Below are 47,203 nucleotides of genomic sequence, written 5' to 3' on the forward strand. Positions count from 1 at the left end.
CCTTGAAGGGTCGTTCGAGACCAGGACGTTGATAGGTCAGGTGTGTAAGCGCAGTAATGCGTTCAGCTAACTGATACTAATTGCCCGTAAGGCTTGATCCTATAACAAGTCTGTCTCGATAGCCGTTAGCGCTTTAGCGCTTACGGACATCGAGCGTCGAGTGCGAGGCACTCGACGTACGACGGTTGAAGTACCGCATACGTGTGAGATACAGCTCACAACCTAAATTACTGCTTCTTCCAAGATTGGTTGCGCTGCGAAGCAACGCAACAACCCTCTTTGCCTGATGACCATAGCGAGTCGGTCCCACCCCTTCCCATCCCGAACAGGACCGTGAAACGACTCTACGCCGATGATAGTGCGGATTCCCGTGTGAAAGTAGGTAATCGTCAGGCTCCCTAAGCCAAGAACCCCCGCCCGAAAGGCGGGGGTTTTTGCATTTTGGCGATAGAAATGTGCGGTGCGCCTGATATGGGTTGCAGCTCGTGCTGACAGGCCAAGCGGCAGCGGACCTGGGTGTCTGGCCCGCTGCGCTTGCATCGCAATCGTCGCTTGTCACAGTTACTAACGGTATCGAGTCTCGGGTACTGAGCTACCTGAGCGGTGGTGACTTGCGATGCCCACCATGGGCAATACGCCGATCACATCGGCGTGATGATGAGCCGCTTGTCCTCGACAGTAATCCGAACGCGTTCTCCGGCCTCGAATCCCGCGTCCTCAAGCCATACTCCAGCCAATTTGATCCACGGGAAGTACGTCGTGTTCAGTTTCCTGTGCGCTCTGATGGCACGGAGAACCCTAGACAAGGAATGATGGCGCGCTGATTCTTGAACAGTGACGAAGCGTTCCGTTACGACGGGGCGTGACTTATGATTGGCGTTAGCCATTTCCGACTCCTAGAGCGAGTTGGTTGTGGTCAGCGGGTCGTATGGGTGGCAGCCCATCCGGCCCGCGCTTTTTGCGGTGACGCCATTTGAGTCTACCTAACTGAGCATCTCGAAATATGGGAAATTCGGAGGATGGCCAACCGGCATAGATATGGACGCGCCCTGATCCACTACGGCGCTTTTCAGGTGATGACCTTTATCGTCCGAACTTCTCTCGAAGCGATATCGCGGCCTCGGCGGCTAGATCAGGATCGTGATGCTGCCATTTGTAGCGGGCAGAGGTTCGTCAGAATACGGCAGCTAATCCGGCAAGACTACGACACGCTTTGCAACCTGGAACGCCAAATCGCCGGCTTAGACGGAGAGATGGTGGACATTTCGCAGCGACGCTGGCCAGAGACCCTCCATAAACAACTACTTCGTTTTCGCTGGAGCTCGCGCGAGCTCTACGCAAGATGAAACCGGCACGGCAGGTCGAGTGCCTCGAGCTGATGGTGGTAGCGAACAACCTGTCTGTCTCGTACGCTGAAGCGTTGCTCGTTACGACATCGTCTTCTCTGCTGAGCGCCTGTGCTCATCCCTCGATCGCTCTACTTCGTACTCGCGATATGCGTTTCGGCGAGAAAGACCGCCAGGGTCGACGTCGCCCCGACGGCGAGGCGTGCGTGGTGCGGCTGCACCCCTCGGGCACCCGGGCTTTACCGTGTCCGGTGCCGTAACGGCTGCGAAGTTCAGAAACCCCTTGGGTGATACTGGCGAGATTGCTCAGAAGCCGCTTGATCGTTTCAGCGGCTTTGGCCTCCTCGGGAATTGAGGGTCAATCAGCGTCCATCACCAAAATGCAGAACGTGAGGGAAACGCTCCAAGCGACGCGGCTCGGATGTTGTCTTCGTTGGGTTGGCCAGCTATCCGGTACATGGCAAAATCGACAAATCTCCGCAACTCGACGGTCGATTGACTGCCGCGTGCGCGTCTCAAACACAGAACAGACATGACCGATCAGAACAGCGATAAAGCCCTAGCATCTTCACCTAACCCGGCAGACGAACTGCGTGAGCAGCTTGCAGCATTGGTACCGGAGGCATTTTCAGAAGGTCGACTCGACCTTGCCGCGCTGAAACGGACGTTGGGCGAATCTGTTGTTGCCGACGGTGGCGAGCGTTATGCGCTAACGTGGGCCGGCAAGAGCGACGCGTACAAGGTGCTGCAGACGCCTTCGACCGCGACCTTGCGGCCAGAGCGGGATAAATCGGTGAACTTCGACGACGCGCAGCACGTCTTCGTCGAGGGAGAGAATCTTGAGGTGCTCAAGGTTTTGCAGAAGGCCTATTTCGGTAAGATCAAACTGATTTACATCGATCCGCCGTACAACACGGGGTCGGACAGATTTATTTACCCAGATCGTTTCCAAGAAAGCAAAGAAGACTATTTGCGCCGCATCAACGATCTGTCCGATGACGGAACGTTAATGCGGGAAGGTTTCTTTAGAAAAAATACTAAAGAAAGCGGCCATTACCACAGCAGCTGGTTGTCCATGATGCTGCCCCGTTTATACATTGCGCGAAATTTGTTGCGCGAAGACGGGTTTCTGGTGGTAAGCATCGACGATAATGAAGTTCATAATTTACGATTGTTGCTGGACGAAATTTTCGGATCCGAAAATTTCGTCTGCAATTTAATCTTCGATCGAAACCGAAAAAATGATGCGAAATTATTCTCGGTTGGCCACGAATATATGCTGGTCTATGCTCGTAGTCGCCAGAAACTGAAAGACATTGATTTGGTTCTGCGAGCTCCCAAGGAAGGGGTCGAAGAGGTTCGTGTTGAGTTTGAACGACTTAAGAAACTTTATGACCATCAATGGGATAAGGTTGCGGAGGGGCTCAAAGAGTATTACGCAACGTTTGAAGACGACGATCCACGAAAGCCGCTTGCCCGGTTTACCAAAGTAGATGAGCGTGGACCATTTCGAGACGATGGTGATGCGAGCTGGCCTGGCGGTGGCGGGCCTCGCTACGACGTCCCTCATCCGGTAACGGGAAAACCCTGCAAAGTTCCTAGTCGTGGATGGGTTTGGCCGACATATGAGCGCATGCAGGAAGAAATTGATGCGGAGAATGTTGTTTTCGGCGACGATGAGTCAACGATCCCGAGCGTGCGACGCGATCTCTTTTCCAAAGACGTGCAAGTAATGCGAAGTGTGCAGTTCAGCTACGCACAAAAGGCAAGTCAGGATCTCGCGGCGCTTTTCGGCGGAAAAAAGGTCTTCGAGAACCCAAAAAACTATTTGGACATGGCTCGCTTGGTCGCTTATTTGACGTCGCCGGGAGATCTCGTCCTCGATTTTTTCGCAGGATCCGGGTCAACGGTGCACGGTGTGATCGCTGGAAATCGCGAAAGCGGCACACAGCGAAAGATCATTGCCGTACAACTTCCTGAGCCAATTGAGGCAGATACCGAGGCGGGGCGCAATGCGCAGCAACTTGGCTGCGCAACGATCGCTGACTTAGCCCGTCTTCGGATCGATCGCAGTCTAGCGGCTGAGTTTGATCAGAGATTGCCTAAGGAAGAGGGTTACAAATATTTTCGGTTGAGTCCGTCAAACTTCAAGCAATGGCGCGGGGATGGCATTGAAACGCCCGATCAACTCGCCGAACAGATGAAGCTGTTTGTCCACGCGGGGAAGGACGGCGCCACAGTAGAGGACATTCTGTATGAGTTGCTTTTGAAGTTTGGGCAGGAAGTGACTACGCCCGTTGAGGCGCTCGAAGTCGCTGGTACCCGGGTGTTCGCCGTTCACAACCGGCAGATGATCTTCGTGCTCGACGGGTTCACGGAGGCCATGATTTTGCCGCTGGTCGAGATCAAACCCCGTGAGATTGTTGCCATCGACGGCGTGTTCCAAGACTCCGACATGCTCAAAACGAACTTGGATTTGCAATGTCGCGACGCGGGAATCCGCTTCACGTGCCTGTGAGGTCGCACGCATGAAATTTCAATTCGATGCCAATCAGGATTACCAGCTGGAAGCCATTCGCGCCGCGGTAGATCTATTCGCGGGCCAGCCTGATGCTTCGCAAATCGCGGTGACGCAGAGCGATGATTTGTCCAGTTTGGAGCTGTCCTCGACGGGGATTGCGAACCGTCGTGTGATTGGCGACGAGCAGTGGCTAAAGAATCTGCACGCCGTACAAGACGCGCACGAGCTGGAGCGCTCCTCTGAGTTGGCCGCGATGGTACTGGATGACGGAACGCCTGTCGGGAGGTTTCCCAACTTCACTGTGGAGATGGAAACCGGCACGGGCAAGACGTATGTGTACTTGCGCACAATCTACGAGCTGTCCAAGACCTACGGGTTTAAGAAGTTTGTTATCGTCGTTCCATCGATCGCAATCCGCGAAGGCGTTCTGTCCAGCTTGAAAAATACCCACGAACACTTCCAGACGTTGTACGACTACGAACGTGTGGAGTTCATGGTGTACGATTCGGGAAAGGTCAATCAGCTTCGCAATTTTTCGCTGTCGGACGCTATTCAAATCTTGGTCATCAACATCGACGCGTTTGCGAAGGACTCGGCCGATAACGACGGAGCATCCACTGCAGGCGATCGCGGTAAGAGCAAGAAATCCAAGGGTAACGTCATAAATCAGGTGCGGGAAACAGGGGTAAGGCCAATCGAGTTCATTCAGGCTGCTCATCCGATTGTCATCTTGGATGAACCGCAGAACCTGGAAACCGATATTCGTAAGCGAGCCATCGCCCGCCTCAATCCTATGTGTACATTGCGCTACTCAGCCACACACCGTAACGCCTACAACCTGATCTATTCGCTTGATCCGGTTCGAGCTTACGAATTGGGCCTGGTCAAGCGCATTGGTGTGGACTCGGTCATTGAGCTGACGGACGCGAACCGAGCGTACATCGCAGTCAACTCGATCAAGGCTGCGAAGCGAAGCATGTCGGCAAAACTCACGATTTGGGTTGGCCAAGCAGGTGGCCCGACGAAGAAATCGGTGACAGTCAAAAATGGGGACGATCTGTTTGCGTTGTCGCAACAACGGGAAATGTATCGTAACGGCTTTATCGTTAACGAAATCGATGCTGAAGACGGCGTAGTGACTTTCGCCAACGACGTGCGCGTGGTCCAGGGGCAACCCCATGGGGCTCTGACCGACGCCATTTTGAGGTTACAGATTGAAGCAACGGTGCGCCGACATTTTGAAAAGGCTAAGAAGTTGCACCCGATGGGCATCAAGGTACTGTCGGTGTTCTTCATCGAACATGTGGCCGACTATCGGCAGTACGGTGATGGCGGTGTTGTTTCTAAAGGGAAGCTGGCGCAATGGTTCGAGGAGCTTTACGCCCGTTACCAAGCCATGGACGAGTTTGCCGGATTGTTGACCGTGGACGCTGAGAAGGCGCACAACGGCTACTTCTCGCAGGACAAAAGAGCCGTGTCGCCCTTTGAAACCCTGACCAGTAAGACCAACGCGGACGCCGAAGCCACGACCTTCGAACTCATCATGCGCGACAAGGGGCGCCTGCTGGATTTGAGCGAGCCGCTGTCGTTCATTTTCAGTCATTCGGCGTTGCGCGAAGGTTGGGACAATCCCAATGTGTTCCAGATTTGCACGCTGGCCGAGTCTAAGTCGGACGTCAAAAAGCGGCAAGAAATTGGGCGGGGTCTGCGTTTGGCTGTGAACCAGGATGGCGTGCGGGTGCGCGATGCATCGGTCAATCGACTTACGTTGATTGCCAACGAGAGCTACGAGGATTTCGCTAACCAGCTGCAGAGCGAGATGACCGAGGCCGGCGTACGGTTCAAGCGCGAGATGGTGCAGAACGAACGGGATAAGGTCAAAGTTCGTCTACGGAAAGGCTACGAGACAGATCCCAAATTTCTTGATTTGTGGACGAAGATTCGGGCACGTACCCGATATAGCGTGGCCTACAAAACAGATGAACTTATCGCACGGGCATCTAAGCGTGTCCGCGAGCGATTGAAGCCCATCGAGCGTCCTAAACTCGCGCTGTTCCGCACCGAGCTTGAAATCGGTGAAAAAGGAGTTGTTGCGAAACAGGTTGGGATGCGTACAAAGCCGGTCGAGGCGAAGTACGTGATGCCGGATTTCGTTACCCAGGTGCAGGCGAAAACGGGGCTGTCGAAATCAACCATCGCACAAATTCTGCTTCAAAGTGAACGTTTGCAGGATGCGGTTAATAACCCACAGCTCTACATCGATGAAGTATCGAAGCTCATCAATGCTGAAAAACGCGAAGTGTTGGTCTTCGGCGATCGATCGGAGGGCAGTGGTGTGAAATACACCAAAATCGATGGCGCAGTCTACGAAATGCGGATTTTCGAGCGCGAGGACTGGATGGACGTGTTCAGTTCGAACGTTCGGGCCGTCGAGAACAAGGAGAAGACCCTGTTCTCGCACATTGTGATCGACTCGAATTCAGAGCCGGAGCGGTTGTTCGCGCAGGCTTGTGATGAAAACGAAGACGTGCTGTTTTACATCAAGCTACCGAGACAGTTTCAGATCGAAACGCCCGTCGGTCCCTATAACCCAGATTGGGCTGTAGCGTATAGAAACGACACCACGCTGTACTTCATCGCCGAAACCAAGAAAACAGGCAACGGCGAGAACGTTGATTCGAGCATGTTGCGTCCGATCGAAGAGCTTCATATTGAGTGCGGCAAGCGGCATTTCAAGAACTTTGAAACGGTACAATTCAAAGTCATACAAAAGTTCGAGGACTTACTGTCCTGAGAAGCCTCGGCGTCTCACTTTCCGGGTTGTCGGTTGAGTGTGCTCAAGCCAGCGCGTAGGCTCACCGGGCGGGCTGACAAGACCTAACTGAGACAGCGGCGCGCATTCAGTTCGCGCTGGAGCGGGCCGCCTCCACTCTGCGTGCCGGAAGTGATGATGTCGGTCGGTAATCACCCAGATAGCTTCACTCCCTTACCGACCCGCAACCCGCGCGATAAGACGGCGATTCGAGACTGACTTGACTGCGATCCGACGCATCGGTCACAGCGGTCGGTGGCCGTTATACGTTAGCGAGCGGTCGTCGTGATAAGGTGCTTCAAATGGTGGCAGCAGGTCCGGCGAGTGTTGTCCCTACCACCGACCCTGACGAACCTATTTCTTCCACCCCTTGTGATCGCGCGCCGGCCAGACCGTGCACTCCAGGAACGTCTTACCGCTGGCGTTCGCGGTTTTCTGAACCAGGTGCCCTTGCTGCACTGCGGACACAGCTTCGCATCCTTTGGCCCGGGCTTGTCCGCCGCTTGCAGTTTCGCTTCGCATCCGAATGGAGGCGGTGCCAGCTTGGCGGCCCTCGCAGGGTCGACCAGCTTGCGCAGCGTTTCCACCATCTTCGCTTCGAACACCGGCAGCGGCACGCGGCCTTCAACGATACCATCGAGCAGCTTTTCCGACCGCGATGTCAACCGACGTCGGTTAGCATCGGTGGCAGCGCTTCGACGAGGATTTGCCCCAGCGGGGGACTCATATTGTTGCGCGGCCGACTGGATTGCTACCTTGACATGAGCCGTTTCTTGTAGCCAAGCCATTAAGCTGGCCAGTAGAGCCGTTTCAGCGGAATGATGCGTTTCGTCTCCGCATCCGTCTTGTCGTAATGCTCGATAAGGGCACGGACAACATGATCGAGCGTCCACAACGCCAACGGGATTGAGGCGCGGTCGGCTTCGTATTGCGCGTCTTTGCTGAAACCACCCGTACTGACATAGAGACCGCGATCATCCTTGTGCCGGCCGCCGAGAAAGCTCCGGATGTCCTGGCTTCCCATCTGTTCGCGCCGATGTTTGACTTCTACGACGATGCGCGGATGTTCAAAACCGAAGCCGTCAGGCGACGCAACGATATCCTTTCCTCGATCAGAGCCAGGTGGGGAGATCTGGGTTTTGTAGTTCATCGCGCGTAGGATGCCGGCAACCAACTGCTGCATCTCGTCCCAGTCGAGTTCGTTCACGCGATCCTTGATACGTTCCAGTGCTTGCGACTCGACATCGGCTAACGGATCTGCAATTTCCTCATCGTCTTCGTCTTCCGGGACAGTTGTGTTCCCTCCCAACGCAGCCAACACATCGGCCATAGCGTTCGAGGGAACCTCGAAGACGGTTAAGGTTGCGCCAAGGCTGTTTTTGGTCGAGGTTCCCAGTTTGTCGCGCGACAGTTCCTGAAACTGCCACTGTACCTTTCGAGCCAGAGGCATGTTTTGCTCTGCCCAGTCCGGATGGTGTTCAGCCGGCCCTGTAACCGTGCCAACCAGATAGGTGCGGTTGGCCGGTGAATAGGTGACGATCCAGTCGTTCTTTTGAATTTCGTTGACGAACCGCCATACCTGGGATGCACCTGAGACGACTGTCCCGTGCTTTGCCTGCGGGTCGGCGGATTTATACCGATCAATCAGCTGTTTGCGATCGATCCCCGGTTTGGCGTGTGCGGCTAGCTGGTTCCAGCCGATGGCTGCTACGCCGCGCTCACGAAACGCATCGTAGAGGCTTCCGCCCTCACCGCGCACCATCCACATACGGGCCATGTTTCCCTCTTTTTGCCATTTATTATCAAATCGGACCCCAATAATATCAGGAGGCCCTTCTATTCGAGTTCAGCTACGGTGCTCGCTGCAACGCCTCCTCTCTGCTATCTCTCTGCAAATTTGGTAATGGCAGGATTTTAAGTTATTGATTTGTATGGACTGTTTTGGGCGGCTCTCTGCGGAGCTCTAATTTTTCTCGGCATGTCTCTCTGCAAGCTGCCAGCACGGTGCCGCGTCCGATCCCGTATTCACGATCACACCCCGGCGACGGAGTTTGGTGATCAGGTTGCTGACCTTGTTGTACTTCTGCTTGTCAGTTAGAGCATCACTAAGTTTGTCGAGCAGCAACTTGTTGATCTCGGTGCGGTTTGCTTCGTCAAACTTCCTGAGATAGTCGGTCAGCAGCTTTGCATAGAACTCATCGTCTTGCGCACGCGTGCGGATGTAGTCGGCCTTGTTCGCCGTCGCTTCAGCCACAGCTGCAGACACGTAGTAGTTCGGCTTGCGGCCTTCGATAAGTTTCATGCGCTTCAAGCGTGCCACCGCATCGTCGGGAATGGGGAGCTTCTTCTGTATGCGATCCAGCGCTAACACGTCCGCCAGTGGCAGATCGGTCTGCTGGATCAATAAGCGACTGTATGCTGGGTCGACTACACCACCATAGATCGTCAGCTTCACTGCACCGGCCTCGTCCAGATCGTAGTCCGGCATCGGGAAATAACGCCGGGCCTGACGAGCGTACATGTCATGAATGCCGTACCCCATTGTGTCGATCATGTTCAATTCGGCCATGGCTTGCGCCAGGAACGGGTTGCGGTAGCGCCGGGGGATCTTGTTGCCCTCGAGGTAGTCGTCCGGCGAGCCTTCAAAGAAGCTGCCTTCGTTTTCGAAAATCAATTGATCCGGACGCTCGGTTACCACGATACGACCGTTGCGAGCATAGTCCTGGTGCGCGATACAGTTGTGCAACGCTTCCAGCACGATCTTCTGGTCATACTTTGAGACTTCGATCGGTAGCAATTCGTCCAGTGGCAACAGTCGAAGTTGGATGTTGCGAATACGCTGATACAGGCGCGATGTATTCAACAAGAAGGGCGGGCCGAAATGCTCGTAGGCTCGTTCTGGGCCGTCCAGCTTCCAGGTCAATTGTGCCGGATGAGGTGACAGGCGCCACGTGGATTCAGCTTTGCCTAACAACAGCAACGTGGTGCGCGTAATCCGACCATTTTGGGTGATACGGGCGCGATCCAGGAACGTCGCCAGAGGCCAGTTCGCAACTTCATCCGGCGCAAAGCGGTTGGCATATTTTTGCCCGAAGGACTCTCGGGCCTTGCGTACCGCAGCCTCGTCTAGGTCATCAAGCGTCGCGTCAACAACAACTTGAGCGGTCCAATCTTGCGAGATGGTTTGCTGGCGGATTTCGTCTAGCTTGTCCAAACCCAAAGGAATTCGGCTCTCACCTGCGCGAGCGTAATAGTGGCCCTTCCAAGCGATGGGGATGCCCCGTGGTGCGGCGGGAATCTCGAATAACACTACGCGACCACAGTCATCGTTCAGAGTATGAATGTTGCGGAATGTGATGCTCGGCTCAGTGCCTTGTGCGACTTGGTTCTTTAGGTTGTTGAGCCGATCCGGCTCTGGACGATAGTTCGTTCCTACGACGGCACGCGATTTGTCGTTGACGCCAAATACTAGCCAGGCACGATCCGCGCCACGTAGGTTAGCTTCGTTGCACAAGGCAGAGAAATACTCTCCGATCCTGTCCGTGTCGTAATCGTTGCCTGCCTGTTTGAACTCCACGACCTCACTTTCCCATGCCGCGACCAACTGTCCAAGTAGGGTCCTCAGCTCTGATTGCTCCATGCCGATTCCCCTAGATGTGCAGCGTCGCGGCGACTGTGGGCGACACATGCCTGCGGCCGATCTGGACGATTTCGCATTTGACGTTGCGATCCTGGAGCGCGGACTTGAGTAAGAAAGGCATGTGACTCGTTTGGAGACGGAGATACGGCAATCATAGCCTTATAGCGGGCTCGTCAGGGCGACGAAGCTGATGTGCCTGGCAGTGTCGATGGCTCTACCTTGATAGGAAGAGGCCTAGATAGACCTTGACGATCTCAGCACATACCGATGCATACAAGAATCCGACACCCTGGACGCCTAGTTCGAAGTGTGCGAAGGCAATGAAGTTATCGGCTACGTATTTCCGTTGGAGCACTAGCCGTTTAAGCGCTCGCTTCGGCAAGTGAAAGATGAGCTCGCTAAGCTTAAGATCACGCCAAATCTTTACCCCCGCGACCGGGGCAACGATAAGGAGCACTCCCAGCGCGATGCCGGAAAAGATCGGGTTAGAGTGATGACGCAGCGGAGCAACTTCCGATGCGTAGGTCTGCAATATCCCGTTTAGGAACGCGAGGCCAAAGTAGAGTATCCCGAGGACGGCAGTGCCCGTGCTGCCGAGAAAAACAACTGCACAGAGCAGACGTTTTCGAAGATCCTTGCTGTACTTCCGGAACGAGCGTTGGCTCCGGATGATGATGAGTGGTGTAAATCCAGCAAACGCCCCGATGCTCCAATCGATGATGGTTACGCCGGTCTTTGTGACGAACAATGCAACGACGATGGCCAACCCTTTCGTAAAAAGCTCCCAGCCGAGCTTGCGGTCTTCGCTCATGAGGCCCCAGTACTCTTCGGTGATACCTCGCTTTACGATAATAGCCATTAGTGGCTTCTCCTGAACTCATGTGTATAGCGTGCCTTCAACTCCCGTAAGAATAGACGTAATGCGAAATGTTTTACTCAATAGAAAAGGCCCATAAGTTTTTCAACGTATGGGCCTTACTTTCCTGCATTGTACGGCTATGTTCCGGCCGTGTTAGACATCAATATTCCCCGCCCGCAACGCATTCGACTCGATAAACGCCCGCCGCGGCTCGACATCATCCCCCATGAGGGTAGTAAAGATCCCATCCGCAGCAATCGCGTCCTCGATCTGCACACGCAGCAGACGCCGCACTGCCGGATCCATCGTCGTTTCCCACAGCTGCTCGGGATTCATCTCGCCGAGGCCCTTATAGCGTTGCTTCGACACGTTGCGTTCAGCATCCGCCAGCAGCCACTTCATCGCGCTCTTGAAGTCCGCCACGGCCATGCTGCGCTCACCGCGCTTGATGACCGCACCTTCCCCAATCAGCCCCTTGAACGTATTCGCCGTCGTCACGAGCTGCTGATAATCCGCCGTGTGCTGGAATTCCTGGTCGATGACCGAGACCCGCACGTTGCCGTGATGCGTACGCTCGACATGCAGCGCCCGCTGTTCGCGAACCGCGTCATACGAAGGCACAACCCGCACTTCGTTCTTCAGCGCTTCATCATGCAACGCAGCGTGCAGCGCCTTCGCCGAAGCCTCGGTCGACTCCTCGCTGGAGAGATCGATCACCACCCCATCCATAACCGCTTCCAACGCAGCCGGATCATACAACCGGCTCAACCGCTCGATCACGCTCTGCGACAGCAGATACGACCTTGCCAGCTCCCCAAGCGCATCCCCAGAAATCGCCGCCGCATTCTCACCCGGCACCAGCTCCGACCCTTGCAGCGCCAACCGCAGCATGTGCGCGTTGAGCTCCACGTCATCCTTCAGATACCGCTCGTCCTTGCCCGCCTTGATCTTGTAAAGCGGCGGCTGCGCGATATACACGTACCCGCGCTCGATCATGTCCGGCATCTGGCGATACAGGAACGTGAGCAGCAGCGTCCGGATGTGCGCACCGTCGACGTCCGCGTCGGTCATGATGATGATGCGGTGATAGCGAAGCTTCTCGAGGTTGTAGTCTTCCTTGCCGATCCCGCACCCAAGCGCGGTCACGAGCGTGACGATCTGCTCCGACGACAACAGCTTGTCGTAGCGCGCCTTCTCGACGTTCAGCACCTTGCCGCGCAGCGGCAGGATTGCCTGGAACTTGCGGTCACGCCCTTGCTTGGCCGACCCACCTGCCGAGTCACCCTCGACGATGTAGATTTCACACTTCGCCGGGTCTTTCTCCTGGCAGTCCGCGAGCTTGCCCGGCAGGCCGACGCCGTCGAGCACGCCCTTGCGGCGCGTCATCTCACGCGCCTTCCGAGCAGCATCCCGCGCCCGGGCAGCCTCAACGATCTTCCCGCAAATGATCTTCGCGTCGATCGGCGTCTCGAGCAGGAACTCTTCCAGCGCCTTCGCCACAACTTCCTCAACCGGCGCACGAACCTCGGACGAAACCAGCTTGTCCTTCGTCTGCGAGCTGAACTTCGGCTCCGGCACCTTCACGGACAGCACGCACGACAGCCCTTCGCGCATGTCGTCGCCGGTCGTCTCGACCTTCGCCTTCTTCGCGATTTCGTTGTCGGTGATGTACTTGTTGATGACGCGCGTCATCGCGGCCCGCAGGCCGGTCAGGTGCGTGCCGCCGTCGCGCTGCGGAATGTTGTTCGTGAAGCACAGCACGTTTTCGTTGTAGCTGTCGTTCCACTGCATCGCGACTTCGACGCCCACGCCGTCCTTCTCGCCGTTGGCGAAGAACACCGTCGGGTGCAGCGTGCTCTTCGTCTTGTTGATGAACTCGACGAAGCCCTTCACCCCGCCGGCGAACGCGAAATCGTCTTCCTTGCCCGAGCGCAGGTCGGTGAGCCGAATCCGCACGCCGTTGTTCAGGAACGAAAGCTCGCGCATCCGCTTCGCGAGGATGTCGTAGTGATACTCGACCGTGCCGAAAATGGTCGGGTCGGCCATGAAGTGCACTTCGGTGCCGCGGTTCTCGGTGTCGCCGGTCACGAGCATCGGCGACACTTCCACGCCGTCCACGACCTCGATCACGCGATCCTGCGCGACGCCGCGGTGGAACTCCATGAAGCGCTTCTTGCCGTCGCGGCGCACGGTGAGGCGCAGCCAGCTCGATAGCGCGTTCACGCACGACACGCCCACGCCGTGCAGGCCGCCCGACACCTTGTAGCTGTTCTGGTCGAACTTGCCGCCGGCGTGCAGCTCGGTCATCACGATCTCGGCGGCGCTGCGCTTCGGCTCATGCTTGTCGTTCATCTTCACGTCGGTCGGAATCCCGCGGCCGTTGTCGGTCACGGAAATCGAGTTGTCGGCGTGAATCGTCACGTGGATGTCGTTGCAGTACCCGGCCAACGCTTCGTCGATCGAGTTGTCGAGCACCTCGAACACGAGGTGGTGCAGACCGGTGCCGTCCGACGTGTCGCCGATGTACATCCCGGGGCGCTTGCGCACCGCTTCCAGACCTTCGAGGATCTGGATCGACGAGGCGCCGTAGCTGCTGTTATCGGGTTGCGAATTGTGCTGTTCACTCATGGATATCTTCCGGTTCTGCGGGGCCACTCTCGTGGCGGCGCGGTGCGTTTCAGCGAGAAATCGCCGGGCCGCTCCAGTTTCCTGGCCCGCCCCAGGTGCCGAAAAGGCACCAAAGGGACGGGTTGTCAGTTCGCCATAAAAACGCCAAAGGGGCTTGCCGCCCCCTGGTGTGTGTCGCGATGTCGAGCGCGTCAGATGCGCATCGGCATCACGACATACTTGAACTCGTCGTTCTCGGGCACGGTGATCAGCGCGCTCGAGCTGGCGTCGCCGAGGCTCACCTGCACGGTGTCGACCTTCAGGTTCGCGAGCACGTCGAGCAGATACGTGACGTTGAAGCCGATGTCGACGGTATCGCCCTGGTAGGCGATTTCGAGTTCTTCCTGCGCCTCTTCCTGATCGGCGTTGGTCGACATGATCTTCAGCTGGCCCGGCGCGATGATGCAGCGCACGCCCTTGAACTTGTCCGAGGTCAGGATTGCCGCGCGCTGCAGCGAACGCTGCAGTTCTTCACGGCCGATCTCGAACGTGTTCTTGTGCGCCTTCGGGATCACGCGCTGGAAGTCGGGGAACTTGCCCTCGACGAGTTTCGACACGAGCTCGACCTGGCCGAACGTGAACTTGGCCTGGGTCTGCGCGATGTCGATGGTGACGGTGTCGTCGATGTCCTCGAGCAGGCGCTGCAGCTCGAGAATCGTCTTGCGCGGCACGATGACTTCCTGGCGGCCGAACGTGCCGCCTTCGAGCTTCATCGACGAGAACGCGAGGCGGTGGCCGTCGGTGGCCACGGCCATCAGCTGGTCGCCGTCGACGACGAGCAGCATGCCGTTCAGGTAGTAGCGGATGTCCTGCTGCGCCATCGCGAAGTGCACCATGCCGAGCAACTGGCGGAACGACTTCTGCGGGACGGTGAGCGTGGCGCCGAAATCCTTCGCCTGCGCGACGGTCGGGAACTCGTCGGCCGCCAGCGTCTGCAGCGCGAAGCGGCTCTTGCCCGATTGAACGGTGAGGCGCTTGTCGGCGAGCGACAGCGTGACCTGGCCGTCAGGCATCGCGCGCAGGATGTCGAGCAGCTTGCGGGCCGCGACGGTGGTCGCGATCTGGTCGCCGCCGACGCCGAAATCGGCGCGCGTGGTGATCTGCAGCTCCAGGTCGGTCGACAGGAATGAAACGTCCGGGCCGTTCTTGGTGATCAGCAGGTTGGCGAGGATCGGCAACGTATGGCGGCGTTCGACGATGCCGCTGACCGTTTGCAGCGGCCTGAGGAGGGTGTCTCGTTCGGTCTTGACCAGTTGCATAGAGTTCCTTCGTTGAGTAACGGCCTGCAGCGCAGCAGCCTCGCAGCGCCCCGCCGGCCGGGCTCTTGGCCCGCCACCACCGGGGCGGTCAAACCAGTATTGTGCCTCAAAACCGAACCGCCCCCCTTAAATTGGGGCGGAGGCCGAATTATCAAGCGCGGCGCGCGCGCTCAGCCCTTCAGCGTCTGTTCCAGCACGTGCAGCTCGTGGTTGAGCTGCGCGTCCTTGCTGCGCTCGTCGGCGATCTTGCGCACCGCGTGCAGCACGGTGGTGTGATCGCGCCCGCCGAACAGCTCGCCGATTTCCGGCAGGCTCTTCTGCGTGAGTTCCTTCGCCAGGTACATCGCAATCTGCCGCGGCCGCGCGATGTTCGCGGGGCGCTTCTTCGAGTACATGTCCGCGACCTTGATGTTGTAGAAGTCGGCGACGGTCTTCTGGATGTTCTCGACCGAAATCTGCCGGTTCTGCACGGTCAGCAGGTCCTTCAGCGCTTCCTTGGTCAGCTCGATCGAGATCTCGCGGCCGTGGAACTTCGAATACGCGAGGATCTTGCGCAGCGCGCCTTCGAGCTCGCGCACGTTCGAGCGCAGGTGCTTCGCGACGAAGAACGCGACGTCTTCCGACAGGTTCACGCCTTCCGACTGCGCCTTGCGCATCAGGATCGCGACGCGCATTTCCAGCTCGGGCGGCTCGATCGCGACGGTGAGGCCCGAGTCGAAGCGCGAGATCAGGCGATCGTCGATGCCCGAAATCTCCTTCGGATACGTGTCGCTGGTGATGATCACCTGCGCCTTGTTCGCGACGAGCGCCTCGAACGCGTAGAAGAATTCCTCTTGCGTGCGCGACTTGCCGGAGAAGAACTGGATATCGTCGATCAGCAGCAGGTCGAGCGAGTGGTAGTAGCGCTTGAAGTCGTCGAACGCCTTGCGCTGGTACGCCTTCACCACGTCCGACACGTATTGCTCGGCGTGGATGTAGCGGATCCGCGCGCCGGCCTTGTCGAGCAGCAACTGGTTGCCGATCGCGTGGATCAGGTGGGTCTTGCCGAGGCCGACGCCGCCGTACAGGAACAGCGGGTTGTACGAGATGCCGGGGTTGTCCGCGACCTGGATCGCGGCGGCGCGCGCGAGCTGGTTCGCCTTACCGGTGACGAAGTTGTCGAACGTGAGCACCGGGTTCAGCTTCGAACGTTCGTACATCGAATCGGCTTCGCCGCCGTTCGCGGGCGCGGCGCCCGGGCCCGGACGCCACGTGCGGCGGCCGGCCGCCGCTTCGTGCGCGGGCAGGCTCGGCAGGTCGATGTCGGCGTCGTCGGCGTTCAGGTGGTGCGTGGCGGCCGCCGACGGCGTCATCGGCACGTCGGCCGGCGCGGCGGGCGCAGCGGAAGCATTCGCGGTCAGGTTGGCGGCGATCGCGGCGACCGTCGCGGCGGGGCCGCTCGGCGCCAGCGGTGCACGCGGGGCGGCCGGTGCGGCACCCGCGGGGGCGCTGCGCATGCCGGCCTTCGGATCGAGGACGAACTGGACTTCGATCGGCGTGTTCCAGAATTCGCGGGCCAGATCGGCGATCCGGCCCGAAAACTGGCTCTTGACCCAGTCCAGCTTGAAGCGGTTCGGCGCGGCGATGGACAGCGTGTTCGCCGACGCATCGAAGGCCACCGGGGCCAAGGGTTTGATCCACGTCACGTACTGCTGGGGCGTCAGCTCGCGCTCCAGCAGTGCGGAACAGTGTTGCCAGAAATCGTTCATCAAGTAACTGTCGTTTTTTGCGTGCACAGCGCGGCTCGCCGGCGCCCTTGTCGCGGTGGCGCAACAAGGCCCGAAGCGGTCGTGCGAGCGTGCCTCGGACGCCTGCGTCACAGTCTTGGAGGGGCAGGCGCGAGCCGAAGCGGCGTGCGGGATTCTTGGAGATAAGGCGAGATTCTAACGCCAAACGCGGCCACAGCGGGACTTATCCACAGGCCGGTTGTGTGGGTCGCGGGGCCGGATCGGCGCGGGCCGGCACAGGCGGACGACTCGTAAAGTATTGACCGTCAAGAGAAAAACGGTTTAAATAGCGGGTTCCGCGAAAACCAATCCTGTATTCCCGGCGATTGCGTTCGCCCGAATGCCTCCGGTTAAGGGCACGCGGTCCCCTGAATTTCGACATTCTCGAACAAGTGAGAACATCATGAAACGTACTTACCAACCGTCCGTGACGCGCCGCAAGCGCACCCATGGCTTCCGTGTCCGCATGAAGACGGCAGGTGGCCGCAAGGTCATCAACGCTCGCCGCGCGAAGGGCCGCAAGCGCCTCGCCATCTAAGGCAGGTTGCGCGCTGTGTCCGCCGTCCGCAGTCCTGCGGAAGGTGCCGTCGAGCCGGGTGCGAATCCGTCGCAGACGAAAGCCGCCTTCCCGAAAACTGCGCGACTTCTGAAAACGGATGAATTTTCATCCGTTTTTCGTTTGCGCCCCTGGCGGCGCTCCGCGCACTTCGTGATTTACGGCAAGCCGACCGGTCAGCCCGCACGCCTGGGGCTCGTCATCGGCAAGAAGTATGCGCCGCGAGCGGTCACCCGTAACCTCGTGAAGCGGCTGGCGCGCGATCAGTTTCGCCTGCGCCGCGCCGAATTCGCAGGTTACGACCTGCTGCTGCGGCAGCACACGCGCTTCGACAAGAAAGCGCTGCCGAGCGCGGCTTCCGCCCCGCTCGCGGCGATGTGCGCGGCCGAGATCCGCGAACTGCTCGACAGGGCAGTCCGGGAAATCGCCCGCCGTGCGTCGAAGCCCGCGTCCGAGTGACGCATCCGTGCCCCGCGCGGCGTTCGCGCCCGCCCGGCCGGTTTTGACGCGGCGTCGTACGGCGCCGCCCAAGGTATGAAAACGGTATTGATCGCCTTGCTGCGCTTCTACAAGGTTGCCGTGAGCCCGATGCTCGGCAACCGTTGCCGTTTTTATCCTTCCTGTTCGGATTACGCGCGCGAGGCAATCCAGTATCATGGCGCCGCGCGCGGCACGTATCTCGCCGTCAGGCGCGTGTGCCGATGCCATCCGTTTTCCGCGGGCGGCATCGACCTCGTCCCGCCGCCCAACTCCGACACTCGCGCTCGCGGCGAAGCCGACGCGCGGTCCCATCGACTCTGAGACAACGCATGGATATCAAACGCACCGTCCTATGGGTGATCTTCTTCATGTCAGCTGTCATGCTGTACGACAACTGGCAGCGGGACCATGGACGCCCGTCGATGTTCTTCCCGAGCGCCACGCACACGGCTCCGGCCGCTGCCGGCGGCGCATCGGGCACGGGCGCGACGACGACCGCAGGTGACGTGCCTGCCGCCGCAGCCGGCGCCGCGCCGTCGACGACGGCCCCGGCCGCGCAGGCGCAGCTCGTGAAGTTCTCGACCGACGTGTACGACGGCGAAATCGACACGCGCGGCGGCACGCTCGCGAAGCTGACGCTGAAGAAGCAGGGCGACGGCAAGCAGCCCGACCTGTACATCACGCTGTTCGACCACACGGCCGGCCACACGTACCTCGCACGCACGGGCCTGCTCGGCGGCGATTTCCCGAACCACAACGACGTCTACACGCAGCTGAACCCCGGCTCGACGTCGCTGACGGGCGACCAGAACACGCTGAAGCTGTCGTTCGAATCGCCGGTGAAGGGCGGCGTGAAGGTCGTGAAGACCTACACGTTCACGCGCGGCAGCTACGTGATCGGCGTCGACACCAAGATCGACAACGTCGGCACGGCGCCCGTCACGCCGACGGTCTACATGGAACTCGTTCGCGACAACACGGCCGTCGAAACGCCGATGTTCTCGCACACGTTCCTCGGGCCGGCGGTCTATACGGACGCGAAGCACTTCCAGAAGATCGACTTCAGCGACCTCGACAAGAACAAGGCGAACTTCGAGAAGTCCGCGGACAACGGCTGGGTCGCGATGGTGCAGCACTACTTCGCGTCGGCCTGGATTCCGCAGCAGGGCGCGAAGCGCGAGATCTACGCTGAAAAGATCGATCCGGCGCTGTACCGCGTCGGCGTGAAGCAGCCGGTCGCCGCAATCGCCCCGGGCCAGTCGGCCGACGTGCAGGCGCGCCTGTTCGCCGGTCCGGAAGAAGAGCGCATGCTCGAAGGCATCGCGCCGGGCCTGGAGCTCGTGAAGGACTACGGCTGGGTGACGATCATCGCGAAGCCGCTGTTCTGGCTGCTCGAGAAGATCCACGGCTATGTCGGCAACTGGGGCTGGGCGATCGTGCTGCTGACGGTGCTGATCAAGGCCGTGTTCTTCCCGCTGTCGGCTGCAAGTTACAAGTCGATGGCGCGGATGAAGGAAATCACGCCGCGCATGCAGGCGCTGCGCGAACGCTTCAAGAGCGATCCGCAGAAGATGAACGCCGCGCTGATGGAGCTGTACAAGACCGAGAAGGTCAATCCGTTCGGCGGCTGCCTGCCGGTCGTGATCCAGATCCCGGTGTTCATCTCGCTGTACTGGGTGCTGCTCGCGTCGGTGGAAATGCGCGGCGCACCGTGGATTCTGTGGATTCACGACCTGTCGCAGCGCGATCCGTTCTTCATCCTGCCGGTGCTGATGGCCGTGTCGATGTTCGTGCAGACGAGCCTGAACCCGACGCCGCCGGACCCGGTCCAGGCGAAGATGATGAAGTTCATGCCGATCGCGTTCTCGGTGATGTTCTTCTTCTTCCCGGCTGGCCTCGTGCTGTACTACGTCGTGAACAACGTGCTGTCGATCGCGCAGCAGTACTACATCACGCGCAAGCTCGGCGGCGTCAAGAAGAAGCCGGCCTGACGCGCGGTGCAGCCGCGGGCGGCCCGCCGTCCGCGATGCTCGCAAAAAAAGCCGCATGGTTCGTGACCATGCGGCTTTTTTGTTTCGCGGCGACGACGCCGGCGGCGCGTGCGGCTGCTGCCGTTCAGGCTTTCTTCGCTTCGAGTTTCGGATCGCCGTAGAACTGCTCGACCAGTTCCTGCACGAGGTAGCGCTGATGCGGCGACAAGGCCTCGATCTTCGATGCGAGTTCGATCGTCTCGGGTGTCGGCGGATAACGTTCGTCGCGCGGCAGCGGTTGCGGCGTCGGATGTTCGATCACGCTCGGCGACGGCCCGTAATGCAGCCAGTGCACTTCGACGCGCAACCATTCGGCGAGCGTTTCGAGTTTGTCCGACGTCGGGATCGTGCGGCCCGTCAGCCATTTGTGCGCGGTTTGCGGCGAAACGGGGTGCGTTCCGCGATGACGCAGATTGAATCGATTCGCCAGTTCCGTCGCGCCCGTGACCTTCTCCGGGCTGCGCCGCAGGGCGAATTTCAGGCGTTCCGAGAACGCGGCTTTTTCTTCGGATGTCGGCATGGGGAGATTGTGCAATTCCATCGCCGCGTCCCAGACAACCATATGGGATAAACGTATCTTGTTCGGACGAATCTCACCCTTGATCAGGATGGGGAACGAAATTGAGGGACGTAGTGCCAAGCCCCTCGGGCACGCATACTCGTCCGAAATGGCCGGTGTGTCACGACGCCGAACTGATACTCGGCTTATCCCCGGCGGGATAAATTCGGGCGTGTCCGAATCCGGCGGCGCGGCCGGTGGCGTGTGAGCCGGCACGCTACAATGCCGGCGTTCCGGTGCCCGAACTGTTGCGCGGGCGCACCATTGACTCGCTGATTACCCGATTTCTCCGATTCCCATGCTCGCTACCGATTCCGATCCGATCGTCGCCATTGCCACCGCTGCCGGCCGGGGCGGCATCGGGGTCGTCCGCGTGTCGTTCGGGCGCGGCGGCGAGGCGGCCGCGCTGCCGCTGATCGACGCGTTGTGCGGGCAGAAGCTCGCGCCGCGTCATGCGAGCTACGTGCCGTTTCTCGACGCGCACGGCGCGCCGCTCGACCGCGGGATCGCGCTGTATTTCCCCGCGCCGCATTCGTACACAGGCGAGCACGTGCTCGAGCTGCAGGGGCATGGCGGGCCGATCGTGATGCAGCTGCTGCTGCAGCGCTGCCTGGATGCGGGGCGCGGCTTCGGGCTGCGGCTGGCGGAACCGGGCGAATTCACGCGGCGCGCGTTCCTGAACGACAAGCTCGACCTCGCGCAGGCCGAGGCCGTCGCCGACCTGATCGAGGCGAGCACCGAGGCCGCGGCGCGCTCGGCCGGGCGTTCGCTCGACGGCGCGTTCTCGCGGCAGATCCACGCGCTCGTCGACGACGTGATCACGCTGCGGATGCTGGTCGAGGCGACGCTCGATTTTCCCGAGGAGGAAATCGACTTCCTCGAAGCGGCCGACGCGCGCGGCAAGCTCGCGAAGATCCGCGCGCAACTCGCGCACGTGCTCGGCGATGCGCGGCAGGGCGCGTTGTTGCGTGAAGGGCTGTCGGTCGTGCTCGCGGGGCAGCCGAACGTCGGCAAGTCGTCGCTGCTGAATGCGCTGGCGGGCGCCGAGCTGGCGATCGTCACGCCGATTGCCGGCACGACGCGCGACAAGGTGGCGCAGACGATCCAGGTCGAAGGGATTCCGCTGCACATCATCGATACGGCCGGGTTGCGCGAGACGGAGGACGAAGTCGAACGGATCGGCATTGCGCGCACGTGGAGCGAGATCGAGCGCGCGGACGTCGTGCTGCATCTGCTCGATTCGCGCACGGGGATGACGGCGGACGACGAAACGATCGCCGCGCGGTTTCCGGCCGGCGTGCCGGTGGTGCGCGTGCTGAACAAGACGGACCTGACCGGCGTGCCGGCATGCGTCGAGCATCCGGCGGCGGAAGGCGATCTGACCGAGGTGCATCTGTCGGCGAAACGCGGCGACGGGATCGACATGCTGCGTGCGGAGCTGTTGCGGATCGCCGGGTGGCAGGCGGGGGCCGAGGGTGTGTATCTCGCGCGCGAGCGGCATCTGATCGCGCTGCGGGCCGCGCAGGAACATCTCGCGCAGGCGGCGGATCATGCGGAGCAGCGTGCGCAGTCGCTCGATCTGTTTGCCGAAGAGCTGCGGCTCGCGCAGGAGCAGCTCAATGCGATTACCGGGGAGTTCACGTCGGATGATCTGCTGGGGGTGATTTTCAGCAGGTTTTGTATCGGGAAGTGAGCGGGCACGGAACTGTCCGTTGCCGCTGCCAGCGGCGTGCCATCGAGTACGAACGGCATGGGCGCTCACGCATCGTCATTGCCGGATGCCGAAACGAATTCAAACATCCGGAATGATCACGCAGTGCTCGGTCGGAAGACGTCAATCCCAATGACGATGATGATGGTAATACCCACCCCCACCGTAATACCCGCCACCATCAGGCACGACGATACAGCCGCTCAACAACACGGCGACGCCGGCAATCAGCAAAAGGGCCTTCTTCATCGCGTTCACCTGCTCGGGTTCAATATGAAACCCAGCATAGCGAGCGGCTCCAGCCCGGGCTGTAAGCGATCGTATCCCCGCGCCGCAATCCGTAACGGCGGATTATTCCGGTCACAATGACCGTAACAATTCGCCAAACAGCAGACGTTTTCAGGCGACGACGACCCGGTTTCGCCCCGCATCCTTCGCGCGATACAGCGCGGCATCCGCAGCTTCGATCAACGCGTCGGGGGTCGACAGATCGTCGGCCGACACGGTCGCACAGCCGACGCTGACGCTCACGCGGCCGGTCGGCGAGTCGGGCATCGCGAGGTCGAGCCGCAGCACGGCTTCGCGCACTTCGTCGGCCACCATCCGCGCACCGCGCGCGCCGGTGTTCGGCAGCACGATCGCGAACTCCTCGCCGCCGTAGCGCGCGACGATGTCGGCCGGCCGCCGCACCGCGCCGGCCAGTGCATTCGCGACGGCGATCAGGCACGCATCGCCCTTCACGTGACCGAACGCGTCGTTGTACGCCTTGAAGCGATCGACGTCGACCATCAGCAGCGACAGCGGTTCGCCTTGCCGCCGCGCCTGCAGGAACAGCGTATGGAAATGGTCGTTGAAGTGGCTGCGGTTGAACGCGCCCGTGAGACCGTCGCGCGCGGAAGAGCGGATCAGCGTCGCGTGCGCTTCGAACAACTGCTGATACAGCATCGTCACTTCCCACGCGAGCACGCACACGAGCACGCCGGGCGTGAACATGCTGAACACGCGCGCGACATACCAGCCGACCGTGAAGCGGTTGGTGGACAGCAGGTTCAGCGTCGTATCGGTGAGACAGGCGAGCACCGCGATCGCGAGCCACAGGTCGAGTGTCGTGCGCAGCCGGCCCGTGACCAGCACGGCCACGAGCGCGAGCGCGTTGAGGATCCACACGACGAGCGCGATGCCGTTGACGGGCAGCACGGCCGCGTCGCGCGGCGGATGGAACGCGGGCGGCAGCGACACGTTCAGCGCGAGCACGCACAGCAGCGCCGCCGCGATGGCCGGCCCACCGACGAGCGCGAGGGTCCAGCGGCGCGTCTCTTTCGCGCCGACCGGGGCGCGCGTCAGCCGTTCGCGTGCGAACAGCGCGCCCATCACGAAGCACGGAAAGCCGGCATGCCAGAAGACCCACATCCATGCGGCGCTTTGCGGGCGCGCGCCGAGCAGGCCATGTGGCGCGAACACGCCGGGAAAGGTGAGCAGTTGCAGCGCGACGGCGAGCGCGGTGAACGCATAGGCGCCGCCGAGCGCACCGAGCACGGGCTGGCGTGTCACGGTGAACTGCGCGCCGAGGAAGAACGCGGCGATGCTCGCGGTCGTGAACACGGTGAGCGCGCACATCGGCATGAAGGGCTCGACGGGTGGCAGCGCGACGTTCGCATGCGGCGCGGCGATTCCGAGCGTGAGCAGGATGACGAGCGCCGTCAGCGCGCCGAACCACAGCTGACGTTGCGTCGTGTGCTGGATCAGGATGCCTTCCATGGAGTCCCCCGGACACGCGTGCGACGCACCCGATCTTGCGCCGGGCGGCACGCCTGCCGATCGCGGCGCGACCGGTGCGGCCCGATCCTATCGCGTTATCGGGCTGCGCTCAAATGCCGAGCCCGGGGCCGAAGTTGCCGGCGACCCAGCGCGTGACGGCATCGACGTCCGCGTAGTCCTGCTCGGGCAGGCCGTCGAGCATCGACAGCACTTCGTTGCTGGCGCCGGCGTCGCGCGCGGCATCGACGATCGCATCCTTGTTCGCCGGATAGCGGACGGCCGCCAGGACATCGGCGATCTGCAGGTCGATCGTTTCGTTCGGGATATCGTGCGGAGGAAGGGTGGGCTTGTCGTTCACGTCGGCGTCTCGCGGGTGGGGCGGGAATCGGATCGAAGCGCAAGGGCCGTGCCCGGCATGTTACGCGGCCCGCGCTGCCCCGGCCGGCGCGCGTTGCGGATGGCGACGATCGACGTCAATGCCCGCGTCGCACGCGGCGCCACGGATGCTTCCAGTCGATGTGCGGTGCGTTCTCGTCGCGCGGATGCTGGCGACGGTGCTCCTGCCAGAGTTCGTCGGAAAACAGCGCAGCCACGATGACGAGCGGCAGCACGAGGAAAATTCCGAGGATGACTTGCTCGATCACGATAGCCTCCTTGCGGTGGCAGGAACCCTTGCTCCCATTCTAGGCTCTGAACTTCGCCCGCGTTCAATTTCTTACAGTGCGAAACGGGCCCGAACGCGGCCGCGCCGCGCGGGCGTTCCGCACGTGCGCCGGCCTCAAAAAGGACACGAACATGCAACTCCAGAACGATACCAACACGCTCGCGCTGCGGCCGCTGGAGCGCCAGGACCTGCGCTTCGTCCACGAGCTGAACAACGACGCGAAGATCATGCGCTACTGGTTCGAGGAGCCGTACGAAACCTTCTCGGAACTGTCGCAACTGTACGACCGCCACGTACACGACCAGCGCGAGCGCCGTTTCGTCGCGGTCGATGCGCAAGATGAACTCGTCGGCCTCGTCGAGCTGATCGAGCTCGACTACATCCACCGCCGCGGCGAGTTCCAGATCATCATCGCGCCGCAGTGCCAGGGGCGCGGCTATGCGGGCCAGGCGACGCGCCTCGCGATCGAGTACGCGTTCAAGGTGCTGAACATGCGCAAGCTGTACCTGATCGTCGATACGTCGAATGCGGCGGCGATTCACGTGTACGAGAAATGCGGATTCCAGCACGAGGCCGAATTGAAGGAAGAATTTTTCGGGAATGGCGCGTATCACAACGCTTATCGGATGTGCATCTTCCAGCGCGATTATTTCGAGCGGCAGCGGGTCGGTGTGAATAAGGCAGGGTAAACGCCATCGGTGAAAGGCGCTTGCGACGGGGCTTCGCGGGCGCCGAATAGACGCGGGAACTACGGATAAATACGGATCCGCTTATATCTGGCATTTTTCTTGTATCAGGTAAATGCGATTGCGCGCTGCGGTAAAGTGGAATCGTTTCGGATGACTTTATGTGCGGCGCATCAAAATGATCCGGATATCGAAATGGATTATCCAAACCGTTCAATCGCTGCAATGTAACTGGGATGAAAGCCTTGCCGGATAACGCTTTCCGCCCGGCATGACGAGGCTGTCCGCCGGGCAGTCCGCTTTTACCTGTCGCGCACACTGCGCGAAAACAGGCTGCGCACGGGGTGCGACAATCCGCCGCTATTGCGGTCGCACAACAAATGTGCTTGCTATCGTTTACCGGTCTTCTAAAGTGAAAAACGCGGGTTCACGATCACCTTTAAACACATAGCTAACCCAGCCTGGTGCCCGCAAGCCTGGAGACAGAACATGATGAAGCGTACCGGTGTCCTCTTTGCCCTTGTCGGCGCGTTTTGCGCTGTGTCGATTGCGCAGGCCGGCGGCGATTCGGCCGTCAAGCCGAAGCAGGAAATCCAGCTGACGAAGAACGCATGGGGCTGTCTGTCGAAAGACAATCTGGACTCCGTATTGAGTCACGAGCGTGACGGCAAGTCGCAGGCGAAGCAGCAGTATTTCGACGACTTCCGCTGCCTGTCGGTGCCGGAAGGCCAGCGCTTCCGCGTGGTGTCGGTCGATCAGGGCGACGTGCAGTTCGTCAGCGCCGACAACAGCGACCAGCAAGGCCTCTGGACCGATTCGCGCTTCGTCAAGCAGTAACCGTCCATTCCCCGCGCAGTCGTACGACGCGCGAGCGCGCCGGCTCGATGAGCCGGCGGCGCGAACCGATCACGGCCCGGCGCATGCCGGGCCGTTGCGCTGTGGATCGTGCATCACGCACGCCGGACGGCGCGCATTCGGTATCATCACGGCCCGACCGAACCGAATGCCCGCCCGGGCCGCATCCGCATGGCGCTGAAATCCACGATCTACAAAGCCGAGCTGCAAATCGCCGACATGGATCGGCATTACTACGCCGATCACGCGCTGACAGTGGCGCGCCATCCGTCGGAAACCGACGACCGGATGATGGTGCGCATCGTCGCGTTCGCGCTGTTCGCGCACGAGCGGCTCGAGTTCTGCAAGGGACTGTCGGACGTCGACGAGCCCGACCTGTGGCAGAAGGATCTGACGGGCGCGATCGACGTGTGGATCGAGGCCGGCCAGCCGGACGAACGACGCATCTCGAAGGCGGCCGGCCGCGCCGGACAGGTCACGGTGATCGCGTACGGCGGCAAGACGTCGGATATCTGGTGGCAGGGCGTGCGCAGCAAGGTCGAACGGCTGCGCAACGTGCAGGTGCTGTCGCTTGCCGACGGCGTCGCGGCCGCGCTCGGGCGGCTCGCCGAGCGCACGATGCGCCTGCAGTGCACGGTGCAGGACGGCGCCGCGTGGATCTCGAGCGCCGATCACGATCCGGTCGCGGTCGAGTGGACGGTACTGAAGGCGCGCGCGGACGCGTAACGGCCCGCGCGCCGGCCGCATTCAGCCGAGCGCGGCCGGCGGCCCCTTGAATTCGACCATGTTCCCTTCGGGATCGAACAGGTAGATCGACGGCCCGTAGCCGCCGGCGCCGTAGCGTTCGGCCGGCGCGCCGGGGCGCGCGCCATGCGCGGCGAAATGGGCGATCAATGCGTCGGGATCGAACGGCTCGACGCGCAGGCACAGGTGATCGAGGTTGCGCCCAGTGCCGGGCGGGCCGCTGTCGGGCCGGTCGATCGGGCCGCCGACCGTCAGCAGGTCGATCAGCGCGTCGCCGGCGCGCAGTTGCACGAGGCCCAGATCGGGCTGTTCCTTCTCCACATGGCAACCGACGGCGTCGCAGTAAAAGCGCGTCATCGCCGCCATGTCGGTCACGCGCAGTACGATGTGATCGATTCCGCGGATGGTGGGTTTCATGAACGGGGGACTCCTTCGCAGGCGACGAACATCGAGTGTAGACGCATCGCGCCTGCGCCGCCGGCCGGAACGCGGCACAATCAACGGACGAAAAAAAGCCCGTTCACGCAGTGCGGAACGGGCTTAATCCATATCAGGAGGAGACATGGAGGAGACAGTTCCAACTATACACACGGCGATGGTGCGACGCAATATTCCGATTGCAAAAAAACGTCAGGACGGCGATTTGTCGCATCCGCACTGCAGCAAAATGGTGACGGGACGATGACGAAAACCGCGCTGGAGCGGCCGCCGCGCGGGTTTCGTCGGATTTATCTCGATCGATGTGGCCCCGATTCGTCGGCACGAATCACAGAGCAAGATTCAGGGCGCGACGGCATGTGCCGATGGCTAGAGTAGGCACCATCTACACTAGAGAGTGCGAGGTTCAAATGAAAACCGCCTATCCGACCGATGATGCCCGCTGGGGCGCCGTGACCGAGCGCGATCCGCATGCGGACGGCGCGTTCTTCTATGGTGTCCGCACGACCGGCGTGTTTTGCCGCCCGACCTGCGCGTCGCGGCAGCCGCGCCGCGAGAACGTGTCCTTTTTCACCGATCCGGCCGCTGCGCGCGCGGCCGGCTTCCGGCCCTGCAAGCGCTGCCAGCCGGAAGGGCTGCCGCGCGAACTGGACATCGTCAATCGCGCATGCGCGGTGCTCGACGCGCAGGCCGAGCGGCTGACGCTGCAGCAGTTGAGCGACGCCGTGCACGTGAGCCCGTTCCACCTGCAGCGGCTCTTCAAGCGCGTGGTCGGCGTGTCGCCGCGGCAGTATCAGGCCGCGCAGCGCGGCGCGGCGTTGCGGCAGGCGCTGCAAAGCGGGCAGCCGGTCACGCAGGCGGCCGTCGACGCGGGGTTCAACTCGCCGTCGCGGCTCTATGCGTCGGTGCCGCGCGAGCTGGGGATGGCGCCGTCCGCGTTCCGCCGCCAGGGCGCGGGCCTGCGGATCGACTATGCGACCGCGTCGACGTCGCTCGGCACGGTGCTGGTCGCCGCCACCGAACAGGGCATCTGCCGGATCGCGTTCGGCGACGACGCGGCGTCGCTCGTCGGCGAACTGAAGGACACGTTCGCGCGCGCCGAACTGGTCGAATCGTCCGCGCGGCTCGCGCCGTTCGTCACGCAGATTCGCGCGTATCTCGACGGTACGCGGCACGTATTCGACCTGCCGCTCGACATCGCGCCGACCGCGTTCCAGCAGCGCGTATGGGAAGCGCTGACGCACATCCCGTACGGCGAGACGCGCAGCTATTCGGAGATCGCGGAGGCGCTCGGCTCGCCGCGCGCGGTGCGGGCGGTCGCGTCCGCGTGCGCGTCGAATCCGGTCGCGCTCGCGATCCCGTGCCACCGCGTCGTGCAGAAGGGCGGCGCGCTCGCCGGCTATCGCTGGGGCGTGCGCCGCAAGGCGACGCTGCTCGCGGCCGAGGCGCGCCACGTTCATGACGATGAAGCCGAAGCCGAGACGGAGGGCAGTGCGGTTTGAGCATCGAGACGACAACGATCAAGTCCCTCGCGAACGGCGGCCCAGTGCCGCCGTCCGCGCAGATGGAGCTGCGCTACAAGGCGCCGTACGACTGGGCGCGCGTGCTGCGCTTCTTCAGCGGGCGCGCGATTCCGGGTGTCGAGCAGGTCGCCGACGGTGTATATCGCCGCATCGTCGATCTGCACGGCGATGCGGGCCGGCTCACCGTCACGAAACACCCGCGCAAGCATTGCCTGATCGCGACCGTCGAAGGGGCGGTCGCGCGTCACGTCGACGATGCCTTCGCCGCGCGCGTCGCGACGATGTTCGACCTCGGCGCCGATCCGGCCGCGATCGGCGACGGGCTCGCGCGCGATCGGTGGTTCGCGCCGCTCGTCGACGCCGCGCCGGGGCTGCGCGTGCCGGGCGCGTGGTCGGGGTTCGAGCTGGCCGTGCGCGCGATCGTCGGCCAGCAGGTGAGCGTGAAGGCCGCGACGACGATCGTCGGCCGGCTCGTCGAACGGGCCGGCGAACGCGTGATGCAGGACGACGACGGCGCGCCCGCGTGGCGGTTTCCGACACCCGACGCGCTGGCCGCGTGCGATCTCGACAAGATCGGGATGCCCGGCAAGCGGGTGGCCGCGCTGACCGGCGTGGCGCGCGCGGTGGCGGCCGGCGACGTGCCGGTCGATCGCGTGCATGCCGATCTCGCGACGCTGCGCAGCGCGTGGCTCGACCTGCCCGGCATCGGCCCGTGGACGGTCGAATACATCGCGATGCGTGCATGGCGCGACCCGGACGCGTGGCCGGCATCCGACCTCGTGCTGATGCAGTCGATCGCCGCGCGCGACCCGGCGCTCGACCGGCTCGCCAGCCAGAAGCACCGCACCGAAGGCTGGCGGCCGTGGCGTGCGTATGCGGCGCTGCATCTGTGGAACGAAGTGGCCGACCGGGCAGGCGGCGCGCGCGGCGGGTAGGCGCGGCGGCCCGCGGCCGGGTGCGATCGCCGGAAGGCGGGGCTGCAACCCGGTGCGCAGGCGGCGCCGGCATGCGACAAGTGCCGGCGTGACGTGGCCCGTCATGGCGATGCCACGCCTCCGGCACCGGCCGGAGGCCGCGCGTGCGACGTCTCCGGATGCGTCGTTTCCCGATCCATTCCGCGACACGGTTGCACCTGCCGCCCCCCGTTCGCCGCGCCCGTTCCATCCGACGAATTCCGCTGGCCGGCGTGCCGATCGGCCTCGTCCCGACCCGGCGATCGGGGCCGGCGCTGCCGCGCCCGGCCCGTCCGATCGCCCGCTCAGGCCCGTGCGCCATGCCCGGAGCCACCTCAAGCGCGGGTTCCGGCGAGATGTTAAAGTGCCCGCTACCAACGAAGCGACCAACAATCCAGCCGGCCGCGCGCGGCGTTCTGCGCGCGGCCGTCACGCACTTGCGTCTCCATGTCGAACACCATGACTCACCGCCAGTCCGAACTGCTGCTGAATCGCCTCGACGCGCTGAGCTCGGGCCCGACGCGGCAGCATCTGCCCGACGGCCTGCGCGGCATCGAAAAGGAAAGCCTGCGCGTGACGCGCGACGGGATGATCGCGTTCACGCCGCATCCGCGCGCGCTCGGTTCGGCGCTCACGCATCCGGCGCTGACGACCGACTATTCCGAAGCGCTGATCGAACTGATCACGCCCGCCGAGCGCGACGCCGCGCTCACGCTCGAGCGCCTCGACGATCTGCATCGCTACGTCTATGCATCGCTCGGCGACGAGATGCTGTGGAACGACTCGATGCCGGGCCTGCTGCCGGCCGACGACCAGATCCCGATCGCCGATTACGGCACGTCGAACATCGGCCGCCTGAAGACGGTGTACCGGCGCGGCCTCGCGTATCGCTACGGCCGCACGATGCAGTGCATCGCCGGCATTCACTACAACTACTCGCTGCACGAGGAAGTGTGGCGGCGCCTGCATGCGGAAGAAGGGTCCACGGCGACGCTCGTCGATTACCAGTCGGAACGCTATCTCGCGCAGATCCGCAACTTCCGCCGCCGCAGCTGGCTGCTGATGTACCTGTTCGGCGCGTCGCCGGTGCTCGACACCAGGTTCCTGCGCGGCAAGCCGCACAAACTCGACACGTTCGACGCCGATACGCTGTACCGGCCGTATGCGACCAGCCTGCGGATGAGCGATCTCGGCTACTCGAACACGACGGCCCAGGCCGCGCTGCACGTCGACTACAACACGCTGCCCGGTTATCTCGACGCGCTGTCGAAGGCCGTGAGCGAGCCGTATCCGGCGTACGAGGCGATCGGCACGCATCGCGACGGCGAGTGGATCCAGATCAACACGAACGTGCTGCAGATCGAGAACGAGTTCTACTCGACGATCCGGCCGAAGCGCGTCACGTATTCGGGCGAGCGGCCGCTGCATGCGCTCGCGTCGCGCGGCGTCCAGTACATCGAAGTGCGCTGCCTCGACATCGATCCGTTCGAGCCGACCGGCATCGCGCTGGAGACCGCGCGCTTCATCGACGCGTTCCTGCTCGCGTGCGCACTCGACGAAAGCGCGCCGCTCGACTGCGACGCGTACAAGGAAGCGAACGCGAACTTCGGCAGCGTGACGATGGACGGCCGCAAGCCGGGGCTCACGCTGACGCGCGACGGCCGATCGATCACGCTGCAGCAGTGGGCCGACGAACTGATGGCCGATATCGAGATCGTCGGTCGCCGGCTCGACGAAATCCGCGGCGGCGACGAACATGCGCGCGCGATCGCCGCGCAGCGCGACAAGCTCGCCGATCCCGAACGCACGCCGTCCGCGCGCGTGCTGCGCACGATGCGCGAGAACGGCCAGTCGTTCCTCGCGTTCGCGCTCGCGCAGAGCGAAGCGCATGCCGCGCATTTCCGCGCGCATCCGCCGTCGGCCGAGACGCTGCGCACCGAGCAGGCGCTCGCCGCGAAGTCGCTGGCCGAGCAGGCCGAGCTCGAAGCGAAGGAGGCCGGATCGTTCGACGCATTCGTCGCCGCCTATCGCGCCTATACGCTGAACCGCTTCAGCGTGTGACGACCGCGCATCCGGCCGGCGCAGGGTGCGCCGCGCCGCTGCCGCGCGATCCGTCCGGTTCCGTCGGTGATCGGGTCGGTGATCCGGTCAGTGATGCGCGTACGTGCCGCGATCGGCCGCGTGCGGCAGCATCGGCTTGCCCGATTCCGTGTGGGACCGGCCGTCGCTGCCGTAACCGGCCGCGTCGCCCTCACTGCGCGCCTGCGCCGCGCGCTGCATGACCGCCTGCATGTTTTCCGGAAAGTCCGGACTGCTTGCGAGGCTCGTCCGGTAGCCGGCGGCCTGCAGCTCCACGAGCTCCTGGCGGACCTGCGCGCGCGTGAGCGTCGACGCGGCTTGCGCGTGAGCGGCGAACGCCGCGCCGATCAGCACGAACGCGCATGCCGCGTGTTTCATCGTCTTCATCGTGTGTGCTCCGTGAGGTTCCGGTGCCGCGCCGTTGCTGGCGCGGGCGGAAACGATGCAGCCAGTCTAGGCTTCGGAGGCCAAACGAAACATCCTCGTGGCTGGCAGTCACCTTTTCCGGTCGCGCAACATTGCGCGCGCACCGGTGAGCCGGCCGCGACGGGTTGCCTGTCGAACGCGACAGCTGCGCGCCATCTGCCGGTCATCGTGCGGCGGACGGTCCGCATCGGCTCGCCCGCATCGGGCTTCTCCCCCCTTGTGCAAGCGCGTCGCGCCTCCTAACCTCTTTTAAGCGACCGATCGGTTGGCCGCGCAACGTCGTTGCGTACGCAAGCGCCCGATCGTGGTCGTGACCGCAGGACATCGCCTTGACCCGAACCCGGCACATCGACATGCGCGCCCGGGTCGACTCTGGAGACACGATGAATCCCACCGACGCCCTACCGCCCGGCATCGTCTTCGCGCAACCGTTGACGCCCGTCGCCCACTCGCTGCTCCTGTCGTTCCTCGTCGCCGCGATCCCGATCGCGGTCGCGCTGATCGCGCTCGGCGTGCTGCGTCGCCCCGCGTGGCAGGCGTCGCTGGCCGGGCTCGTCGCGGGCCTCGCGGTCGCGATCGGCGCGTGGGGGATGCCGGCCGGGCTCGCGTTCAACGCGGTCGGCGCCGGCATGGCGCTCGCGGTCGTGCCGGTGATGTGGATCGTCTTCAACGCGCTGCTGCTCTACAACATCGCGGTGAAGTCGGGCCGCTTCGACCAGTTCCGGCAGTGGATGCTCGACAACCTGCCCGACGATCGCCGCCTCGTGCTGCTCGTCGTCGCGTTCTCGTTCGGTTGTCTGCTCGAAGGGATCTCCGGATTCGGCACGCCGGTCGCGATCACGAGCGCGCTCTTGATCGCGCTCGGCTTCCCCGCGCTCGAAGCGCTCACCTACACGCTGCTGTTCAACACGGCGCCGGTCGCGTTCGGCGCGCTCGGCGTGCCGATCACCGTGCTCGGCGCGGTCACGTCGCTGCCGCCCGCGACGCTCGCGCAGATGGTCGGCCGCCAGTTGCCGTTCTTCGCGCTGCTGCTGCCGTTCTACGTGGTCGGCGCATACGGCGGGCTGCGCTCGATCGCGAAGCTGTGGCCCGCGCTGCTCGTGTCGGGCGGCAGCTTCGCGCTCGCGCAGTTCGTCACGTCGAACTTCCTCGGCTACCAGCTCACCGACGTGCTGTCGTCGCTCACGTCGCTGATCGTGACGATCGGCTTCCTGCAGGTGTGGAAGCCGCAGCCCGATCCGCAATACGCGCTCGCGCGCAGCGTGCCGGCCACCGCCGGCGCCGCGCGCGCGGGCTTCGGCGGCTGGTTGCCGTGGCTCGTCGTGTCGGTGGTCGTGATCGTGTGGGTACACGCGAACGTCGCGGCGATCGGCGACGTGAAGATCAAGTGGCCGGGCCTGCACAACGCCGTGTACGTGTCGCTGTACCACAAGCCGTATGCGGCGATCTGGGATTTCCAGCCGCTCGGCACGGGCACCGCGATCCTGCTGTCGGCGATCGTCACGGCCGCGCTGACGCGTACCGGCCCCGGCGCGTTCGTCGAATGCGTGGTGAAGACGTGGCGGCAGACGTGGATCGCGATCGTCACGGTGATGATGATCGTCGGGCTCGCGTACCTGCTGAACTACTCGGGCATCAGCTATACGCTCGGCACCGGCGTCGCGTCGACCGGTGCGCTGTTCCCGCTGGTGTCCGCGTCGCTCGGCTGGATCGCCGTGTTCCTGTCCGGCAGCGACACGTCGGGCAACGCGCTGTTCGGCAACCTGCAGGTCGTCGCCGCGCGCCAGCTCGGCCTCGATCCGGTGCTGATGGCCGCCACCAACTCGTCGGGCGGCGTGATGGGCAAGATGATCTCGCCGCAGAACATCGCGACGGGCGTATCGACGACGGACCTGAAAGGGCAGGAGGGCGTCGTGTTCGCGCGCACCTTCTGGCACAGCGTGATCCTCACGCTGTTGCTTGGCGTGCTGGTGTTCCTGCAGCAGCACGTGCTGACCTGGATGATTCCGGCGCTGCCGAAGTGACGCGGCGCCGCGACAGAAGAAGGCACGAGGAAAGCAACGAGGGAAGGCGCGGGAAAAGCGCCACGTAGTGTGCGGAAGCGGTGAACGCGCGGCGGCTCAGCGCGCGTTCACCCGCCGCATCGTTCGTCCGGTTTCAACCGTGTCGGCCGCATCGATCGCATCGGCCGCTTCGCCGTCGCCAGGCAGGATGCACGCGAGGAACGCGTCGATCGCGGGGCTCTGGCGGCGCGCCTTCAGGTAGTACACGTATTCGTCGATCGTCGTGTCGACGCCGCGCAGCGCGATCACGCGCAGGTCCGGATGGCGCTCGGCCTCGCCGAGCGGAAACAGGCTGCCGCCTACGCCATGCAGGATCGCCTCGCGAATCGCTTCGCGGCTGCCGATCTCGGCGACCGATGGGGCCGCGACGCCGGCCGCGGCGAGGATCGTCTCCGTGCAGCGGCGCGTGACCGACCCTTCCTCGCGGATCAGCAGCCGCACGTCGGCGAGCTGCGCCGGGTCGATCGAATCGAACCGCGCGAGCGGATGATGGCGATGCACGACGAGCACCAGCGGATCGGTCGAGATCACCTTGCGTTCCAGGCCGTCGGCGTCGTTGCGCTGCGACGAGACCGCGAGATCGATGCGGAATTCCTGCAGCGCCTGCAGGATTTCCTCGGAGTTGCCGATCCGGCACGTGAGCGCGATCGACGGGTGCGCGCTCGAGAAGCGGCCGACCGCGTCCATGATGTAGTACGGGCCCGTCGCGCCGATCCGCAGGTGGCCTTCGAACAGGCCGCCGACGTTGCGCAGCATGATGTCGGCCTGCGCCTCGAGCGCGATCATCTGCTCGACGAGCGGCAGCAGCTCGATGCCCGTGTCGGTCACCTCGAGCTTGCGGCCGCTGCGGTAGAACAGCTCGACGCCGTACACCTGCTCGACCTGCCGGATCTGCGCGGCAATCGTCGGCTGGCTCACGCCGAGGTGGCGCGCGGCGCGCGTGATGCTGCCCTGCCGGACGGTCGCGTGGAACGCCTTCAGCTGATCGAACACGACTCGGCTTCTCCCCCCTCTTCATCGCGCGTCAGCGTAACGCATGCATATGTCGGCCGCATGAAAGGCGCGCCGTGCGCCGCTTCCAAAAAAATCCTGTGGGTCACCCAAAGAAACCTGCGGGAACCGGTCACGGCCGGGACATGCCGGTGCGGGGTAATAACGGCGACGCAGATCGCCGGCCCGCTCGTCCGGCGACCCCACTCCCACCGACCACAGGGTGCTTTTCATGTCCTCGAACAATCGACGCGATTTCCTGCGCCTCGCCGCGCAGTCGGCCGGCGCGATGGCCGCCTACGCGGGCTTTCCGCCCGCGATCCGCAATGCGCTGGCGATGCCGGCCGCCTATCGCACCGGCACGATCCGCGACGTCGAGCACGTCGTGATCTTCATGCAGGAAAACCGTTCGTTCGACCATTACTTCGGCGGGCTGCGCGGCGTGCGCGGCTTCGACGACCCGCGTCCGCACCTGCTGCCGAACGGCGCACCGGTGTGGCAGCAGCCGCCGGCATCGGTGTTCACGAAGAATTACCACTCGCGCGGGCTCGATCCGTCCGCGCCGTACGTGCTGCCGTTCTACCTCGATCCGAAGCAGACGACCGAATTCCAGCCGGGCACCAACCACGGCTGGAGCAGCGGCCACCTGTCCTGGAACAACGGCCAGTGGGACCAGTGGGTGAACCAGAAGCAGGACGTGCTGACGATGGGCTACCTGAAGCGCCAGGATCTCACGTACCACTACGCGCTCGCCGACGCGTTCACGATCTGCGATTCGTACTTCTGCTCCGCGCACGCCGACACGGCGCCGAACCGCATCTACCTGTGGACCGGCACGATCGATTCGCGCAACGTCTACGGCAGCGCGCCGAACGGCCCGGGCATCGGCGAGCGCAACGACGTGAACGGCTACACGTGGACGACCTACGCCGAACGCCTCGAGAACGCGAAGATCAGCTGGAAGGTGTACCAGGGCGGCACCGGCATCCCGGGCGACCCGACCGACAACTACACCGACAACTCGCTGATGTTCTTCAAGCGCTTCCAGGTGAAGGAAGGCGCGAGCGGCCCGCTGGTCGACAAGGGCGCATCGAACCACACGCTCGCGGAGCTGAAGGCCGACGTGCAGGCGAACCGGCTGCCGCAGGTGTCGTGGATCGTGTCGCCGTACAAGTACAGCGAGCACCCGCAGGCGTCGCCGACCGACGGCGCGTTCTACATCAACATGGTGCTCGAGGCGCTGACGTCGAACCCCGAAGTGTGGGCGAAAACGGTGTTCATCCTGAACTACGACGAGAACGACGGACTGTTCGATCACGTCGTGCCGCCGGTGCCGCCGGTCACGAGCGGCGTGGGCGGGCAGGGGATCGTGTCGTCGAACCTGCTGTCGACCCTCGGCGACGAGTTGCTCGACCTGAACAAGTATCCGGGCGAAATGAGCCCGCTCGTGCCGGGCGCCGACCCGGGCGGCATCCAGCCGATCGGCCTCGGGCCGCGCGTGCCGCTGATCATCATCTCGCCGTGGACGAAGGGCGGCTGGGTCTGCTCGGAGACGTTCGACCATACGTCGGTGCTGCGTTTCCTCGAAGCGCGTTTCGGCGTGAAGGAACCGAACATCAGCGCGTGGCGCCGGTCGATCTGCGGCGACCTCACGTCGGCGTTCGACTTCTCCGCGCGCCCCGACACGCGCACGGTGAGCTTCACGGTGCCGCAGCACCTCGCGACGGCCGGCCAGGCGTACCAGGTGCCCGCGCAACAGTCGATGCCGGCGCAGGAGCCGGGTACGCGGCCGGCGCGTGCGCTGCCGTACGAGCTGTTCGTGCATAGCCGCGTGGGCGCGCATGACGACACCGTGTCGCTCGACTTCGCGAACACCGGCGACGCGGGCGCCGCGTTCTACGTGTACGACCGCCGCAACCCGGCGACGCCGCCGCGCCGCTATGCGGTGTCCGCGCGCGACCGCTTCGTCGACACGTGGAGCACGTCCGCCGCGCGCGGCGACTACCATCTCGCGGCCTACGGCCCGAACGGCTATCTGTGCGAGTTCCAGGGCAACACGCGGCTCGCCGCGGACGGCCGCCACGCGAACCCCGAAGCCAAGATCGGCTACGACGTGCGCAATCGCCACGTGTACCTGCAACTGCGCAACAGCGGGCGCGCGAGCTGCCGCGTGACGGTCGACAACGCGTACAGCCACGCGCATGCACGCACCTACACGCTGGCGCCGGGCGAGCGCATCGAGGCGCGCTTCGAGCTGTCGTCGAGCCACGGCTGGTACGATCTGACGATCACCGCGACCACGCTGCGCGGCGGCGACGACAAGGTCGTGCGCCGCTTCGCGGGCCACGTCGAGACGGGCCGGCCGAGCCACAGCGATCCGGGGCCGGTGAAGCACACGGCCTGACGGTTGCGCAGGGTCGCGCGAAGCGGGGCGGTTCGCCCGCCGCGCGCGCCCCTCGCGTGCCGGCCGCATTCCGGCACGCCGGATTGGATTTTGGAAACTGAAAACTGTTGACAATATGCCGGGCCGAGGGTATACAAGGATCATTCGCCGATATGGCGCCCTCGTTTTCATCCATAGCCCGCTGCCTGCCCGACCATGACTGCCCCGAACGCGCTCAGCGCCATCGAACTCCTGCAAAGCCAGTCGCTCGCGATGATCGTCCAGGACATGCTCGAGCGCGCGATCGTCTCCGGCGAATACGCGCCGGGCGAAAAGCTCAACGAAGTCGAGATCGCGACCCGGCTGAACGTGTCGCGCGGCCCGGTGCGCGAAGCGTTCCGCGCGCTCGAACAGGCCGGCCTGCTGCGCAACGAGAAGAACCGCGGCGTGACCGTGCGCGTCGTGCCGCTGCGCGAGGCCGAGGAAATCTACGAAGTGCGCGCGATGCTCGACGAGTCGGTCGCGCGCGCGCTCGCGAAGCGCATCTCGCCCGAGACGCTGAAGGTGCTGAAGGGCATCATCCAGTCGATGAAGGACGCCGCGAAGACGCACGACGTCACGCGCTATACCGAGCTGAACGTACAGTTCCACGACGCGATGGTCGTCGGCGTCGGCAATACCCATCTCACCGATACCTACCGGCGGCTCGTGCGCCAGCTCGGCCTGCTGCGCCAGGCGGCGATCGAGGCCGAGGAGGATGCGATCGCGGTGTCGGCGGCCGAGCACGACAAGATCGTGCAGGCGCTCGCGGCCGGCGACGAGGACAAGGCCGTCGCGCTCGTGCGCGAGCACGTCGCGCACGGCCTCGCGCGGATGCGCCGTACGCACGAGCAGGGGCTGCCTGCGACGGGCAAGGCGGCGCGGGAGAAGGCCGGCGCATAAAAGCCCGGCAACGCCCGCGGGAGCTGTCGCGCACAGGTAAAGGGACGCGTCGCCGCGTCCCTTTTTCGTTGCGCTTCGGTTCAGCGGATCAACCCGTCGTCACGCCTTGTCGGCCTTCCCCGCCGCGCTCGCAAACTTCGCGAGCCACGTATCGACCGCCGACGGCCGCCGGCTCTCGTCCTCCGCGCGCTCCTTGCGGCGGATCGCGTTGCGCACGACGTGCGCGCCGACATAGCGGATCGGCTCCGGCGGGAAATGGCCGAACGGGCCGCGCACGATCGGGCTGCGCGTCCACGCGTTGTCGAGGCCGAGCACCAGCGACGACAGGATCTGTCCGCCCATGTAGGTCGGCCCGACGCCGTTGCCCGAATAGCCGAAGCCGTAGAACACGTTCGGCGCGTCGTCGAGGCGGCCGAAGAACGGGAAGCCCGTCACCGAACGATCGGACGGCCCGTTCCAGCTCGCGGTGACCGGCACGCCCGCGAGCGACGGGAAGAACTCGCGCAGGCTGTGCGTGAGCTGCGCCTCGTACGGCGAGCGGCGGTCGAACACCGGCGCGATGCGGCTGCGCCACGAGAACGTGTTGCCGCCCTTGCCGAGCATCAGCCGCCCGTCGGCGGTCGTGCGGTAGTAGTAGACGAAGATCCGCGAATCGAGCACCGACACGCCGTCCACGAGCCCGGTCCGCTCGAGCAGCTCCGGGCATTTCTCGGTGATCACCATGTCGCTCGACACGACCGCGATCGTCCGCTCGAACTGCGGGAAGCGGCTCGCCATCCACGCATTGATCGCGAATACGAGCTTGCCCGCCGTGACGCTGCCGGACGGCGTGCGCACGACGGCCGGCTGGCCGGGCGTGAAGTCGAGCATCGGCGTGCGTTCGTAGATCCGGATGCCCATCGCGCGCGCGACGCGGCGCAGCCCGCGCACGAGCTTGCCCGGATGCACGGTCGCGGCGATCGGCGAGTAGACGCCGTCGAGATTGCGCGCGGAGCCCGAGCGGCGCGCGACTTCGGCGGGCGGCAGCGGCTCGTAGCTGTGGATGCCGCACGCGGCAAGCGCATCGAGCACCGGCGCGAGCGTGCCGACCTGCGCGCGCGACGTCGCGGTGTACAGCGTGCCGTCGAGCCGCAGTTCCGCATCGATGTCGTGCGCGCGGCAGAAATCGGCGATGTGCTGCACGGCCGCTTCCGACGCCTTCACGAGCCGGATTGCCTCGGCTTCGCCGAACAGGCGCCGCAGCGTCAGGAACTTCGCGGACCACGTGAGCAGGCAGCCGCCGTTGCGGCCGCTCGCGCCGGCGCCGCACAGGTCGGCTTCGAGGATCGCGATGTCGAGCGCGGGATGCTGCTGCTTGGCCTGGATCGCGGTCCAGAGGCCCGTGAAGCCGCCGCCGACGATGCACACGTCGGCCTGCGTCGCGCCTTGCAGCGCGGGGGCGAGATCGCCGTCGTTGAACAGCGCTTGTTCGATCCAGAAGGGTCGCATCGGAGAGTCGTCGATAAGGGGCCGTGCGGCGCACGGCCGGGAAAACGGGCGGCCGCCTGCGCCTGCGCACGCGGCCGGGGCATCGCGTCACATCGTCATGCCGCCGCTTCGGCCGACACGCGGCGTACGCCCATCGCGCGCAGCGTGTCGGCGATCGCGGCGACGGCGCCCGGAATCCCGGCCTCGCCGAAATGGCCGATGCAGCCGACGCGGAACGTCTCCACTTCGGTCAGCTTGCCCGGATACAGAATGTAGCCGCGCTTTTTGACCTCCTGATAAAACCGCTTGAAGTCGTAGTTCGGATCATCCGGCGCATGGAACGTGACGATGATCGGCGCCTGGATCGCCGGATCGAGGAACGGCCGGAAGCCGAGCGCGCACATCCCGTCGAGCAGCGCGCGGGTGTTGCGCTGGTAGCGGCCGCCGCGCGCGGCGAGCCCGCCTTCGTCGATGTATTGCGCGACGGCCGCGTCGAGCGCGGCGACCACGTGCGTCGGCGGCGTGAAGCGCCACTGCGTCGTGCGCTGCATGTAGACCCACTGGTCGTACAGGTCCATCGCGAGCGAGTGGCTGTTGCCTTCGCAGCGTTCGAGCGCGCTGCGCTTCGCGATCACGAAGCCGAGCCCCGGCACGCCCTCGAGGCATTTGCCGGACGCGGCGATCACTGCGTCGAACGGCGTCGTGCGCGCGTCGATGTCGATCGCGCCGAACGAGCTCATCGCGTCGACGATCAGCGCACGCCCGTGCTTCGCGACGGCCTGTGCGACGTCGTGCAGCGGGTTCAGCACGCCGGCGCCGGTTTCGCAGTGCACGAGCGCGACGTGCGTGATCGACGGATCGGCGGCGAGCGCGCGCTCGACGTCGGCCGGATCGACGCGGCGATCCTCGCGGTAGTCGATCGTCGTGAGCCGGCGGCCGAGCACGCGGCAGATCTTCGCGAGGCGCTGGCAATACGCGCCGTTGTTCGGCACCAGCACGTGGCCGTCGCGCGGCACCAGCGTGCCGATCGCCGCTTCGACCGAGAACGTGCCGCTGCCTTGCAGCGGTACGCATTCGTGCGTGCCTTCGCCGTGCACGATCTGCAGCAGGCGTTCGCGCAGCCGCGCGGTGATCGCGTTGAAATCGCCGTCCCACGAGCCCCAGTCGCGCAGCATCGCGTCGCGCGTGCGCTCGGAGGTCGTCAGGGGGCCGGGGGTCAGCAGGATGGGCTGGGCAGCGAGCGTCATGGTGTCTCCTCGATGAAGTCGGGACGTCACGTGAATGCGGCAGGGAATCAACGGCGATGCGGGTTGCGCCATGCCTGCGTACGGCGCAGCAGGCGGTGCGAGATGCAGGCGAACAGTACGCACGCGAACGACGAGGTCGCGAGCACGAGCGTGGCCATCGCGGCGGCCGGGCCCATCTGGCCCGCGTCGTCGAGGTTCAGGATCGCGACCGACGCGGGCTGCGTGTCCGGCGAGTACAGGAACGCGACGGCCGACACCGTCGTCATCCCGTTGACGAACAGGTAGCGCGCGATCAGCAGGATCGCGGGCAGGCACACGGGCACCGTCACGCGCAGGAAGGTCTTGTAGAACGGCACCTTCAGCGACGCGGATACCGCCTCGAACTCGCTGTCGATCTGCCGGAGCGCGGTGACGGCGGTGAGGTGGCTCGACGCGTAGTAGTGGACGACCGTGACGATCGCGAGCAGCCACAGCGATCCGTACAGCCCGTTCAGCGGATTGCCGGGCGCGTTGAACAGGAAGATGTAGCTGATGCCGAGCACGAGCCCCGGCACGCCCATCGGCAGAATCGCGCACAGGCTGAGGAAGCCGCGCAGCCAGCGTGCGCCGTGGGTCTTCTCGATCAGGTAGGCGCCGCCGAACACGACGATCGTGCCGCCGAGCGCCACCGTCGCGGCCATCCGCAGGCTGTTCTTGTACGCGTCGAAGATGCCGGCCGCGATCAACCCCATCTCGTAATGCTGCAGCCCGAGCGTCATCTGGTACGGCCAGAACTTCACGAACGACGCGAACACCGAGATGCCGACCACCGCGATGAAGAACGCGCACACGAGCGCGCAGTACACGAGCATCGCGGCGTCGAAGCCGCGCGACGGCTTCGGCTGGTACGGCGTCGAGCGCGCGCCGAGCTGCGACTGCTGGCGGCGGCGGATGAAGTAGTCGACGCCGAACGCGACGAGCGCCGGGCACAGCAGCATCAGGCTCACGACCGCGCTGCGGTTGAAATCCTGCAGCCCGATGATCAGCTTGTAGATGTCGGTCGACAGCACGTTGTACGCGCCGCCGATCACGACCGGCACGCCGAAGTCGTTGATGCACATCGTGAACGCGACCATCGTCGCGCTGATCAGCCCGTACTTCGCGCCGGGCAGCGTGATCGTGAAGAACTTGCGCAGGCGGCCCGTGCCCATCGCGTCGGCGGCTTCGTAGAGCCGGCCGTCCGCGAGCGACAGCGCGGTGACGAGGATCATCAGCACGTGCGGGAACGACGCGTACACCATGCTCAGCACGATGCCCGGCAGCCCGTAGATCGAATGGCCGTGCAGCAGCGGCTTCAGCAGCCCCGCATTGCCGAACCAGTAGATGAACGACACGGCCGACAGCAGCGTCGGCGCGAGCAGCGGCAGCAGCGCGATCGTGCGTGCCGCGTTCTTCAGCGGCATGCACGAGCGTGTCAGCGCATACGCGAACGTGAACGCCATCGGCACGACGATCATCGTGACGAGCGCGCCGACCGTCAGCGAATGCAGCATCGAGCGCAGCACGCCGCTGTCCTCCAGATACTCGACGAAGTTGTGCGCGCCGACGAAGCGCCCGTCCGCGTCGACGAAGCATTTCTGCACGACGAGCGCGAGCGGCAGCAGCAGGAACAGCGACATCAGCGCGGCCATTGCGACCAGCGCGAGCTGCGCGAGGCGATCGTGCCAGTGCGTGAGCTGCCGCACGTCGGCGGGGGCGGACGCGCCGCGGCGGCGCTCGGTCAGGACGGTGCTCATTGGAGTCGCTCCTTCGCGCACGGGAACACGCGGACATGCTCGCGATCGAGCGCGAGGTCGATGCGCACGCCGGCCTGCACGCCGGTGCGGTCGACGTCGTGATACGACAGGTCGGCGACGATCTCCTGGCCGTCGAGCCCGTCGATCCGGAAGCTCACGCGGCAGAACGCGCCGAGGAATTCGAGCTTCTCGACGCGGCCGGCCAGCACGTTGTCGGCCGTCTCGCCCGGCACGCGGATGCGCAGGTCCTCGGGCCGCACGTAGACCGACACCGCCGCGCCTTGCGCGGTGCCGTGGCGGCAGTCGAAGCCGATGCCGCCCGCGCGCAGCGTGCCGTCCTGCGCGACCTCGGCGGGAATCGTGTTGACGCGGCCGATGAAGTCCGCGACGAACGGCGATGCCGGCTGCCGGTAGATTTCGAGCGGCGTGCCGATCTGCTCGATCACGCCGTGGTTCATCACGACGATGCGATCGGCCATCGACAGCGCTTCTTCCTGATCGTGCGTGACCATGATCGTCGTCACGCCGAGTCGCTGCTGCAGCGCGCGGATCTCCTGGCGCAGCCGCACGCGCACGCGCGCGTCGAGCGCCGACAGCGGCTCGTCGAGCAGCAGCAGGCCGGGCGAGGTGGCGAGCGCGCGCGCCAGCGCGATGCGTTGCTGCTGGCCGCCGGACAACTGGCCCGGATGCTTGCGATGGCTGTCGGGCAAACCGACCAGCGCCAGCAGCGTATGCACGCGCTCGTGGATCGCGTCGCGCTTCATCTTGCGGTTCACGAGCCCGTATGCGACGTTGTCGTACACGGTGAGGTTCGGGAACAGCGCATACGACTGGAACACGATCCCGTAGTCGCGCAGTTGCGGCGGCAGCCGCGAGATGTCGCGGCCGTCCTGCATGATGTGGCCGGCGTTCTGCGTCTCGAGCCCCGCGATGATCCGCAGCAGCGTGGTCTTCCCGCAGCCGGACGGCCCGAGGAAACAGATCATCTCGCCCTTCATCACGCTCAGGTTGATGTCGGTGAGGACCTGCGTGTCGTTGTACCGCTTCTCGATGCGTTCTACGCTCAGATAAGGTGCCATGCGCGCCTCCATGGAGGGGCGGCCCGGGGGCCGGATTCGACGACGGAAAAAGTGACGCGGGGCGGCGCGCGGCGCGGCCCCGCAGCCGGTCGCGGCGTTACTGCTGCGCTTTCGCGCCGTAGCGCTTCTGCCACGTATCGAGGATCGACTGGCGGTTCTTCGCGGACCACACGAAGTCGTTCTTCACGAGCAGGTCCGAGTAGTTGTCGGGGATGCCGGCCAGCTTCCGCGCGACGCCCGGATACGCGACGATCGCCCACCAGCGCGCGGTGATCTGGTTCGCTTCCTTGCTCGCCATGAAGTCGGCGAGCTTCTTCGCGGCGTCGGGCTGTTTCGTCGTCTTCATGATCGCTGTGCCTTCCATGTCCCAGCCGAGCCCTTCCTTCGGGAACACGAGATCGATCGGCGCGCCCTGCGCCTGCAGTTCGTGGCCGCGGAACTCGAACGAGATGCCGATCGGGAATTCGCCGGTGCCGGCGAGCGTGCACGGCTTCGAGCCCGAGTGCACGTACTGCGCGACGTTCCTGTCGAGCGCGTCCATGAATTTCCAGCCGCGATCGTCGCCGAAGGTCTGCAGCCAAGCGGTCACGTCGAGATAGCCGGTGCCCGACGAAACGGGGCTCGGCATCACGATCGCGCCCTTGTAGACGGGCTTCGTCAGGTCTTCCCACGACGTCGGCTTCGGGATGTTCTTCGCCTGCGCGGCGACGCGGTTGTAGCAGATCGTCGCGCCCCACACGTCCATGCCGACCCAGTGCGGCGGCGTGTTCGCGTCGCTGTACTTGCGCGTGAGCTGGTCGAAGCCCTTCGGCGTGTACGGCATCAGCATGCCCTGCAGGTCGAGCAGCGTGAGGCTCGACGCGGCGAGGCCGAGCACGACGTCCGCGCGCGGATTGTTCTTCTCCGCGAGCAGCTTCGCGGTGACCGAGCCGGTCGAGTCGCGCACCCAGCGGATCTCGAGATCGGGGTTCGCCTTCTCGAACGCGTCCTTGTAGGGCTTCATCGCCTCGTCTTCCAGCGCGGTGTAGACCAGCAGCGACGTCTTCGCGTGCGCCGCGTGCGCGGCGCCGAGCGCCACCGCGGCAGCCAGCGCGACGCGGGCCGCGCCCGCCGCCCATGCGTTCAAACGCTTGTTTACCGGCACTTCGTTCATCTTCAGACCCCTTGACTGTGGCGCCGCGGCACACGGCGGATGAGTGGAGACCAGCCCTCTTGCTGCTTCGTTGTTTTGCTTTCTGTTCTCTGCATGTTGTTGACAATCTACAAATCATCAATTTTAATGTCAAGCATGGAAAACACCTCCCTTCGGCGCGGCGCGGGCGCCGACGGCTCACCCCCTTCGACCTGAAAGGAATGAACGTCATGACTGAAACGCCTGTATCCGTGGAAGTGAACGGCCGCCGCTACAACTGGATGAGCCGGCCCGTGGTGGTCGTGTGCGTCGATGGCTGCGCATACGAATATCTGGAGGAAGCCGCCGAGGCCGGCGTCGCGCCGTTCCTGCGCACGCTGCTGAAGCCGGGCACCGCGCTCAAGGGCGAGTGCGTGGTGCCGAGCTTCACGAACCCGAACAACCTGTCGATCGTCACCGGCGTGCCGCCGGCGATCCACGGGATAAGCGGCAACTACTTCTACGATCGCGACACCGGCGCCGAAGTGCTGATGAACGATCCGAAGTACCTGGTCGCGCCCACCGTGCTCGCGACCTTCGCCGAACGGGGGGCGCGCGTCGCGGTCGTCACCGCGAAGGACAAGCTGCGCCGTCTGCTCGGCAAGGGGCTGAAGGGCATCTGCTTCTCGTCGGAAAAGGCCGACGAGGCGAGCGTCGAGGAAAACGGCATCGACAACGTGCTCGAGCTGGTCGGCAAGCCGGTGCCGAGCGTGTACAGCGCGGACCTGTCGGAATTCGTGTTCGCGGCCGGCGTGCGCCTGCTCGAGACGCGCCCGATCGACCTGATGTACCTGTCGACCACCGATTACGTGCAGCACAAGTGCGCGCCCGGCACCGAAGGCGCGAACGCGTTCTACGCGATGATGGACACGTACCTGCAGCGTCTCGACGCACTCGGCGCGATCGTCGCGATCACGGCCGATCACGGGATGAACGCGAAGCACGACGACGCGACCGGCGAGCCGAACGTGATCTACCTGCAGGAGCTGTTCGACGAATGGCTCGGCCACGATGCGGCGCGCGTGATCCTGCCGATCACCGATCCGTACGTCGTGCACCACGGTGCGCTCGGCTCGTTCGCGACCGTCTACGTGCCGGCCACCGCCGATGCCGACGCGCTGCGCGCGCGGCTCGCGGCGGTCGACGGCATCGAGGTCGTGCTGACGGGCGCCGAAGGCTGCGCGCGCTTCGAGTTGCCGCCCGCGCGGATGGGCGACCTGATCGTGATCTCGAAGCAGGACGTCGTGCTCGGCACGCGCCGCATCAAGCACGACCTGTCGGGCCTCGACGTGCCGCTGCGTTCGCACGGCGGGATCTCCGAGCAGATCGTGCCGCTGATCTTCAGCAAGCCGGTCGCGACCGACGTCACCGGTCGCGCGCGGCTGCGCAACTTCGACATCATCGACATCGCGCTCAACCATCTGCAGTGATGCACGCGCATCCTTGGGGGGATACAGTCATGAACGCCATTGCAGCATCGACGGCCGTCCGCGAGATTCGTCGCGAAGCACTGCGAATCGACGGCGAACGGATTCACCGCGACGCGGTGATCGACGTGCGCAACCCGTACGACGGCGCGCTGGTCGGCACCGTGCCGAAGGCGACGCTCGACGACGTGCGCCGTGCCTTCGCGGTCGCGCGTGCGTACCGGCCGACGCTCACGCGCCACGATCGCGCGGCGATCCTGCGCCGCGCGGCCGACATCGTGCGCTCGCGCACCGCGGAGATCGCGGCGCTGATCACGGCCGAGGCCG

At 63.9% G+C, this 47,203-nt stretch carries 39 protein-coding genes, 2 rRNA genes and 1 pseudogene; 21 read left to right on the plus strand and 21 right to left on the minus strand.

Annotated features, from left to right (window positions below; genetic code table 11):
• Together H0X90_RS32790 and rrf are read left to right on the plus strand one after the other, a co-directional pair.
• Positions 1–101, plus strand: a 23S ribosomal RNA gene (locus tag H0X90_RS32790); the annotation flags it as partial.
• Between the two features lie 181 nt (positions 102–282).
• Positions 283–395: ribosomal RNA gene (gene rrf, locus H0X90_RS32795) — 5S ribosomal RNA — on the plus strand.
• Between the two features lie 246 nt (positions 396–641).
• On the opposite strand, the gene H0X90_RS32800 is transcribed toward rrf, so the two are convergent.
• Positions 642–887 carry a SymE family type I addiction module toxin gene (locus H0X90_RS32800; protein ID WP_077189471.1) on the minus strand — a complete coding sequence of 82 codons (246 nt, stop codon included), beginning with the start codon at positions 885–887 and terminating at the stop codon, positions 642–644.
• A 422-nt stretch (positions 888–1,309) separates the two neighbouring features.
• Between H0X90_RS32800 and H0X90_RS35900 the strand changes: the two are divergent.
• Positions 1,310–1,450 (plus strand): annotated as a pseudogene (locus H0X90_RS35900) (chromosome partitioning protein ParB); the annotation flags it as partial.
• 11 nt (positions 1,451–1,461) lie between these two features.
• Here the strand turns inward: H0X90_RS35900 and H0X90_RS36285 are convergent.
• A complete protein-coding gene (locus tag H0X90_RS36285; RefSeq protein WP_227739799.1) occupies positions 1,462–1,698 on the minus strand; it encodes an abortive infection family protein in 237 nt (78 codons plus the stop codon).
• Positions 1,699–1,878: 180 nt separating this feature from the next.
• On the opposite strand from H0X90_RS36285, the gene H0X90_RS32810 reads away from it, so the two are divergent.
• Both H0X90_RS32810 and H0X90_RS32815 read left to right on the plus strand, forming a co-directional pair.
• Positions 1,879–3,864, plus strand: coding sequence for a site-specific DNA-methyltransferase (locus H0X90_RS32810; RefSeq protein ID WP_077189470.1), 1,986 nt, complete (start codon positions 1,879–1,881; stop codon positions 3,862–3,864).
• A gap of 10 nt (positions 3,865–3,874) precedes the next feature.
• Positions 3,875–6,661: a DEAD/DEAH box helicase family protein gene (locus H0X90_RS32815; RefSeq protein WP_059700530.1), complete on the plus strand. Its 2,787-nt coding sequence runs from the start codon at positions 3,875–3,877 to the stop codon at positions 6,659–6,661.
• Between the two features lie 805 nt (positions 6,662–7,466).
• On the opposite strand, the gene H0X90_RS32820 is transcribed toward H0X90_RS32815, so the two are convergent.
• The 6 genes from H0X90_RS32820 to dnaA all read right to left on the minus strand — a co-directional run bounded on the left by H0X90_RS32820 (position 7,467) and on the right by dnaA (position 16,852).
• The gene (locus H0X90_RS32820) at positions 7,467–8,456 is read right to left on the minus strand and encodes a restriction endonuclease (protein WP_077190207.1); all 990 of its coding nucleotides are present in this window, start codon (positions 8,454–8,456) and stop codon (positions 7,467–7,469) included.
• A 186-nt stretch (positions 8,457–8,642) separates the two neighbouring features.
• Entirely contained in the window at positions 8,643–10,256 is a 1,614-nt protein-coding gene (locus tag H0X90_RS32825) for an RNA-binding domain-containing protein (RefSeq protein ID WP_253192562.1), read from the minus strand.
• Between the two features lie 277 nt (positions 10,257–10,533).
• Positions 10,534–11,178 (minus strand): hypothetical protein, encoded by a 645-nt coding sequence (locus H0X90_RS32830; protein WP_077190209.1) that lies wholly within the window; start codon positions 11,176–11,178, stop codon positions 10,534–10,536.
• Positions 11,179–11,331: 153 nt separating this feature from the next.
• Positions 11,332–13,806, minus strand: a complete 2,475-nt coding sequence (gene gyrB / locus H0X90_RS32835; RefSeq protein ID WP_077190210.1) for a DNA topoisomerase (ATP-hydrolyzing) subunit B — start codon at positions 13,804–13,806, stop codon at positions 11,332–11,334.
• A 191-nt stretch (positions 13,807–13,997) separates the two neighbouring features.
• The gene (gene dnaN, locus H0X90_RS32840; protein ID WP_006490996.1) at positions 13,998–15,104 is read right to left on the minus strand and encodes a DNA polymerase III subunit beta; all 1,107 of its coding nucleotides are present in this window, start codon (positions 15,102–15,104) and stop codon (positions 13,998–14,000) included.
• A 170-nt stretch (positions 15,105–15,274) separates the two neighbouring features.
• Complete coding sequence (gene dnaA, locus H0X90_RS32845) at positions 15,275–16,852, minus strand: chromosomal replication initiator protein DnaA (RefSeq protein WP_216352967.1); 1,578 nt, start codon at positions 16,850–16,852, stop codon at positions 15,275–15,277.
• 421 nt (positions 16,853–17,273) lie between these two features.
• On the opposite strand from dnaA, the gene rpmH reads away from it, so the two are divergent.
• The 4 genes from rpmH (at position 17,274) to yidC (ending at position 19,897) form a co-directional block, all read left to right on the plus strand.
• Entirely contained in the window at positions 17,274–17,408 is a 135-nt protein-coding gene (gene rpmH, locus H0X90_RS32850; RefSeq protein ID WP_004198824.1) for a 50S ribosomal protein L34, read from the plus strand.
• Between the two features lie 15 nt (positions 17,409–17,423).
• Entirely contained in the window at positions 17,424–17,885 is a 462-nt protein-coding gene (rnpA, locus tag H0X90_RS32855; protein WP_077190212.1) for a ribonuclease P protein component, read from the plus strand.
• Positions 17,886–17,960: 75 nt separating this feature from the next.
• Entirely contained in the window at positions 17,961–18,227 is a 267-nt protein-coding gene (gene yidD / locus H0X90_RS32860) for a membrane protein insertion efficiency factor YidD (protein ID WP_006489939.1), read from the plus strand.
• Positions 18,228–18,235: 8 nt separating this feature from the next.
• The gene (yidC, locus tag H0X90_RS32865; RefSeq protein ID WP_077190213.1) at positions 18,236–19,897 is read left to right on the plus strand and encodes a membrane protein insertase YidC; all 1,662 of its coding nucleotides are present in this window, start codon (positions 18,236–18,238) and stop codon (positions 19,895–19,897) included.
• 124 nt (positions 19,898–20,021) lie between these two features.
• Here the strand turns inward: yidC and H0X90_RS32870 are convergent, their stop codons facing one another.
• Positions 20,022–20,456 carry a transcriptional regulator gene (locus H0X90_RS32870; RefSeq protein ID WP_006489946.1) on the minus strand — a complete coding sequence of 145 codons (435 nt, stop codon included), beginning with the start codon at positions 20,454–20,456 and terminating at the stop codon, positions 20,022–20,024.
• Positions 20,457–20,793: 337 nt separating this feature from the next.
• Between H0X90_RS32870 and mnmE the strand changes: the two genes are divergently transcribed.
• Positions 20,794–22,188: a tRNA uridine-5-carboxymethylaminomethyl(34) synthesis GTPase MnmE gene (gene mnmE / locus H0X90_RS32875; protein ID WP_006489926.1), complete on the plus strand. Its 1,395-nt coding sequence runs from the start codon at positions 20,794–20,796 to the stop codon at positions 22,186–22,188.
• Positions 22,189–22,329: 141 nt separating this feature from the next.
• Here the strand turns inward: mnmE and H0X90_RS36110 are convergent, their stop codons facing one another.
• The 4 genes from H0X90_RS36110 to H0X90_RS32890 all read right to left on the minus strand — a co-directional run bounded on the left by H0X90_RS36110 (position 22,330) and on the right by H0X90_RS32890 (position 24,608).
• Positions 22,330–22,455, minus strand: a complete 126-nt coding sequence (locus H0X90_RS36110; protein WP_256097665.1) for a hypothetical protein — start codon at positions 22,453–22,455, stop codon at positions 22,330–22,332.
• A gap of 150 nt (positions 22,456–22,605) precedes the next feature.
• Positions 22,606–23,964, minus strand: a complete 1,359-nt coding sequence (locus tag H0X90_RS32880; protein WP_048989077.1) for a sensor domain-containing diguanylate cyclase — start codon at positions 23,962–23,964, stop codon at positions 22,606–22,608.
• A 109-nt stretch (positions 23,965–24,073) separates the two neighbouring features.
• Positions 24,074–24,322, minus strand: a complete 249-nt coding sequence (locus tag H0X90_RS32885) for a DUF2795 domain-containing protein (RefSeq protein ID WP_077190214.1) — start codon at positions 24,320–24,322, stop codon at positions 24,074–24,076.
• Positions 24,323–24,437: 115 nt separating this feature from the next.
• Complete coding sequence (locus tag H0X90_RS32890) at positions 24,438–24,608, minus strand: hypothetical protein (protein WP_006489933.1); 171 nt, start codon at positions 24,606–24,608, stop codon at positions 24,438–24,440.
• A gap of 151 nt (positions 24,609–24,759) precedes the next feature.
• Here H0X90_RS32890 and speG point away from each other — a divergent pair, with 151 nt between their 5' ends.
• The 3 genes from speG (at position 24,760) to H0X90_RS32905 (ending at position 26,895) form a co-directional block, all read left to right on the plus strand.
• Positions 24,760–25,317 carry a spermidine N1-acetyltransferase gene (gene speG, locus H0X90_RS32895; protein ID WP_077190239.1) on the plus strand — a complete coding sequence of 186 codons (558 nt, stop codon included), beginning with the start codon at positions 24,760–24,762 and terminating at the stop codon, positions 25,315–25,317.
• 486 nt (positions 25,318–25,803) lie between these two features.
• Complete coding sequence (gene sap1 / locus H0X90_RS32900) at positions 25,804–26,151, plus strand: surface attachment protein Sap1 (RefSeq protein WP_006489950.1); 348 nt, start codon at positions 25,804–25,806, stop codon at positions 26,149–26,151.
• Positions 26,152–26,340: 189 nt separating this feature from the next.
• Entirely contained in the window at positions 26,341–26,895 is a 555-nt protein-coding gene (locus tag H0X90_RS32905; protein ID WP_006498691.1) for a YaeQ family protein, read from the plus strand.
• Between the two features lie 21 nt (positions 26,896–26,916).
• Here the strand turns inward: H0X90_RS32905 and H0X90_RS32910 are convergent, their stop codons facing one another.
• Positions 26,917–27,330: a VOC family protein gene (locus tag H0X90_RS32910; RefSeq protein WP_006498690.1), complete on the minus strand. Its 414-nt coding sequence runs from the start codon at positions 27,328–27,330 to the stop codon at positions 26,917–26,919.
• A gap of 431 nt (positions 27,331–27,761) precedes the next feature.
• Between H0X90_RS32910 and ada the strand changes: the two genes are divergently transcribed.
• From ada to gshA, 3 genes are all read left to right on the plus strand, one after another.
• Positions 27,762–28,853 (plus strand): bifunctional DNA-binding transcriptional regulator/O6-methylguanine-DNA methyltransferase Ada, encoded by a 1,092-nt coding sequence (gene ada / locus H0X90_RS32915; protein ID WP_077190216.1) that lies wholly within the window; start codon positions 27,762–27,764, stop codon positions 28,851–28,853.
• The gene (locus tag H0X90_RS32920; RefSeq protein ID WP_077190217.1) at positions 28,850–29,809 is read left to right on the plus strand and encodes a DNA-3-methyladenine glycosylase; all 960 of its coding nucleotides are present in this window, start codon (positions 28,850–28,852) and stop codon (positions 29,807–29,809) included. Before ada ends, H0X90_RS32920 begins: the two co-directional genes overlap by 4 nt.
• A 465-nt stretch (positions 29,810–30,274) precedes the next feature.
• A complete protein-coding gene (gene gshA, locus H0X90_RS32925) occupies positions 30,275–31,888 on the plus strand; it encodes a glutamate--cysteine ligase (RefSeq protein WP_062911117.1) in 1,614 nt (537 codons plus the stop codon).
• 87 nt (positions 31,889–31,975) lie between these two features.
• Here the strand turns inward: gshA and H0X90_RS32930 are convergent, their stop codons facing one another.
• Complete coding sequence (locus H0X90_RS32930) at positions 31,976–32,293, minus strand: DUF4148 domain-containing protein (RefSeq protein WP_034201206.1); 318 nt, start codon at positions 32,291–32,293, stop codon at positions 31,976–31,978.
• 422 nt (positions 32,294–32,715) lie between these two features.
• Between H0X90_RS32930 and H0X90_RS32935 the strand changes: the two genes are divergently transcribed.
• Complete coding sequence (locus H0X90_RS32935; protein ID WP_060263592.1) at positions 32,716–34,356, plus strand: L-lactate permease; 1,641 nt, start codon at positions 32,716–32,718, stop codon at positions 34,354–34,356.
• A gap of 96 nt (positions 34,357–34,452) precedes the next feature.
• On the opposite strand, the gene H0X90_RS32940 is transcribed toward H0X90_RS32935, so the two are convergent.
• Positions 34,453–35,388: a LysR family transcriptional regulator gene (locus H0X90_RS32940; RefSeq protein WP_060212266.1), complete on the minus strand. Its 936-nt coding sequence runs from the start codon at positions 35,386–35,388 to the stop codon at positions 34,453–34,455.
• A gap of 229 nt (positions 35,389–35,617) precedes the next feature.
• On the opposite strand from H0X90_RS32940, the gene H0X90_RS32945 reads away from it, so the two are divergent.
• Together H0X90_RS32945 and H0X90_RS32950 are read left to right on the plus strand one after the other, a co-directional pair.
• Positions 35,618–37,789 (plus strand): phosphocholine-specific phospholipase C, encoded by a 2,172-nt coding sequence (locus H0X90_RS32945; protein ID WP_077190219.1) that lies wholly within the window; start codon positions 35,618–35,620, stop codon positions 37,787–37,789.
• Between the two features lie 195 nt (positions 37,790–37,984).
• Positions 37,985–38,710 (plus strand): phosphonate utilization associated transcriptional regulator, encoded by a 726-nt coding sequence (locus H0X90_RS32950; RefSeq protein ID WP_006485791.1) that lies wholly within the window; start codon positions 37,985–37,987, stop codon positions 38,708–38,710.
• 99 nt (positions 38,711–38,809) lie between these two features.
• Here H0X90_RS32950 and H0X90_RS32955 read toward each other — a convergent pair whose 3' ends face one another.
• The 5 genes from H0X90_RS32955 to H0X90_RS32975 form a co-directional block, all read right to left on the minus strand.
• The gene (locus H0X90_RS32955) at positions 38,810–40,198 is read right to left on the minus strand and encodes an FAD-dependent oxidoreductase (protein WP_077190220.1); all 1,389 of its coding nucleotides are present in this window, start codon (positions 40,196–40,198) and stop codon (positions 38,810–38,812) included.
• Between the two features lie 95 nt (positions 40,199–40,293).
• Positions 40,294–41,424, minus strand: a complete 1,131-nt coding sequence (locus H0X90_RS32960; RefSeq protein WP_048989086.1) for a 2-aminoethylphosphonate--pyruvate transaminase — start codon at positions 41,422–41,424, stop codon at positions 40,294–40,296.
• A 47-nt stretch (positions 41,425–41,471) separates the two neighbouring features.
• The gene (locus H0X90_RS32965; RefSeq protein WP_077190221.1) at positions 41,472–43,199 is read right to left on the minus strand and encodes a putative 2-aminoethylphosphonate ABC transporter permease subunit; all 1,728 of its coding nucleotides are present in this window, start codon (positions 43,197–43,199) and stop codon (positions 41,472–41,474) included.
• Positions 43,196–44,278 (minus strand): putative 2-aminoethylphosphonate ABC transporter ATP-binding protein, encoded by a 1,083-nt coding sequence (locus H0X90_RS32970; RefSeq protein ID WP_060212286.1) that lies wholly within the window; start codon positions 44,276–44,278, stop codon positions 43,196–43,198. The genes H0X90_RS32965 and H0X90_RS32970 overlap by 4 nt, the downstream gene beginning before the upstream one ends.
• Before the next feature lie 97 nt (positions 44,279–44,375).
• Positions 44,376–45,431 carry a putative 2-aminoethylphosphonate ABC transporter substrate-binding protein gene (locus H0X90_RS32975; protein WP_077190222.1) on the minus strand — a complete coding sequence of 352 codons (1,056 nt, stop codon included), beginning with the start codon at positions 45,429–45,431 and terminating at the stop codon, positions 44,376–44,378.
• 209 nt (positions 45,432–45,640) lie between these two features.
• Between H0X90_RS32975 and phnA the strand changes: the two genes are divergently transcribed.
• Both phnA and H0X90_RS32985 read left to right on the plus strand, forming a co-directional pair.
• Entirely contained in the window at positions 45,641–46,879 is a 1,239-nt protein-coding gene (gene phnA, locus H0X90_RS32980; protein WP_006485766.1) for a phosphonoacetate hydrolase, read from the plus strand.
• 29 nt (positions 46,880–46,908) lie between these two features.
• On the plus strand, positions 46,909–47,203 hold a 295-nt coding region (locus H0X90_RS32985), incomplete at its 3' end, for an aldehyde dehydrogenase family protein (protein ID WP_163126068.1).

This window comes from Burkholderia sp. 9775_39 (assembly GCF_015712225.1).
Lineage (GTDB): Bacteria > Pseudomonadota > Gammaproteobacteria > Burkholderiales > Burkholderiaceae > Burkholderia > Burkholderia cenocepacia.

Excerpts from the sequence above, each read along its gene's own strand:
- H0X90_RS32800 (WP_077189471.1), bottom strand. The coding sequence starts at position 887 with ATGGCTAACGCCAATCATAAGTCACGCCCCGTCGTAACGGAACGCTTC.
- H0X90_RS32810 (WP_077189470.1), top strand. The coding sequence starts at position 1,879 with ATGACCGATCAGAACAGCGATAAAGCCCTAGCATCTTCACCTAACCCG.
- H0X90_RS32815 (WP_059700530.1), top strand. The coding sequence starts at position 3,875 with ATGAAATTTCAATTCGATGCCAATCAGGATTACCAGCTGGAAGCCATT.
- H0X90_RS32820 (WP_077190207.1), bottom strand. The coding sequence starts at position 8,456 with ATGGCCCGTATGTGGATGGTGCGCGGTGAGGGCGGAAGCCTCTACGAT.
- H0X90_RS32830 (WP_077190209.1), bottom strand. The coding sequence starts at position 11,178 with ATGGCTATTATCGTAAAGCGAGGTATCACCGAAGAGTACTGGGGCCTC.
- gyrB (WP_077190210.1), bottom strand. The coding sequence starts at position 13,806 with ATGAGTGAACAGCACAATTCGCAACCCGATAACAGCAGCTACGGCGCC.
- dnaN (WP_006490996.1), bottom strand. The coding sequence starts at position 15,104 with ATGCAACTGGTCAAGACCGAACGAGACACCCTCCTCAGGCCGCTGCAA.
- dnaA (WP_216352967.1), bottom strand. The coding sequence starts at position 16,852 with ATGAACGATTTCTGGCAACACTGTTCCGCACTGCTGGAGCGCGAGCTG.
- rpmH (WP_004198824.1), top strand. The coding sequence starts at position 17,274 with ATGAAACGTACTTACCAACCGTCCGTGACGCGCCGCAAGCGCACCCAT.
- yidD (WP_006489939.1), top strand. The coding sequence starts at position 17,961 with ATGAAAACGGTATTGATCGCCTTGCTGCGCTTCTACAAGGTTGCCGTG.
- yidC (WP_077190213.1), top strand. The coding sequence starts at position 18,236 with ATGGATATCAAACGCACCGTCCTATGGGTGATCTTCTTCATGTCAGCT.
- H0X90_RS32870 (WP_006489946.1), bottom strand. The coding sequence starts at position 20,456 with ATGCCGACATCCGAAGAAAAAGCCGCGTTCTCGGAACGCCTGAAATTC.
- mnmE (WP_006489926.1), top strand. The coding sequence starts at position 20,794 with ATGCTCGCTACCGATTCCGATCCGATCGTCGCCATTGCCACCGCTGCC.
- H0X90_RS36110 (WP_256097665.1), bottom strand. The coding sequence starts at position 22,455 with ATGAAGAAGGCCCTTTTGCTGATTGCCGGCGTCGCCGTGTTGTTGAGC.
- H0X90_RS32880 (WP_048989077.1), bottom strand. The coding sequence starts at position 23,964 with ATGGAAGGCATCCTGATCCAGCACACGACGCAACGTCAGCTGTGGTTC.
- speG (WP_077190239.1), top strand. The coding sequence starts at position 24,760 with ATGCAACTCCAGAACGATACCAACACGCTCGCGCTGCGGCCGCTGGAG.
- sap1 (WP_006489950.1), top strand. The coding sequence starts at position 25,804 with ATGATGAAGCGTACCGGTGTCCTCTTTGCCCTTGTCGGCGCGTTTTGC.
- H0X90_RS32905 (WP_006498691.1), top strand. The coding sequence starts at position 26,341 with ATGGCGCTGAAATCCACGATCTACAAAGCCGAGCTGCAAATCGCCGAC.
- H0X90_RS32910 (WP_006498690.1), bottom strand. The coding sequence starts at position 27,330 with ATGAAACCCACCATCCGCGGAATCGATCACATCGTACTGCGCGTGACC.
- ada (WP_077190216.1), top strand. The coding sequence starts at position 27,762 with ATGAAAACCGCCTATCCGACCGATGATGCCCGCTGGGGCGCCGTGACC.
- gshA (WP_062911117.1), top strand. The coding sequence starts at position 30,275 with ATGTCGAACACCATGACTCACCGCCAGTCCGAACTGCTGCTGAATCGC.
- H0X90_RS32930 (WP_034201206.1), bottom strand. The coding sequence starts at position 32,293 with ATGAAGACGATGAAACACGCGGCATGCGCGTTCGTGCTGATCGGCGCG.
- H0X90_RS32935 (WP_060263592.1), top strand. The coding sequence starts at position 32,716 with ATGAATCCCACCGACGCCCTACCGCCCGGCATCGTCTTCGCGCAACCG.
- H0X90_RS32945 (WP_077190219.1), top strand. The coding sequence starts at position 35,618 with ATGTCCTCGAACAATCGACGCGATTTCCTGCGCCTCGCCGCGCAGTCG.
- H0X90_RS32950 (WP_006485791.1), top strand. The coding sequence starts at position 37,985 with ATGACTGCCCCGAACGCGCTCAGCGCCATCGAACTCCTGCAAAGCCAG.
- H0X90_RS32955 (WP_077190220.1), bottom strand. The coding sequence starts at position 40,198 with ATGCGACCCTTCTGGATCGAACAAGCGCTGTTCAACGACGGCGATCTC.
- H0X90_RS32960 (WP_048989086.1), bottom strand. The coding sequence starts at position 41,424 with ATGACGCTCGCTGCCCAGCCCATCCTGCTGACCCCCGGCCCCCTGACG.
- H0X90_RS32965 (WP_077190221.1), bottom strand. The coding sequence starts at position 43,199 with ATGAGCACCGTCCTGACCGAGCGCCGCCGCGGCGCGTCCGCCCCCGCC.
- H0X90_RS32970 (WP_060212286.1), bottom strand. The coding sequence starts at position 44,278 with ATGGCACCTTATCTGAGCGTAGAACGCATCGAGAAGCGGTACAACGAC.
- H0X90_RS32975 (WP_077190222.1), bottom strand. The coding sequence starts at position 45,431 with ATGAACGAAGTGCCGGTAAACAAGCGTTTGAACGCATGGGCGGCGGGC.
- phnA (WP_006485766.1), top strand. The coding sequence starts at position 45,641 with ATGACTGAAACGCCTGTATCCGTGGAAGTGAACGGCCGCCGCTACAAC.